Source organism: Rheinheimera nanhaiensis E407-8, from assembly GCF_000296695.1.
Taxonomy (GTDB): domain Bacteria; phylum Pseudomonadota; class Gammaproteobacteria; order Enterobacterales; family Alteromonadaceae; genus Alishewanella; species Alishewanella nanhaiensis.
Map to the genome: position 1 here is coordinate 170084 of NZ_BAFK01000001.1, position 57031 is coordinate 227114.

Below are 57031 nucleotides of genomic sequence, written 5' to 3' on the forward strand. Positions count from 1 at the left end.
CGCTCAGGCAGTGGCCATGCGGTCGTGTTTGACGGTAATAAAGACGGCAGCATTGCCGCCAGCCCAATGGAAATGGTACTGATGGCCGCCGGCGCCTGCTCGTCGGTGGATGTGGTGAGCATTTTACAAAAAGCCCGCCAGCAGGTGCAGGATTGTGAAGTTGAGCTAAGCGCCGAGCGCGCTGACACTGTCCCCAGAGTGTTTACCAAGCTGCATCTGCATTTTGTTGTTACCGGCACTAACCTAAGTGAAAAGCAGGTCGAGCGCGCGGTGCAATTATCCGCCGATAAATATTGTTCGGTATCTATTATGTTGTCGGGCAGTGTGGCTGTAAGCCACTCGTTCAGCGTAATCGAAGCAGCAACGGCGCCAAGCGGCAGCCAGCAGCAGTAATTCAGTTAATAACCGCGCTGCGGTTTTTTGCGGAGACAAAGTTAAGTGGTTAAACCTTTTGAAAAATTGAAACTGCATGGGTTCAACAACCTGACGAAAAGCCTGAGTTTCAGCCTTTACGATATCTGCTATGCCAAAACAGAGCAGCACCGGCAGGAATATATCGAATATATTGATGAGCAGTACAATGCTGACCGCTTAACCGACATTCTGACCGAAGTGACCGATATTATCGGTGCGAATATTCTGAATGTGGCCCGCCAGGATTATGATCCGCAAGGTGCCAGCGTTACCATACTGGTGAGTGAAGAGCCGGTACTGGTTGACCCGGATAACTCAGAAAACCCTGGCCCACGGCCTGATGTGGTAGTGGCGCATCTGGATAAAAGCCACATTTGTGTGCACACCTATCCGGAAGTGCATCCGCATGATGGCATCTGTACTTTCCGTGCCGATATCGAGGTGTCGACCTGCGGTATTATATCGCCACTGAAAGCACTGAACTTCCTAATTCACAGCTTCGAATCTGACATTGTAACTATCGATTACCGGGTGCGGGGTTTTACCCGTGATGTCAGTGGTACCAAGCACTATATCGATCATCCGATCAGCTCTATTCAGAACTTTATGGACGAAGAGACCAAGCGTGCCTTTCAGATGATCGACGTAAACGTGTATCAGGAAAACCTGTTTCACACCAAGATGATGCTAAAAGAAGCCGATCTGAACAATTATTTGTTTGGCATGGGTACCGACTCGATGACGGCGGAAGAGCAAAAGATCATCAGCAAAAAAGTGTTTCGTGAAATGCGCGAAATTTTCTATGGCCGTAACCTGCCGGACATGAAATAAGCATGCGCAATCAGGTGCTTGCTGCTCATCAGTTTTCTGTCGCGCCGATGCTGGACTGGACTGACAAGCACTGCCGCTATTTTCACCGTCTGTTAAGCCGCCATGCGGTGCTGTATACCGAGATGGTGACCACTGGCGCCATTATTCATGGCAGCGGTGACTATTTAGCCTTTAATGAGCAAGAGCATCCGCTGGTGCTGCAGCTGGGCGGCTCTGAGCCGGCCGAGATGGCGCACTGCGCAAAGCTTGCCGAGCAGCGTGGCTATGATGCGGTAAACATTAACGTCGGCTGCCCGTCGGATCGGGTGCAAAACGGCATGTTTGGCGCTTGTCTGATGGCGCAGCCGGCGCGGGTGGCCGATTGTGTTAAAGCAATGCAGGATGCGGTGTCTATACCGGTGACGGTGAAAACCCGCATCGGCATTGATGACTCTGACGACTATCAGTTTTTGCAGGATTTTGTCAGTATGGTGGCGGCTGCCGGTTGCGAGCAATTTATAATCCACGCCCGTAAAGCCTGGCTAAAAGGCCTAAGCCCGAAAGAGAACCGCGAGATCCCGCCGCTGAATTACCCACGGGTACAGCAGCTGAAACAGGAGTTTCCACAGCTTAATATCAGCCTTAATGGCGGTATTAAAACGTTGCAGCAGGCCAAAGAGCAACTACAGTACCTGGATGGTGTTATGGTTGGGCGTGAAGCCTATACCAACCCGCTACTGTTAAGCGAAGTCGACTCACTCATTTATGCTGATACCACCTTGCCCCTAACGCCAGAGCAGGTTGTGCTGCAGATGCTGCCTTATATTGAGCAGCAAATGCAGCAAGGCGCGCGTTTTTGGCATATTGCCCGCCATATGCTGGGGTTATTTCAGGGCCGCCCCGGCGCCCGCCAGTGGCGGCGCTTACTCAGTGAGCAAGGCCACTTTGCTGAGGCGAAACCGGAATTATTGCTGCAGGCGCTGGCCAAACTTAAGCCAGTAGCCGATTTGACCAGCTAGTTAGTTAATTTCACTATTTTTTTGGTTTTTATTTAAGGCGCCACTGTGTAGTAGTCGGCGCCTTTTCATTTTATTTATTTAAAATCAAATGTTTACCTTGTCCGTGTGGGTTGGCATAACACTTGAAATACCCAGTTATCTCAACAGTGTAGTACCGACTAACATGTAACAAGGATATGACAATGAACCGCTTAACTACTCTGGCTTTAACTTGTTCTTTCGCTGCAGCGCTGAGCAGTAATCCGCTGTCGGCGGATGAGGTCTCTGCTGAATTACAGCAGGTGGTGCAGCAACAACTGAACAGCTTGTCCAACGAAACACAGCAACAGGTGCGTCTGGCACTGCAAAGCAGTGTGCTGGATCTGATAGCACAGCAAAGTGCCCGTCAGGACGTGAGTGAACTGGCCAGGCATGAGGTTGCCCGGCTTGACCCAACAGTGATAGCTGAATAAGCCATGCTGATCCCGTCATTCTGGTTATTACTGGCTTATTTAAGCCCGGTACTGAGCATAGTGCCGGTGATGCTGGCCTGGCAGCTGCTGGCACCGCTGGCAACCCGGTTAACAGGAGAACACTGATGAGCTGGTTAAACATGGAACTGGTTACCTTTGCTTTGTTTAGCAGCCTGCTGTGGCTGGCAAAGTCAGCCACTCAGCCGAACAACAACACAGGAGACTAACTTATGGCGACTTATGACACCGACCGCTGGTATTGCGCGCGTAATTATCGCAAAGTTGCCGGCGTTTGTGCCGGCCTGGCGGGTTATTATCAGCAGCCGCGCTGGCTGGTCCGTACTCTGGCTGTCATCTTATTATTGTTGTTTCCGGTGGCGACCCTGATCGCCTATTTGGTGGCTGCGGCCGTACTGCCCGATCGCTAAATTGGCTACCTTAGTGTTACAGGCTGTGCCAGCGGTTAAACTGGTGTAATATAAGACTGTGACGGATAAGGAGAAAAGTAATGCGATTGCTAAGCACAACTCTGTTGTTACTGGCGTTAGCCAGCCCGCTGCTACAGGCCGCTAGCCCCACAATGCAAGATGGCCAGGTGCGCCAGCCAATGCCCGGACGCAGCGTTACCGCAGGTTACTTTACCCTGACTAACCCTGCCGATACCGCACTGCAGCTGGTGTCGGCGCAAAGCCCGCTGTTTGCCCGGGTAGAATTACATCAGCACAGCCATAAAGATGGCATGATGCGAATGGAACAAGTCAGCGCCATTGATATTCCAGCCGGTGCCACTGTCGAGCTGTCGCCCGGCGGCCTGCATCTGATGCTGTTTGAACCACAGGCTGAACTGACACCCGGCATGCTGGTGCCGCTGACATTAGGCTTTGCCGATGGCCAACAACTGCCGGTTGAGCTGCCGGTAGTTGCGATGCCAAAACGCTAAGGAGCTGTTATGTTTAATGCCCGTGTGTTAGCTGCGGCTGCCGCTGCAGCACTGTTGGTGCTTTATATTGTTGGTTGGTGGGCCAGCCGGGAACCGGATTTGCTGGTAGACGATATCGCCCATAGCCGGCAGCAGTTGGGTGACAGTGCCATTATCGGCTACAGCACGACAACAGCGCTTATCAGGGTCAGCGAAACCTTACTGGATAAAAACGCCGGTTACCTGGCCAATGATGTGATACCGCCTTTTGTGCTGTTAGACAATATGCCGGCCTGGGAGTTGGGTGTGCTGGAGATGACCCGTGATCTGGCGCTGGCGCTGCGCAAAGATTTAAGCCGCTCCCAGTCGCAATCTACCGAAAACCCTTATCTGAAAATCGCCCAGCCAAAGTTTAATATTGACCATCGCAGCTGGGCAATTCCCAGTGCGGAGAGTGAATATCGCAAAGCGATTGAGCAACTGTACCTATACCGCACTGAGCTGATGGACCCGCAGCGACCCGACAGCCAGTTTTATGCCCGCGCCGATAACCTGCGAGACTGGCTAAAGGCAGTGGAAAAACGCCTGGGCAGCTATTCGCAGCGTTTAAGCGCCAGTGTCGGGCAAGACCGGCTAAACACCGATTTAGCCAATGATGCCTCCGCCCGTCAGTCTACCGACACGCCGGCACACCGGCGCATTAAAACCAGCTGGTGGAAGCTGGATGATGAGTTTTACGAAGCCCGTGGTGCCTGCTGGGCGCTGCTGCATTTTTTAACAGCGGTCGAGGCTGATTTTGCCGATGTGCTGGTGCGTAAAAATGCCATGGTGAGCTTGCGGCAAATTATCCGCGAGCTGGAAGCGACACAACAACCTATTTGGAGCCCAATGGTGCTTAACGGCAGTGGCTTTGGTCTGATGGCAAACCACTCGCTGGTAATGGCGAACTATATCTCCCGTGCCAATGCGGCGCTGATTGATTTATCAGAATTATTAACACAAGGGTAAATACACCAATGAAACACTCCGTTTTAATGCTTGCGCTGGCTGGCAGTCTGGTTACTACAGCGGCGCAAGCCGATACTTTACTGGGTTTGTATATCGGTGCCGATGGTTGGCGCACCTCTACTGATGGCAGTTTTGCCAATGATGAGCAGCTACAACAGTTTAATTTTAATGACAAAACCCAGAGCTCTTACTATGTGGCGCTGGAGCACCCGCTGCCACTGCTGCCAAATCTTCGCCTGCAGCATAATCAGCTGGAAACTAATGGCGTAACGGCATTAAACGCCAGCTTCAGCTTTGCCGGCGAAACCTTTGCTGTCGACACCGACATTGCCAACCAGGTTGATCTGACTAACACAGATTATGTGCTGTATTACGAAATCCTCGATAATGATTTGCTGAGCCTGGACCTGGGCATTAACGCCAAGCATATTAATGGCAGCGTGGCCGTGGCTGACCTTGGTGCTGATGGCGCTGTTGCTGTGCAGGATACGTCTACTGTTATCCCTATGCTGTACAGCTCAGCTATTGTGGGGCTACCGCTAACTGGCCTGGAGCTGTTTGCCAATGGCAGCTTTGTTTCTTACGATGGCAGCCGGGTATATGATATGCAAGCGGGTGTGGCTTATGCACTGCTGGATAATCTGGCGGTCGATTTACGGCTGAAGCTGGGTTACCGCGCCGTTAATCTGCGTTTGGATGATATTGACAATCTGTACGCCGATCTGGATTTTAAAGGTGCGTTCGCCGGCGTTGAACTGCATTTTTAATCTGTACGCCGTGGGCAGCGCCGCTGCAGCGATGCCCACGCTGTTCCGTCCGGGCCAGCCTTGTTCGTATTGGCGAATCGATTTATAGTTAAGCCAATCTCCGTTAAAGCAGAAGCGATTTTGATAAATTTTTTCAGGCAGTTAACCCTTCCCTGGTTAGTATCGCTACTGGCGATAGCACTGTTTACCGGCCTGTGGTATCAATACGAGGCCAAAACGCAGCAGCAGCTTCAACTGACACGTTTTGCCGCTACCCTGCAGTTGAGTATCAGGCCTTTGCTAACCACCAGCGATCCGCAGTGGTTAAAAGCCCAGTTAACCCATATTGGCCATAACAGTGGCCTAAAGCTTACCGCCATAGCGGTGTTTGACCGGCGACATCAACTGCTGATCAGCACAGGGCCGACTGATATGGTGCGGCCGTTAAGCGCGGATGAAAATATAGACCGCTTTCAACTCGTCACCGTTGGTCATTACCTGATCGCGTTTCAACCGGTTGCTGAGCCCGGTGCTGCTAATCACAATACGCGTAAACCGACAGCAGAGCAGCACTATTTGATGCTGGTGGTCGAGCAGGCGCCGCTGTCGGTTGCCTGGCTGATGCCAGTGTTAATGGTGGCACTGATAGGTGGCGGCGTCTTGTTGTTATTCCGCCGCACAGTGGCGCAGCACCAGCAACGTTTGCAAATCGATGTTAGCTTATTAACGCATAAACTGAATCAGCTGCGACATGGCCAGCTTAATGTAAAAGTAGAAGACCAGCTGGTTAGTGAATTAACGCCATTACAGCAGGGGCTGAATGCGTTAGCGTCTGCGCAGGCCACGACGCAGCAGCAGTTGCAGATGCAGCTTCAGCAGCAACAACAACAGCTGGAAGCCTTGCAGCAGGCACAGGCGCAGGCAAAAGCACAAACTGCGCTGATGCAGCAACGTAACAGCCAGCAACAACAGCAACTGCAAATAGCCGGGCAAAATATGCAGCAGCTGCTGGAGCAGCACCTGCCCGGTGATGAACTGGCCTGGCAGCTTAATGCGCAATTATTTCTGTTACAACATACCAGCGGCCACACCACGGCAGAGAGCATAAATTTAGCGCAATTTTTGGCCGCACTGTTACCGCAGTTGCAAGCGCCGCTGGCCAGCCGTAATGTCAGCCTGCAGCTATTTGAAGCCGCCGATAACTGCCGGTTTAACACTGTGCTCTGCCAGCAAACCCTGGCTATTGTGCTGCAGGCCATGCTGCGGTTGGGCTGTCGTAGTAGTGACGTGAGCGAAATCAGCTTATACCTGCAGCTTAAGGCCGAGCAGCGGCAGCTGCAACTGACATTAATTTGTGACGGTGATGGCCTAAGCAGTGCGGTGCGGCAAAAGCTTATGCAAGACGCGGCAACCGCGCAGCCGTGGCAGGATGCCGATATCGCCATTGTTGCCAGCGCCAGGCAAAGTTTGGCAGCGCAGCTAAGTGTGCAGTCGCTTGATGGCCTGGGCTGTACCTTGCAGTTAACCCTGGCCCTGACTGAGCTTTCCCCTGCAGATACTGCAGTGCTGCAGCATATGCTGCTGTTTGACAACCAGCCGGCAAGGTTAAAAGAGCGCGCGGCCAGTCTCAGTGCTGTAACAGGTTATCTGGCCAGCTGTAACGATCTGGCTGAGCTTGAGCGCAAAGTGGCACTACATCTGTACGATGCGGCCATTATCTTTTTACCGGCAGAAGAACCGGCGCCGGCCGAGCTACAGCGCTGGCAGGCACTAATACAAGCGTTAAGCAGCTGCCAGCGGATACTCTGTTATGCCAGCGCTAACACCGGCCGACGTTGGCAGCAACTACTGCAATTACCGGTAAGCGCCGCCCCGTTTTGTCTGCAGCAGTTAATGCATACTGCGCTGCCTGGTGCGGCACTGCCAAAATTGCTGGTGGTAGATGATAATACGACTAATCTGGCGTTTGTCCGGGTGTTGTTACAACAGCAGGCGCTGCAGCTTCAGACCGCCAGTACCGGCGCCGAGGCGCTTCAGCTTTGCGCGCAGCAGCGGTTTGACTTGATTTTGCTGGATATTCAGTTGCCCGATATCGCCGGTACTGAGGTGGCGCGTCAGTTAAGGCAGCTGGCGGAGTATCAGCATACACCAATACTGGCATTCACCGCTCATGCGCTTGATGAGGAGATTGAGCAATTTTTGCAGGCCGGCATGAACGACGTCATCATCAAGCCGCTGGGCGCTGACAACCTGCAGCAGATTATGCGCTGGTGCCAGTCAGCCCGCAAAACGGATAGTCGTGCGCAGTAGCGTTTTAAGCGCCTCCAGATACGCCTGATGCGGCTCCCGCGTTACCAACGGCAACAGCTCAGCACCGCTGGCGGTGTATTTGTAGTACTGCAACACCACATTTTTACTGCTAACGGTGCCGGTTAAGCTGGCCTGCTGATATTGCCAGTGAAGCTGTTGGCCATAGGCCAGCTCACCGCTTTCAATTTCAGAGCTGTGCAGCAGGCCAATATCGACCAGGCTGAGTATTTGCGGATAAGACAAGCCAAACTGGTTCAGGTTTAACAGCGCTCTGCTGCGCCCGGTCAAAAAGTGCCACAATGACGGCCGGCGAATATAACCAAAGTAAATACGCGGCGTCGGATCCTGACGGGTGCGGCAGCTGAGCGCTGCCGCTTGTTGCAGTGCCAGTGCTTCTTTCATACTCATCCGCTTTAGCGTATGCAGGGTTTTTAAGGCAAACTTACCGGGGCTGGCGATTTCACCGGCCAGAATTTTGGCCCACAGCTGCTGCATACTGGCGTTGGAAATATCCAGCGTTAACTCGCAAAATTGGGTAAACCAATCAGGGTCTACTTCCTGGCCCGACACTGTATCCGGGCAGTACTCCAGTGCCTGGGCGATTACCCGTTCTAAATTGTGCTGCTGGCGCTCACGTTGCATCTGAAGCCGCCGCTGCGCCCGTTCGGCCAGGCTTAAATGGCTGCTTTGTGCCCCTGAGCGGGCCGCCAGCTGCTGGTGTTTGTCGTTAAACTGGCCATGTCCGGCCGGCTCTGGCGCGGTATCTGGCTCTGTTGGCGACACGACACTATTACCCAGCTGCATTTTGGCTAATTGCCGCAGGCGTTGTTGGCCGCTAACACTGTTAATCTTCACCATAACGTTGATTATCCTGAAACTCGTGGCATGGCTATCTTGGCACTGTGGATATTTTGCAGCAAGTTTCGCTAACTGCTTTGCACAAAATAAAATCTGGTATAACTTACTCTTATTAAGTTTAAGCATGTATATTTAAACGGAATCATTCAATAAGGCTTAATAATGGTGTCAAAAGAAACAGATGAGGATTTTCTGTTTTTAGCAGAAGACGAACCCGTAGCAGCTGGTCAGCAACAGACACTGGGTGAATGGCACCTGTTAATTGTTGATGACGATGAAGAGATCCACACTGTTACCAAGCTGGCACTGAGTGATTTAACGGTACTCGGACGTAAACTGCTGTTTCATCATGCCTATTCTGGCAAAGCCGCCGTTGAATTTTTGCGCCAGCATCCTAACACCGCGTTGGTGCTACTGGATGTGGTGATGGAGTCCGATGATGCCGGCCTTAAAGTAGTGCAGCAGATCCGTGAAGAATTGAGCATGGATGAGATCCGCATTGTACTGCGCACCGGGCAGCCAGGTTATGCGCCTGAAGAGAGTGTGATCAAAGAATATGATATTAATGACTACAAAACCAAAACCGAATTAACCCGCAGTAAACTGGTCACCTCTATCATAGCGTCACTGCGCTCATATCAGCAGATCCGCACCATTAACCAAAGCCGGCGCGGTCTGGAAAAAATTATTAATGCCGGCGCTAATCTGCTGGAGCAGCATTCGCTGCATGAGTTCTCTGAGGGCGTCGTCACGCAAATTTCTTCGTTAATTGGCTTGCATGCTGAAGGCGTGCTTTGCGCCCAAATTGAAGATGACGGCAGTGCCAGTGAGACCATTTATGTATTAGGTGCCGCCGGCCACTATGCGCCTTTTATCAAATGTCAGCTGGAACGGCTGGATAACCCGCGTATTGTCAGCCAGATCACCAAGTGTCTGGCGACCCGCCAGCATATCTTTACCGATATGGATACCGTACTGTATCTGGGTAATGATAAGCATAGCGCAGCGGTTTACATTGAAACTAACCGGCCAATTGAAGAGCTCGATCGTCAGCTGATCCAGGTGTTTTTAAGCAATATCTCAATTGGTTATGAAAACGTGACGCTGTTTCAGCAGTTAAAACATGCGGCCTATATCGATCCGCTGACCAAAACGCCCAACCGCAATGAGTTTATTCAGATTTTGCAGGATACCAAGCGCTACGAAGCCGCCAACAATGTTGCAGTGCTTATCGATATTGATCATTTTTCTGACGTAAACGATGGCTTAGGCCAGGATGTTGGCAATGAGTTACTGATTGCAGTGACACTGAGGCTTATCGAACATTTTGGCGCTTTTGCCCAGCTAGGCCGCATTGGCGCCGATGTGTTTGGCTTGGTCGGGCCCGAGCAGGAGCTTAGCCCCGAGCGCTTGCAAGCGGTATTTGAGGCGCCGTTTCAGGCCTCTGAGCATGCGCTGCAGGTAAATGCCACCTTTGGTCTGTGCCGGCTAACCGACACAGCCGAGCAAGGCCTGACCATTTTAAAACATGTCTATATAGCGCTGAATAAAGCGAAAAAGCAGCTTGGACAAAATTATCAGTATTATCAGGAGGATATGGAAGAGCAAATGGCCGAACGGCTGGCGCTGTTGCGGATGTTGCGACAGGATTTTGCCCATGACCGGCTGCAGCTGTGGTACCAGCCTCAGGTGTCGTTAAACACTGAGCGGGTGGTGGGCATGGAAGCGCTGCTGCGCTGGCCGCAAACGAATGGCCAGTTTGTCTCGCCGGCCGTATTTATTCCATTGGCTGAATATTCCGGCCTGATCGTCGATATTGGTAGCTGGGTGCTGGAACAGGCATGTTTACAAATAAAACAGCTACAGAAACAAGGCTTTGCCCAGCTGCGCATCGCAGTGAATGTGTCTATGCCGCAATTTAGGAATCATGGCTTTGTGCAGTCGGTCATTGAGTGCGTGCAGCGACACCAGATTGACCCGCAATTGCTGGAGCTTGAGATCACCGAGTCTGTGGTGATGGACGAACCTAAAATAGTGATAGAAGCGCTGCAGAAGCTGAAAAACTTTGGTATCAAAGTGGCGATTGATGACTTTGGTATTGGTTTTTCTTCGCTCAGTTATCTGCAACAACTGCCGCTGGATCGGATCAAAGTAGACCGCGCCTTTATCCGTGACCTGGATAAAGTAGAAGGTGAGGTGATCGCCGAGACCATTATCAGTCTGGGTAAAAGATTAAACTTATCTACCATTGCCGAGGGCGTGGAAACCGCTGCCCAGGAACAGGCGGTAAAAGCCATGGGCTGTGATGAGGTGCAAGGCTTTATGTATGCCAAACCGATGCCAGCTGCCGAGTTGCTGCTGTTTTTACAACAACAAAAATAATCTGCTAAGTAAGTAAACAGCCTCAGGCCCGCATAGCGGGCCTGATGTTTATTGCGGGGCAGATACTGCCGGTGCGGTAAAGCCGGCGGCCACAACGTCATGATGCTGTGGCAGTAACTGCGAAATACTCACCAGCTTTATTCCTTGCTGCTGCAGCGTTGGCAGATGTTTGCGTAAAAACTGATGCGTTTGCGGGTAAGGATGCGCAATAGCGATAGCACTTTGCCGCTTTCGGGCAATATTAATTAAGATCGCCAACTGCTTCAGCATGGCAGCTTCGTTTTGTTCGTTATCTAAAAACACCTGCCGGCTTAAGTTGGTAACGCTAAATTGTTTGGCGTATTTACTGGCCTGGCTGCGGGAGGTGGTCAGGCTGTCAACAAAAAACAAATGTCGTTTGCTTAAGTATTCCATGGTCCAGGCCATGGCATCGGCCTGCTCGGTATAATAACTGCCCATGTGGTTGTTAATGCCGATGGCATAGGGAATGTCTGCCAGCGCCGCCTGCAGGGTTTGTTGTACCTGATGTTTATCCATCCCTACGGTTAAAGCGCCGGGGCCCAGTGCCATGCCGTTTGACGCCTGCATTGGCATATGCAGCATTACGTCTTTGTTGTGCTGAAAAGCATAACGGGCCGCGCGCTGACCATAAGGGGTGTGGGGTAACACCGCAAAGGTTAGCGGGTAGGGCAGGTCAATTAAAGCTAAGTCGGTTTTTTGATAGCCTATGTCGTCGATAATAATTGCAACACGTGGTGTCTCGGCGGCATAAGCGCCGGCCAGAGTGAACAGCCCTATGATAAAAAACAGTAGTGGTCGCACGTCGTTATTATTCTCGTTTTATGTCGTTCGCCCGCTTGGATGCGGTTTATGCTGGCAAAAGTATAAACTGAAGTTTGTCACTTTTGCCATGCTTTTAGCGCCGGCTTTGTTGGAGCCATTGCAGCGGATTTACTGCCTCACCTTTGTCACGTATTTCAAAATACAAACCTGCGGTGGCCTGGCCACCACTCATGCCGGTTAAGGCAATGGTTTCACCGGCGCTAATGCGGGAGCCGGGTTGTTTTAGCAGGCTTTGGTTGTGGCCATACAGGCTCATATAGCCGGCGCCGTGGTCCAGTACGATCACCCAACCATAGCCTTTTAACCAGTCGGCATAAATGACCTGGCCATCAGCGATGGCTTTTACCGCGTCACCTTCGCGGCCCTGAATTAATATCCCGCGCGCCGGCATACCGCCCTGACGGTTTTCACCAAAGCGCTGCAGTATGGTGCCGCTAAGCGGCCAGGTCAGCTGACCTTTTTGCCGGGTTAAACCGGCCAATTCGCGCGCTTGCTGCGCCATACGACGCAATTCCTCCAGCTTGGCCTGCAGGCTGTTTTCGTTCTGGCGCAGGTAGTCAAGCTGGCGTCCCTGCTGCTTTAAGGTGTTACTGAGTTTATCAACCGCTTGTTGTTGCTGCGTTTTGGCCTGTGCCAGTTGTTGCTGCTGTTGCTCAAACCTGGTTAGCTGCTGTGCCAGCTGTTGCTGTTTGTCGCTTAGCTCCGTAAGTACCTGTTGTAACTGGCTGATGGTGCTGTTGATCTCGGCAAGGTGTTTTAAACGGGCGCGGTTAAAATACTGATAATAACTGAGTACCCGCTCCAATTTGGCGGCGTCCTGCTGATTGAGCAGCATGCGGCTGTAATCATGCTGCCCCAGGCTGTAGGCGCTTTTTAGCTGCTCTGCCAGCAGTTGCTGCTGCTGTTGTAACTGTTGTTCGAGCGTGCTTTGCTGCGTCAGCAGTTGCTGCTCTTGCTGGCGCAGCTGGCTGATTTGCTGCTCGGTATCGCGTTTGGCGTTGGCGGCATTGGCCAGGGCGCGATCAGATTGCTGCAATGCCGCTTCTGCTTGTTCCAGCTGCTTTTGCTGCTGTTTCACTTCGCGCTCAGTCAGCTGGATTTGCTGTTGTAGCTGCGCCAGCTCCTGCTCCTGCTGCGTCTGGCTGTACGCAAGTTGTGCCAAGCACAGCAGGGCAGCGCTAAACAGCAGCAGGTAAGGCCTACAGGTAAGCGTCATTTAGCGGGGTTGCATCAAAATTTTGCCTGTCATCTCTGCCGGTACCGGCAGCCCCATCAGACTTAGCATAGTGGGGGCAATGTCGCTTAAAATGCCACCTGGGGTAACACTGGCCGGCCGGCCGACATAAATAAGTGGCACCGGACCGCTGGTGTGGGCGGTATGTGCCTGGCCTGACGCAGTGTCCAGCATCATTTCGGCATTACCATGATCGGCGGTGATTAAACACTCACCGCCCACTTCCTGCAGCGCCTTCACTACCCGGCCAATACAGCTGTCAACGGTTTCAACGGCTTTAATCGCTGCCGACATAACGCCGGTATGGCCGACCATGTCACCGTTAGGGTAATTGCAGATAATGACATCAAAGTCACCACTGTGAATGGCCGCGACCAGCTTGTCGGTCAGCTCTGCTGAGCTCATTTCTGGCTGCAAGTCGTAGGTTGCCACTTTAGGCGAGTCGATCAAAATGCGCTGCTCGCCGTCAAACAGCTGCTCGCGGCCGCCACTGAAAAAGAAAGTGACATGGGCGTATTTTTCCGTTTCTGAAATTCTCAGTTGGGTTTTACCTTGTTTGGCCAGCCATTCACCCAGCACATTATCCAGGCTTTCTGGCGGATAAGCGCAAGGCGCGTTAATGTCGGCAGCGTATTCGGTCAGCATGACAAAACGGCTGAGCTTGGGCCAGTGCTTGCGCTTAAAGCCGGCGAAGTCAGCATCAATAAAGGCACGGCTGAACTGACGGGCCCGGTCGGCGCGGAAGTTCATAAAAATCAGCGCGTCGCCATCCTGCATCTGCACAGGGCTGCCGTTTTTAGTCAAAATGGCGGTGGCTTTAACAAACTCGTCGTTCTCGTCACGCTGATAGGCCATATCCAGTGCTTGCAAGGCATTTGTTGCCTGATAAGCACCCTGGCCCAGCGTGAGTAAATCATAGGCTTGTTCTACCCGGTCCCAGCGCTTGTCGCGGTCCATCGCGTAGTAACGGCCCACTACTGAGGCAATTTGGCCGCTGCCGGTGCGCGCAAAATGCTGCTGAATTTTTTCCAGTGAGGCTTTGGCGCTGCGCGGGGGCGTATCGCGACCATCTAAAAACGCATGCAGGTAAATGGGCCCGGCGCCCTGGCGCTCTGCCAGTTCAATCATCGCCAGAATATGGTCTTCATGGCTGTGTACACCACCTGGTGATAACAGACCCATAATATGTACTGCTTTGTGTTGCTGTTGTGCACTGTTTACCGCATCGACCAGCGCCGGGTTAGTAAAAAAGTCGCCGTCGGCAATTGCTTTAGTGATGCGGGTAAAGTCCTGATACACCACCCGGCCAGAGCCTAAATTAACATGGCCTACCTCTGAGTTACCCATTTGGCCATCGGGTAAACCCACATCCAGGCCGGAGCCTGAAATTAACGTATGCGGATAATCACGCCACAGTGCATCCATTACCGGTGTCTGTGCCTGGGCAATAGCATTATTGTCAGTCTCTTCGCGGTAGCCCCAGCCATCAAGAATTAATAACACCAAAGGTTTTTTGCCACTTGTCATGCTAGCTCCGGCTTTGTTAGCGAAAAAAAGAGTGGTTATCTTACCGAAATCTGGATAATTCTCCAGCCCCATGCGCGGGCTTATGCCGTTACAGGGCTGCTTTTAATCAGCAAACTCAGTATACTCAGCGCTGGTTTTTTTCTAAGCGTAAGCAGAGTAAATATGCAGCAGTATATTGAGTTTTTTTCCAATCATCCGATTTTAAGCGCAGTTTGGGTTGTGCTGTTTGTGATGTTAATCGCCAGCATGATTAAATCGCGTTTCTCCGCTGTTAAACAGCTAAGCCCCACCGAGCTGACCCTGCAGGTTAACCGTGACGATGCATTGGTGGTCGATATCCGCGCCGAGGCCGATTTTGCCAAGGGCCACATTACCGGCGCCCGTCAACTGGCGCTTGGCGATATTGAAAAACAGCAACTGGCCGGGCTTGAAAAACACAAAGCGCAACCCATTATTGTGGTATGTCAGGCCGGAATGACGGCACAAAAAGCAGCTGCCAGCCTTATTAAGCAAGGCTTTAATAAGGTGTCGGTACTGCAAGGTGGCATGAGTGGCTGGACTGGCGCCAGCTTACCGGTGGTAAAAAGCAAGAGGTAATGATGTCGCAAGTGACTATTTACACCAAAGCCTATTGTCCTTATTGTGTCCGCGCTAAGTCAGTGCTGGACAATAAAGGCGTAAGCTATACCGAACTGCGTATTGATGAGCAGCCAGAACTGCGTCCCCAGATGATTGAACGTGCCGGCGGGCGCAGCACAGTGCCACAGATTTTTATCGGTGAGCGCCATATTGGCGGTTGCGATGACATGTTAGCGCTTGATGCCAGCGGGCAACTCGATCCTTTATTACACAAATAACTACAGTAGGAATTATCATGGCCGAACAACAAGCAAACGGCGTTGCAACTGAGCAGCAAGGTTTACAATTTGCGATCCAGCGTATTTTTGTCAAAGACATTTCGTTTGAAGCGCCTAACGCGCCTGCTATCTTCCGCAAAGAGTGGAAGCCGGAAGTTAAGCTGGACCTGGACACCCGCAGCGAAAAGCTGGACGACAACGTTTATCAGGTGGTGCTGTCGTTAACTGTCACTACGACAGTAGAAGGCGAAACCGCGTTTTTATGTGAAGTACAGCAGGCCGGTATTTTCTCTATTGGTCAGTTAGAAGACGCACAAATGGCGCATATGCTGGCGTCTTTCTGTCCTAATGTGCTGTTCCCTTATGCCCGCGAAGCCGTGTCTAACCTGGTTAACCGTGGCACCTTCCCACAACTGAACCTGGCGCCGGTGAACTTTGATGCACTGTTTGCGCAATATGTACAAAAACGCCAGGCAGAAGCCCAGGCGGTAAAGGCTGACGCTTAAGCAATGCAGCCTTCAGCTATTGCTGTGCTCGGGGCGGGGTCTTATGGCACCGCTCTGGCAATTTGTCTGGCCCGTAACGGCAATACCATCAGCTTATGGGGCCGCAACAGCGACGATATGGCACAGATGGCCGCGCAGCGTGTTAATCAGAAATACCTGCCGGACATTGCCTTACCAGACAGTTTGCAGCTGACCGCCGATTTAGCCGCCGCCGTAGCCAGTAGCCGCGATATTCTGGTGGTGGTGCCAAGCCACGCCTTTGCCGACACCTTACGGCAGATAAAACCGCTGCTACAAGCTGATGCGCGGGTTGCCTGGGCGACCAAAGGCTTAGAGCCGGAAACCGGCCGCTTGCTGCAGGATGTGGCGCGCGAAATTTTAGGCGAGCAGGTGTCACTGGCGGTGTTGTCCGGCCCGACCTTTGCCAAAGAAATGGCGATGGGCTTGCCAACGGCGATTTCACTGTCGTCAACCGATGCTGACTTTATCCGGCAGTTATCTGACTTGTTACACTGTGCTAAGAGTTTTAGGGTTTACACCAACCCGGACTTTATCGGTGTGCAACTCGGTGGCGCGGTGAAGAACGTTATTGCTATTGGCGCCGGCATGGCCGATGGTATTGGCTTTGGTGCTAATGCCCGTACGGCGCTGATTACCCGCGGTTTAACCGAGATGTGCCGCCTGGGCTGTGCCTTAGGGGCAAAGAAAGACACCTTTATGGGCATGGCAGGCCTTGGCGATTTAGTGCTGACCTGTACCGATAACCAGTCGCGTAACCGGCGCTTTGGCTTATTGCTGGGGCAGGGTAAGCCAGTCGCTGAAGCCATGCAGAGTATTGGCCAGGTGGTTGAAGGCTATCGTAACGCCAAAGAGGTGTTTAACCTGGCACAGCGGGTAGGCGTGGAAATGCCTATCACTGAGCAAATTTATCAGGTGCTGTATCAGGGCAAAGACGTAAAACTGGCCGCGCTGGATTTGCTCGGCCGTGAGAAGCGCGACGAAGTCAGCTAACCTGTTTGCGTACCAGTTTGTTCTCTTTTGCCAGTAGCAGCGGGATCTCTGCTGCTGGCAAGGCTTTACTGAATAAGTGACCCAGTAAAATATCGCAACCCATTACGTGCAGCAAATAGGCTTGCATTTCGTTTTCAATGCCACTGGCAATCACATCTAACTGCAGGTAAGACGCCAGCCGGATCAAACTGGCCGTGATATTACGCTGCTGTTCGTTATGCTCCATATCTTTAATGCACAGCGCGGCAATTTTCAGGCCGTGTAGCGGAAATTGTTTCAGCACCGACAGCGATGACACACCAGTACCAAAATTGTCTAATGTCAGATGCAGCCCCATCTGGGCCAGTTGTTGCAAGTTATCGTTGACCAGGCTATCGGCCTCTAACAGTAATGGCTCTTCAATTTCAAATTCGAACTGATCTGCCGTTAAACCACAGCGCTGTAACTGCGCTGCAATTTGGCTGACAAATTGGGTTTGCTTAAGGCTCAGGCCGGAGATATTCAGGCACATACGGCCCCGGCTAATGTCCGTTTGTTGCCAGCGTAGCTGCTGTTCACAGCATTTTTGAAATACCAGCTGGTCCAGCTGCGCAATAAGGCCGGTTTCATCGGCCAGCGTTAGAAAGTGTTGCGGCAATAACACGCCGCGGCGCGGGTTGTGCCAGCGTAACAGGGCTTCATAGCCAACAATACGGTTGCTGCCGATGCTATAACGTGGCTGATAGTACAGCTCAAACTCGTCACGCTGCAGGGCTTTATGCAGCTCGGCTTCTAATGCCAGATATTCCGGCGCCCGTTGCTGCAAAGTGCGGCTGGCAAAGGCCAGCTGGCTGTCACCGGTTTTGCTGGCCTGTTGCAGCGCGGCATTCGCCGCAAACAGCAGCTCAGAGGCATGCTGGCCATCATTAGGATAAAGGCTGATGCCTACCAGGGTTTGTACCGCCAGCCCGGGGTTGAACCCGGCTGACTCACTTAGGGTAAGCAGCTTATGCCCCAGCCGGTTAAGGGTAATTTCGACGTGGGCACGACACAGATGGTGCGGTACAACCACCGCCAGAGTGTCGCTGTTGTAACGGGCAAGAATACATTCCGGGCCGGCCAGTTGGGCCAGCGCCTTTGCTAATTTTGGCATCGCCTGCGGTAAAGTGATGTTAGGGTTAACCGGTCGCTCGCCCAGCAGTTGGCTAAATTTGACCAGCAGCAGCGCAAAGTTTGGCTGACTTTTACCGGACAACTGAATACAGCTGTGCAGGTATTCGTTCAGCAGCAGCGGGCTTAATAAACCGGTTTGCCGATCGCGCAGCGTATCTTGCTCCAACTGCTGTTGCCGCTGTTTCAAATCGTCAATATTACGTGCTAATAACAGATATTGCGCTGGCGCGTCATTAAGGCGGGTAATAGCCACAGATAGTGCCAGCCGCTTGCCATCGCCCTGTTGCAACCAGGCTTCACCAAGCCAGTTGTCAGCAGGCTGCAGTTGTGACAGTAATAAACTGTTACCCTCAGGCTGCAGATAAAGTGGCAACTGGCTGTCATCTGTCGGGCAGGCGGCGCTGAGCGACACATTTGTATATTGCGGGGTTAAGTTGGCATCCAGTACAGCGATATAATCATCGCAGCGCTGCAAGAACTGGTTAAGCTGTTGCTGCTGCAAGCACAGCTGCTGGTAACGGGCTTTGAGCTTAAAGTTGTATAAGGTTAGCACTGCAATCACCAGCAGGCTCAGTGCCAGTGCTATTAAGGGTAATGCAGAGACAATAGCATCACCAGCCGCGGCGGCAGCACAAAACGGCAGTAGCCCGGCCAGGGGCAACCAGCGAAAGCTTGGCATGGTGTCGACATCCTTGTAATCGAGCGAAGCGCCATTAACTATAGCCGCAGCCGGGGTAAATAGGCAAATTGTGCGTGGCTTAACTGCGGGCGCCGGCAAAGCCAAGCTGACGCCAGGATTCATAGACAAAGACAGCTACAGCATTAGATAAATTCATCGAGCGGCTGTGCGCTGTCATCGGAATACGCAGCCAATGTGTCTGTGGCAGCTGTTGCAACACTTCTGGCGGCAAACCGCGGCTCTCCGGGCCAAAAATTAGCGTATCACCGGCCTGATAACGCACGTCACTGTGGCCGGTGTGGCCTTTGGTGGTGCAGGCAAACATCCGCGTTGGCGCGACATCGGTAACAAAAGCGGCAAAATTGGCGTGGCGCTTAACTGGGGCAAACTCGTGGTAATCTAAACCGGCGCGCTTCACCCTTTTGTCATCCCAGGCAAACCCCAGCGGCTCAATTAAATGCAACTGATAGCCGGTGTTGGCACACAGGCGGATAATATTGCCGGTATTGGGTGGAATTTCCGGTTCAAATAACACGACATGCAGCATAGCAAACTCCTGACTTAACGGCCGCTCAGTGTATCAAAAGTGCCGTTGGCTGCCAGTGTGGCAAGAAAAACATTTATCGCCTGCAGTGCCTGCTGACGGATGCTGTCCTGCTCCATAAAAATCTCGTGCCGTGCCGCTTGCAGGCAAACTTTCTGCCGCAGCAGCGTCTCGGGTAGCTGCTGGTACCACAGATCTTGCGCGTAATTACTGACCACTTTGTCGGCACTGGCTTGCAGCAGAAGCACCGGTACTGACCACTGGGCGGCGGTTTGCTCAATGGTACGCATGGCCGATATAGCGGCACTGACCCAAGGGGTAGTCACGCCGCCCAATCTGGCCTCTGGCTGTTCACGGTATAGCAGATTAAGCCAGCTGTAGCGCTGTTTGCAGCTGGTGAGCGGGTTATTGGCAAACGCCTTTTCACGGTAGTTAGTCTGGCCGGGAAAATACCAGGGCGTATTACTAAACCGGCGGTTCAGTGCGCCAAAGGCCAGTGCCAGACGCTCGGCCAGCCGGGCCGGTACCAGGCCGGTATAAATACCAAACATGGGTGAGGCAAAAATGGCCGCAGCAAACGGATGAGCATAGCGCTGCATATAGCCGGCTAAGATCGCGCAGCCCATCGAATGCCCCAGTGCCAGATAGTGTTGATGGCCTGATGGCAGCACGATATGGCGGATAAACAGATCAAGATCCTGCTGGTACAAGCTAAAGTCGGCAACATAACCTTTGTCTGGGTTTGCCAGCTCTCGCCCAGACAACCCCTGGCCACGGTGATCGAGCAGGAATACACTGTAGCCGGCCTGCACCAGCTCGTAGCATAACTCGGCATATTTTAGTGCCATTTCCATGCGGCCACTGCTAATCACAAAGGCCTGACGGGCGCCCGGCGTATGGTGAGCATAATAATGCAGAGGTAGCGCGTCACTGCCGGTCAGTACGCCACACTGCAGGCTTTGCCAGAACGGCTTTAGCCGTGTCGGCCAATCCTGCTGCAGGCTGGCTGCCTGGCCTAAAACGGAAATCAGCGGAAAGTCAGGGATGTCAGTCGTCACTATCAGGATCCGGCCAAAGGTTAAACCGCGCTAGTGTAACGGTAAGCGCAGCCTGATACAAAGCCCGCCGCTGCTTTGATTCGATGCACTGACACTGCCATCATGCTGGCGGACAATTTGCGCTACTATCGCCAGCCCCAGGCCTGTGCCGCCGCTATCATGCTCGCGGTTGCTGGATAAGCGGTAAAACGGCTGAAAAATAGCGCTTAACTGGCCCTCGTCAATGCCGGGCCCCTGATCGCAGATGTCTAGCTGGCAGCAATCTGCCTGCAACTGTAACTGGCAGCTGATGTTGCTGTTGGCCGGGCTATATTTAATGGCGTTGCGCAAAATGTTTTCGATTGCCCGCGCCAGCAGGTGGCTATCGGCGCTGACGATAAGTTTAGCCGGTGCGCTAAGCTGCAGTTGCTGTTGTTTTGCCTCGGCCTCTACCTGATTAACCGCAATAATCTCAGCGAGCAGCGGCGGCAGATCAACCGGCTCTTTATGCAGCTGGTATTGCCCCGCATCCAGTCTGCTGTAGGTTAGCAGCTCATCGAGCATCGCATCCAGCCGGTCCAGCTCCTGTTTTAATCTTGGCATTTGCGCCAGGTTCTGCTGACGCTCGGTTAAGCCCAGTGCCAGCTGGGCGCGCGCCAGCGGTGAGCGTAGCTCGTGCGAAATATCGCGCAATAAGCGCTGCTGATTGGTTAACAGCGCACCGATGCGCTCTGCCATGGTATTAAAACTGTGGCCGAGCTGGCCCAACTCATCTTGCCGCTGTACCAGATGCTGTACCCGGCTATCGAGCTTACCCTCAGCAAACTCTAAGTTGCGCTGCAGTAATTCGCGCAGCGGCCGCGAGATCGACACTGCCAGAATAAAACTGGCTATCGCAGAAATAACCAGGGTAAATAGCAGTAACACATGCTGAGGAATCGCATTTAACCGCCACCAGCGCTGCGGCGGGCGTTGGCGTTTTTGATACAATGCCAGTTGTTCGTCGCCTATGTGCAGTAAAAAGGGGCCGGCCAGGGAAGTGTTGTGATGTTTAAGCCAGCGCGGCCGCGACAGCTGGGATAATTCAGTTAACCAGTGTTGGTCAAAATCGCGCGGTAATAAATCGGCGGTCAAGACGGTATTGGTTTGCGCATCGACGACCAGCCAGCGCTGTGGATTGTCTTGCTGCAGGCTGCTTAACAACTGCTGCGTTGATTCAACGCCGGCAAAACGCTGCAATTGTTGCTGCAGTTGCTGCTGAATACTAAATGGCAGACGACGGATCTCTGTCGGTTCAGTCAGCGCCCGCGACAACGCCAGGGTGGCAAATACTGCAGTCAGTAACACCAGCCAGAACCAGATAAAAATGCGGCCGGCCAGGTAGCGAAACGGGTTTAACTTCCACAGCACCGACATTACCCGCCTCCGACAAATAAATAGCCACTGCCACGCAGGGTCTGGATCTTTTCATCGCTGGCAAAGGGGGCAATTTTTTTGCGGATATTGCTGATATGCATATCCAGGCTGCGGTCGTACATTTGCAACCTTTTACCCAGCACTTCACGGCTAAGCTCGTCTTTACTGACCAGCTCACCGGCGCGGCGCATTAACAATTCCAGCAGCTGAAACTCGGTAGCGGTCAGGCTGACCGGCTGACCATTGCAGCTTAACTGACGATTATGGGGGTTAAGCACCAGGCCGTTTTGCTGCAATATACTGTGGCCGCTGTCTTGCGGTGCACGCGTCAATTCTACCCGGCGTAAAATGGCCTTAATACGCGCCACCAGCTCCCGCGGGTTAAAGGGTTTAGCCAGATAGTCATCGGCGCCCAGCTCCAGGCCAACAATACGGTCAACGTCATCACCGCGGGCTGTCAGCATCAGCACCGGGCAGTAATGGCCCTCGCGCAAGGCTTTTAGCACGGCTAAACCATCCATTACCGGCAACATTACATCCAGCAGAATAAGGTCATAGGGCTTGTGCTGCGCCAGCCTCAGACCTGTTTTTCCATCATGGGCAGCGTCAAAAGCAAAGCCATCCAGTGCCAGATATTCAGCTACCAGTTCACACAGCCCGGTATCGTCATCGATCATTAAAATTGCCGGCATTATTCCTCCTAACTGCTGTGGCAGTTTACGTAATATCGCCGCCGGGCGCGCAGCCCTTTACGTAATCTTTACCTGCTCTTTGCGCTGCTTTGCATTGGTTATTTTAAGCTAAAGCTGTCTTAAACACCGGAGTAACGCTGATGAAAGCAACACAACTGATTTTTGTTTTAAGTATGTTTACCGCTGCGGGTGTGGCCGCCGCTCCTGCCCAGCAACAACACGAAGAGTGTCAGGCTGTCAGCCATCAGGCCAAAGATGCCAAGCACAGCAGGCAGCATGGTTTTGGCCTGAAGCGTGCGCTGGCCCGGTTAGATTTAACCGACAGTCAGCAGCAGCAAATTAACCAATTAATGCAGCAACACCGTAATGCGCGCGCCAGCAAAGCTGATGCTGGTAAAGCTGATAGTAAAGCAGAGTATCGCGCCAGCCATCAACAATTAAAAGCGCTGATGGCGGCAGCTCAGTTTGATGAAGTCGCCGCGCGCCAGCTGTTAGAACAGCGCCAGCAAGCTGGCGTAGAGCGTCAACTGGCGGGTATGAAACTGCGCCATGACATTATGCAACTGTTAACCGAGGAGCAGCGCCAGCAACTGCAACAGATGCAGTTACAGCGCCGGCATAAGCAGCAAAGCCGCCAGTCAAGCTAAGCTGCTGCGGCCAGCACAATGCTGTGCTGGCTGCTTAGTCTATATCCAGCTCTTTTAACTTGCGCGTTAGCGTATTGCGGCCCCAGCCCAGGCGTCTGGCCGCTTCTTGCTTATGGCCATGGGTAAACTGCAGCGCTTGCTGCAGTACCGTGCGTTCAAATTCCGGCGCGGCTTGTGCGAGGATATTTTCCTCACCGGCCGTTAACTTCTGGCTAATCCAGCCTGCCAGCATGTCTTGCCAGCTATGGGCCTGGCCATTAGCCGCTACAGTGGCAGGTTTTACCACTGTGCTCAGCTCGGGCGGTAAGTCAGCGACGACAATATGTTTGCCACTGGCCATGACTGTCAGCCAGCGACAGGTATTTTCCAGCTGGCGCACATTGCCCGGCCAGTCCAGCTGGCTTAAAAACTGCTCAGCCTCTTTGGTCAGGGTTTTCGCTTCCACGTTCAGCTCTTTGGCGGCTTGCTGTAAAAAGTGCTGGGCCAGTTTGGCGATATCCTGCTTGCGCTCCCTCAGCTGTGGCAAATGGATGCGGATCACGTTTAAACGATGAAACAAGTCTTCACGAAATTTGCCCTCGCTGACCAGCTGCTCTAAATCCTGGTGGGTGGCCGCGATAATACGCACATCGACACTGACGGCCTGATGGCCGCCGACACGGTAAAACTGCCCATCGGCCAGCACCCTGAGTAACCGGGTTTGCACATCCAGTGGCATGTCGCCAATTTCATCGAGAAACAGGGTACCGCCATCGGCTTGCTCAAAGCGACCTTTGCGCAGGGTATTGGCGCCGGTGAAGGCACCTTTTTCATGGCCGAACAGCTCAGATTCAATCAGATCTTTTGGAATAGCGGCCATATTCAGCGCAATAAACGGCTGCTCGGCACGCGGGCTATGTTTATGCAGGGCTCTGGCCACCAGCTCTTTACCGGTACCGGACTGGCCGTTAATCAGTACACTGATGCTGGAGCGGGCCAGCCGGCCGATAGCGCGAAACACCTCCTGCATCGCCGGCGCTTCGCCGATAATTTCCGGCGAAAGGGTAGCCGCTGCGGTTTGTGGCTTAGGCTGACGCGCTTTGGCATGTTCCAGCGCACGGCTAATCAGCGCTACCGCATCGTTGACGTCAAATGGTTTTGGCAGATATTCAAAGGCACCGCGTTTAAACGCATTTACTGCGCTGTCTAAATCTGAGTGGGCGGTCATAATGATTACCGGCAGCTCTGGCGACAGCTCTTGTAACCGGCTGAGCAGCGCCATACCGTCGGTGCCGGGCATGCGGATATCCGACACTACGACGGCCGGGGTGTCATACTCCAGCCGCTGTAGCATCAAATCGGCAGTGGCATAGCTTTCGCACAAAATGTCCGCCCGGGCCAGGGCTTTTTCCAGCACCCAGCGGATAGAATTATCGTCATCAATGATCCAAACGGTATGACTCATCAGTTCAATCCTCAGTGTCGGCAATCGGCAGGTACAGGGTAAATTCGGTATGGCCGGGCCAGCTGTCGCAGTCAATCCAGCCGCCATGCTGGTGGATCAGCGTTTGCGCAATCGACAGGCCCAGGCCAGTGCCGCCGGCCTTACCACTTACCATCGGGTAAAACAGCGTATCTTTAATGTCGTTGGGAATGCCGGGGCCGTTATCCGTCACCCTAATCATGGCCACCAGCTTATAACGCTTACCATGTAAGGTATGCTGGTGTAATACCCGGCTTTGCAGGCAAATGGCCGGCTGTTCGGTTTGGCTCAGCGCCTGCTGGGCGTTACGCACTATATTGAGTAACGCCTGCTGTAACAGCTCAGGGTCAAAGGCAAAATCGGGAATGCTGGGGTCATAATCGCGGCTAAAGCTGACCTGTGCCGGGTTGTCCATCAGCGCCAGCTGGCGCACCTGCTCTATCATCTGGTGTAGGTTGCTGCTTACCCGTTGTGCCGGCCGGTAGGGGCCAAGCAGACGATCGACCAGGTTACGTAAACGGTCGGCCTGCGCGATAATCAATTGAGTATATTCGGTCAGCTCCTGCGGCAATGAGTCTTCCAGCAGCTGTGCCGCACCGCGCAGGCCACCTAGCGGGTTTTTAATTTCATGCGCCAGGCCGCGGATCAGCTCCCGGGCAGCCAGATGTTGGTGTTGTTGCAGGCTTTCCAGACTGATTTTGCGCTGCTGTTCAACCTGGCGGATTTCCAGCAGCAAATGATCCGCAGGTTGCTCGCTTAGGGTGACGGCAATATCCAGCAGTAAATGACGGCCATCAGCCAATACCGCCTGCACATCGCTGACGCTGAAACCTTGCCTGCTGCTAAAGGCAGCATAAAAATGCGCCGGACTGATATCGATATGTTGAAATAACGCCGGGAAATACTGATCTGACAGACGTTTTTCACCCAAACCCAGTACAGCGCAACAGGCGGTATTAAAATAGCGGATCTGTAAGCCGGCATCGAGCAGCATAACGGCGGTTGTCAGCTGTTCGGTGATTTGTGTGTGTAGTTGTGCTGTAGTATCTCGTGTCACTGCGCCACCCTTTGCACCAAATTGGTGCGGTTGGCTGACAGTGTAATTCAGTTTCGTCTGAATTGCCTAGCCGATGCACTAATTTGGTGAAATTACCGATGCTCTATGCAAATAGAAGGTTGTTACAGGACTAACTGCAATTATCTTGCCGTTTTGATCGAATAATTCCATTTGTAGCGTGTGCTCACCACGCTCAATATGACGCAGAATAAACACCGCATTGTTTTGCGGTTCGGTTTGTGCTTTACCATCTATTAATAATCTGACACGTAAACCGCGTTCAAACATCGGGCTGATTTTACCGGAGACATATACCGAGCCGGTATTATCTCGCACTGTGCCCTGATGCTCAGGTTGCACAATTTCCACTGTGAATGATTCGGTTGCCACTTTTTTGGTATTGGGCAGGGTGGGGTCTGTCGCGGCCATGATATTTGCGCGGCTGGACAGGGTCAGCTCTTCGGCATCAGCCTGGGGGCTGTCAGAAAACACCAGCACACCATTAGCATCCCGGCTGACAAACACCTTTTTGCTTTCCTGGGCACTAACGGCTGTTGTTGCAAACAACAATACTAAAATAAACAATATGTTATTCATAGGTTAATCCATCAAAGTGTTATTATTATTATTGTTGTTCCATGACGTTACTCTAGCTTGCTTCAGGGCTTTTTTCTACAAAAAAAAAAGCTCACCGCAGTGAGCTTTATTGAATATATACAGGTAAAACCGGATTACACGCTGTAGTACAGTTCAAACTCTAACGGGTGAACAGCTACTGCCACACGGCGCGCTTCAGCACGCTTCATGTCGATGTAGGCATCGATCATTGCATCTGACATTACGCCACCTTTGGTGAACAGGCCGCGGTTTTTATCCAGTTCATTCAAGGCTTCTTCCAGTGAAGAGGCAACTTGTGGAATATTGGCTGCTTCTTCTGCCGGTAGGTCGTATAAGTCTTTATCCATCGCATCGCCAGGGTGGATCTTGTTCTGAATGCCGTCCAGACCTGCCATCAGCTGAGCAGTAAATGCCAGGTACGGGTTAGCCGCCGGATCCGGGAAGCGACACTCGATACGGCGTGCTTTAGCACTGGGTACCAGTGGAATACGGATTGACGCTGAACGGTTACGGGCAGAGTAGGCCAGCATGACCGGTGCTTCATAATGCGGCACTAAACGCTTGTACGAGTTAGTAGAAGGGTTAGTGAAGGCATTTAATGCTTTAGCGTGCTTAATAATACCGCCGATGTAGTACAGTGCCAGCTCAGATAAACCGGCATATTTATCGCCGGCAAACAGGTTAACGCCGTCTTTCGCCAGTGACTGGTGGCAGTGCATGCCTGAGCCGTTATCGCCTACCAGTGGTTTTGGCATAAAGGTGACCGTTTTGCCATACAGGTGGGCAACGTTATGAATAACGTACTTTAACTGCTGAATTTCATCCGCTTTTTTCGTCAGGGTGTTAAAGCGGGTAGCAATTTCGTTCTGGCCTGCAGTGGCCACTTCGTGGTGGTGCGCTTCAACGGTTTGGCCCATTTCTTCCAGCACCATACACATGGCGCTACGGATATCATGACCTGAGTCTACCGGTGGTAACGGGAAGTAACCGCCTTTCACACCTGGACGGTGGCCTTTGTTGCCATCTTCGTAGGCAGTACCTGAGTTCCAGGCCGCTTCGGTTGAGTTAATTTTGAAGAACGAACCCGACATGTTGGTTTCAAAACGGATATCGTCAAACATGAAGAACTCTGGCTCCGGGCCAAACAGGACAGTGTCTGCAATGCCGGTAGATTTTAAATATTCTTCCGCACGCTTGGCGATTGAACGCGGGTCACGATCGTAGCCCTGCATGGTGCTTGGCTCGATAACATCACAGGTGATGTTTAGCGTCGTTTCTTCAAAGAATGGGTCCAGCACGGCAGTGCTTGGGTCTGGCAGCAGGATCATGTCTGAGTCGTTAATACCTTTCCAGCCCGCAATAGATGAGCCGTCAAACATTTTACCGTCTTCAAAAAAGTCTTCAGTGATCTGGTTCACCGGCACGGTAACATGCTGCTCTTTACCTTTAGTATCGGTAAAACGTAAATCAACAAACTTTACTTCATTTTCTTTAATTAAATTCAGTACAGATGATGCAGACATGCATTCCTCCAAATTGACCTGTTTTGAACTGTTTTTGCGGTGTTGCGCCATTAAATGCCAGTTGCATGCCACTTTATTAAGGTATTGATTTTAAATAACATGCATTACTTTATGTTCGCGCAATGACATAGCGTTGCACCAAAATTGGGCGATGCCGCCTTATTATGGTGCAATTGTGGCCGTGCTAAGTGTAGCGGCTGCCTGGCATGCTGTGAAAAAAAATCAGCGAAACCGCCAATGCGGTTTTTCTTTCCTCTGAAAAACAGAGTAGAATATGCGCCCTTTCGTTTCAGTTCGTATTTGCCTGGTGGTCATTATGGTCATCTAGTGCCACAGAGGATAAGTTACATGAGCGTTACCGCGACAAATTTAGAAAAGCTGCGCAACATTGCCATCATTGCGCACGTTGACCATGGTAAAACCACTTTGGTTGACAAACTGCTGCAGCAGTCTGGCACCTTCGATGCCCGTGCCAAAATGCAAGAGCGTGTGATGGACTCTAACGCGCAGGAATCTGAGCGCGGTATTACTATCCTGGCAAAAAATACCTCAGTACGCTGGAACGGTTATCACATTAATATTCTCGACACGCCCGGCCACGCCGATTTCGGTGGTGAGGTAGAGCGGGTTCTGTCGATGGCAGACTCGGTATTGCTGCTGGTTGATGCCGTAGACGGCCCTATGCCACAAACCCGCTTCGTAACGCAAAAAGCGTTCGCCCATGGTTTAAAGCCAATAGTGGTAGTAAACAAGATTGACCGCCCCGGCGCGCGGCCGGATTGGGTTATCGATCAGGTATTTGATCTGTTCGACAACCTGGGAGCCACCGATGAGCAGCTGGACTTCCCGATTGTTTATGCTTCAGCATTAAATGGCTGGGCCACACTGGATTACAACGAGCCAAAAACCGACATTACCGACCTGTTTCAGGCCATTGTTGACCACGTAGCGCCGCCGGCAGTAGAGCTGGACGGCGAAACACAGCTGCAGGTTTCGCAGCTGGATTACTCCAGCTACCTGGGCATTATCGGTATCGGCCGTATTAAGCGTGGCAATTTAAAGCCAAACCAGCAGGTGACTATTGTTAGCGCCGATGGTAGCAAGCGTAATGGTAAAGTCGGCCAGGTATTTGGCTACTTAGGCTTAGAGCGGGTAGAGACGACTGAAGCCACCGCCGGTGATATCGTCGCCTTTACCGGTTTGGGTGAGCTGAAAATTTCTGACACCATTTGTGCTACCAGCAAAGTAGAAGCCTTACCGGCACTGCAGGTAGATGAACCTACAGTAACTATGACGTTCCAGGTAAACACCTCTCCCTTTGCCGGTAAAGAAGGCAAGTTTGTTACTTCACGGCAAATTTTAGAGCGGTTGCAACACGAGCTTAAACACAACGTCGCGCTGCGGGTGGAAGAGACTGACGATGGCGACAAGTTTAAAGTGTCTGGCCGTGGTGAGTTGCACCTTGGCGTATTAATTGAAAACATGCGCCGTGAAGGGTTCGAGCTGGCAGTATCGCGGCCTGAAGTTATCATGAAGACCGTTGATGGTGTGAAAATGGAGCCGATGGAAAACGTGACCATCGACTGTGAAGAGCAGCATCAGGGTTCTATTATGGAGCGCATGGGCGAGCGTAAGGCTGAGATGACCAATATGCAGCCTGACGGTAAAGGCCGGATCCGTATGGACTTCACCATGCCAAGCCGTGGCTTAATTGGTTTTCGTACTGAATTTATGACCATTACCTCGGGTACCGGTCTGATGTACCACAGCTTCGACCACTACGGCGAGCACAAAGGCGGTTCTATCGGCCAGCGTACTAACGGCGTGATGATTTCTAACGCCATGGGTAAAGCGGCCGGTTACGCTATATTCTCGTTGCAGGAACGTGGTCGCATGTTTATCAGCCACGCCGAAGAGGTATACGAAGGTCAGGTGATCGGTATTCACAGCCGCAGCAATGACTTAACGGTTAACTGTTTAAAAGGCAAGCAGTTAACTAACGTGCGAGCTTCAGGTACCGATGAAGCTATTAACTTAGTGCCGCCAATTCGCTATACGCTGGAGCAGGCGCTGGAATTTATTGACGATGACGAGCTGGTAGAAGTGACACCAAAATCTATCCGTATCCGTAAGCGTCATTTAACGGAAAGTGATCGTAAGCGTGCCAGCCGCAGCGCGGATTAACACAGTACACTAAGCATCAAGGCCAGCCTTCGCGCTGGCCTTTTTTATGCGCTGAGCATTAGGGCTTTGCTGGTTGCTGGCGCTATTTTCTTGTATTCTCTGCATTTAAGCTTATCAGGGAGGCAATATGCAGCGCGATTGGCAGTCTTATCTAGATACCGCTCTGAGGTTTGTCCGGCTGTATGCCCAGCGCTGCCAGCAGGATCAGATTGGCATGATTGGCGGCTACCTGGCCTATATCTCTTTATTGTCGCTGGTTCCGCTGGTAGCGGTGATGTTCTCGATGCTAAAAGCCTTCCCGATGTTTAGCGAGTTTCGCCAGGATATTGAAGCCTTTGTGTACGCCAATGTGATACCCTCACGCGGGGAAGAAATTCAGGCCTATGTCAGCCAGTTTATTGGCAACACCGGTGGCATGACCGCCGTTGGGGTGCTGGCATTGGTCGGCGTGGCACTGTTGCTTATTCATAATATAGACAAAACACTGAATAAGATCTGGCGGGTGCAGCGCAGACCCAGGCCAATTATCTCGTTTTCAATCTATTGGATGATCTTAACGCTGGGGCCAATACTGTTTGGCTCCTCCATTGCTGTCACCTCTTACCTGGTCAGCCTGTCGCGGTTTGCCGATGATTACACGCCGGGTTTTTCTACCCTGTTATTAAGCCTGCTGCCTTATCTGATGTCGTTAGTGGCATTTTTTATTTTGTATCTGCTGGTGCCCAATATTAAAGTGCGCGCCCGCCATGCGCTGTGGGGCGCGCTATTGGCAACTTTGTTGTTTGAGTTGTCTAAGCGGGGTTTTGCGCTTTATGTCACGCATTTCCCGGCTTACGATACGCTGTATGGCGCACTGGCACTGGTGCCGATTTTATTTGTCTGGGTGTATTTATGCTGGCTGGTGGTGCTACTTGGCGCAGAGCTTACCGCTTTATTGCAACAGCTGGCTGCCGATACACCGCCGGCTGCGCCGGACGATCCGGATCAGCTTGAGGAAAATTCAGAGGTAAGTCGTTAACATGAAGGCATTAATTCAGCGGGTTAGCTCAGCGGCGGTACGGGTTGACACTGAAATCGTCGGTGACATAACGCAGGGGTTACTGGTATTGCTGGGCGTTGAAGCTGAGGATAGCGAAGCTGACATAGCGAAACTGGCGCACAAGGTACTGCATTATCGCGTATTTGCTGATGCCAACGGTAAAATGAATTTAAATGTACAGCAGGCCGGTGGCAGCCTATTGGTGGTATCACAGTTTACCCTGGCTGCGGATACGCAATCAGGCCTCAGGCCCAGCTTTACCCCGGCGGCAACACCGGATAAAGCCCGTGCTTTTTACCAGGCTTTTATCGACTATTGTCAGGCACAGGGGCTTAATGTCGCTACCGGCCGCTTCGGTGCCGATATGCAAGTCAGCCTGATCAACGATGGTCCGGTAACCTTTTTACTGCACAGTTGATTTTGCAAGGAGACACTATGCGGCACTGGCAACTGCGTACTCCGCAAACCGCGGATGAGTGGCAGCAGTATTATCAGTTACGTTATCAGGTGCTGCGTGCACCCTGGCAGCAACCACCTGGCTCAGAGCGCGATGCGCTGGAGCAGGATGCCTACCATTTAATGCTGATAACCGAACAAGGTGAGGTGGCAGCGGTTGGACGGCTGCACCGCTGTGATGAGCACAGTGCTCAGGTACGGTATATGGCGGTTGCTGAGGCTTATCGTGGCTCTGGCGCCGGTAAGCGCCTGTTAGAGGCATTGGAATATGAGGCCGCGCGTTGGGGCTGCAGTATTGTTCAGCTTAATGCGCGCGATAGCGCCATCGGTTTTTATCAGCGCCAGGGGTATGCCAAAGGGCAGCAGGCGCCGGCCTTATTTGGTATTGCGCATCTGCAAATGCATAAAAGGCTGCGTGTCGCTGGCAGCGCGGTGCAGTTTGCCAGTTGGTGCGATGCCCTAAGTGCTACCTGGCAGCAAACCATTCCGCTTAGCCAGTATATGCAGCTTACAATAAGCAGCTTTGACGGCAACCAACTTTGCTGCACAGCGCCATTGGCGCCGAATATTAATCTGCACCAGACCATGTTTGCCGGCAGTATCTATACCCTGGCAACCCTCACTGGCTGGGGTATGCTGTATCTGCAATTGCAGGCCGCCGGCTTATCGGGTCATCAGGTATTAGCCGATGCCAATATCCGCTATGTTAAGCCAATCAATGCAGCACCTGAAGCGCGCTGTGTACTGCAGCAGTGCAGTGGCGATCTGAGCGTTTTGGCACAAGGCAAAAAAGCCGTGCAGCAAATCCGGGTTGGCATTTATTGTGATAACAGCCTGGCGGCGGAGTTTAGCGGCCGTTATGCGGTGTTGCCGGCCGCAAACGACAATGCGACGCGGCGTTGACAAGGAAGCCGTGTGATATGAAGGTGGTAATTATTGGCTGTGGCTGGCTGGGCAGTCAGTTAACCAAGGTGTTAGTGGCCGCCGGGTATAGTGTTACGGTAACGCGGCGCACTGCAGGGGCGGCTGAGGTTTATGGCCCGGCGGTTGGCTTTCAGCCGCTTGATTTAGCCCGGCCAGTAGCGGATCCCGCCACCATCGTTAAGCTGTTTGCCGGTGCCATAGTGGTATGTGCCATCACGCCCGGGCGGCAACAACAGGATGACAATTACCGCAAGTCGCTGGCGCAGCTGGCCGGCTTGTTGCAACAGGCTGGTAGCCGCGGCGTCATTCATTTTAGTTCGACCGGTATTTATCAGGGCCTGGCCGGCGATGTAACCGAGCAAAGCCCACTGGTGCTGACTGAGCCCAGGGTGGCGCGTTTACACCGTGGTGAGCAGGCACTGCAGCAATTTCAGCCGTGTGTAACCTTGCGTCTGGCCGGGCTGATGGGGCCGGGACGCCATCCGGCACGCTTTAGTGCCGCTAAAGTGCTAACCGACGCTGATGCCAGCGTGAATATGGTGCACAGTGCTGATATTTGCCGCGCTGTGATACAGCTGCTGAGTTATCCAAGCTTACCTGCGGGCACCTATAATCTGGTTTGCCCACAGCCGGTAAGCCGCATGGCGTTTTATCAGCAGGCGGCCAAGCTTGCCGGCAGCACGGTAAGTTTTGCCGGCACATCAGACAAACAGCGCCGGGTAATGGCGCAGGCGTTTATTGAACGCTTTGGCTTTGAGTATCAATTTACCAGTGCCACTGCCGCTTTAGCGCACTGTGATTGATGCTTTTGTCACCAAATAAGGTTTTATAAAGCATTTATCAGCGGCTTATCAGGATTATTTTTAGCTGTCGCCACATACTTGCCGCTCAACAGATGGAGTTGAGGGCATTATGAAAAACAAATGGCTGGTGATTTCCTCGGTCAGTACCGCGCTTGGCGTAATTGCCGGTGCGTTATATCTATTCTTCGCTGAGCATTCTTTATTACTAAGCAACAATACCTGGGTCATGTCGGCATTTTGGTCGGCTTTTATGCTGTGGAGCTTTGTGTTGATGTTTGTCGTCGCACTGATTTTCAACGTGCTGGCGTTTTTTGAGCTGGATGAGCAGTACCGGGTGTTTGGTTTCTCGTTACCTTTGAAACCTTTTTTGTCCGGTAGCGATAAACAGCAGCAATTTTTACAGGATGCTGAGCGGTTTTTATTGCATCAGGGCAAGTTAGCTCACTCAGAGCGGGTCAGTGCTGAATATCAATGCTTACAGGGTGAGCAGGAAAAGCTGGTTTTCATGCAGCAAACCAATCAGGTGGTCGATATTAATCAGATCCGTGCTTTGTTTCAGCAGATGTTGGCAGCTGATTTTAACAGTGGTGTTGTGGTCAGCTATGCCGGCTTTAGTAGTCAGGCCTGGATTTTTGCCCGCGAAGCCAATATTGAACTTTTAGATGCCAAGAGTTTAAAAAAGCAGCAAAAAAAGCATCGGGAACAACAATTCGCGTTAGTTTGATGCTGATATCATCTTTTCATCGGGTTTTTTTCCCCTGATTTGGCACACTAGCGGGCGAAGGGAATCGAGAAAAACAACAGGATGCGAAAATACTTCCTGCCTGGCTGGACTAAGTCCAGCCTTTTTCTTGGCTAAGGAGTGGCAAAAGGGCAGTTGCCCTTGCTACGGAGCAGTGACAAGCCGGCATGATGCCGGTGAACGCTGAAGGATATAGCGAATGTGGCGGCAGGACGCCGCCCCCCCTTAATAGTTTGTCCGTCAGGAAATCTTAAAGGCGCCGGCGGCTTTTTGCAGCGCATTAGCCAGGCGCGAGACACCATCACTATGTTGTAAGGTTCGCTCGGCTTTTTCGCTGCTGACATGAGCCACTTCAACCATTTGCTGCATATTCTGATCGATAGTGCTGCCCAGTTGCAGCTGTGTTTCGGTAGCTGCTGTGACCCGGCTACTGATGTCCTGTGTTGTCGCCAGCGCCTGTATCACCAGGCTAAGTGAGCTGGCCAGCTCCTGCGTTTGTGCCACACAGCTGTCTGCATCGGTTTTGCCGCTGCTGATGGCCTGCACCGCCTGTTTGCTTTGTTGCTGTAGCGTCTCTATCATCTGACGAATTTCATCCGTCGCTTGCTGCGTGCGCCCCGCCAGAGAGCGAACTTCGTCTGCCACTACAGCAAAACCCCGGCCTTGCTCGCCGGCTCTGGCGGCCTCTATGGCCGCGTTGAGTGCCAGCAGATTGGTTTGTTCGGCTATGCTGCGAATAGTTGCCAGTATGCTGCCGATATTATTGGCTTCATCATTAACCCGGCTCATTACGGCACTGGTACTGGTAAGTTGTTGCGCCAGATGGCTGATGCGGTCACTATTTTGCCGGGCGATCTGATCTATCTGCTTCCCTTGTGTCAGCGCTTGCTGCATAGCCTCTGTGGTGTCTGCCGACTGGCTGGCAATATCACGGGTGCTGTCAGCTAACTGGCGGGTGATGTCGTTCACGTCGGCAATTTGTTGTTGCTGGTGCTGTAGCGAATCGTTAATTTCTCCCACCTCGTAGGCGGACTGACTGGCATTTTGGTTCAGTTCACTGGCGTTGTGCTGAATGTCGATAATCAGGCTGCTAAGGGCACTGGTCAGGCTATTTACTTTCTCTGCCAGTGCACCAAATTCATCCTGCTGTACCACTTGCAGCTTGCGGGTTAAATTGCCTCTGGCCACGTCGGTCAGTACATTATTAATGTCAGCCAGTGGGCGCAACATGGCACTGATCGTCAGATAGGCGGCAGCGACAGCCAGTAAAATAAGCACCAGCATCAGGCTTAGGGTGCGGGTGTTACCTGAGCTGACCGAGTCAGAAACATTTTGCTGCAAAGCGGCAAACTGTTGATCCGCGGCACTTTGCAAAGTGTCTAACGCCGTGATGACTTGTTCTACCCGCTGCTCGGAGAGTGTCAACTGCTGGCGGGCTTGTTGCTGCGCCTCAACCTGAGTCAGCTTTATTCTGGCCAGGCTGTTCTGGGCTTCTACCCGGTTGGTCAGCTCGGCCAATTGCCCGGTGACACTCTGCCACAGGCCGTCAGTATTCAGTGTGGCGACCTGGTTGGCCAGATAGTCGATATTGACCTGCATGTCACTCAGGGCAAAACTGAGGTTTTCCTGGCCGGCGCCGGCTTGCGCGACATCAGTGTAAGCCACCACCTCCTTAAAGGTATTTAGTAGTCCCAGTAACTGGCCATCGATACGGTTTGCACTGCCAGCGATAAGCTCCATCTGGCGGGCGCCGCCGGGCAGTTCCAGATACGACAGATCTAACAGATTAGCCCCTATGCTGTCGACCAGCTGCTCCAGTAAGGCAAATTCTTTCAGCGCTTCGCGCTGTAATGCCAGGCTTTGTAGCCTGGCGTCGAACATCGCCTCAACGGCGCTGGCATACTGCTGATATCGGTTGTCGATATCGGCCAGTGTGCTGGTGAACTGGGTTTCACCGCTGGTCAGGCTGGATAAGGCGGCTAACTGTTGACGCAGGGCGTTGCTGCCAACATTGAACTGTTGTTGATACTGGCTAATCTCAGCGTCCTGCTCGGCGGTAAAACCCAGTGCAGACAGCTTAGCCAGTTTTAATAGCTGCACCTGAGCGGCATGGCTTTGTTGTTGCACCGGCACGGCTAACTGATTTACCCGTTCACTGGAATGTGTAACAGCAGAGAAGCTTAATAAGGCTGAGCCACTGGATAACAATAACAACAGGGCAATAAACCCAAAGCCGAGGATGACTTTATGCGCAACTTTTAACTGGATCAAAGGTGTTTACTCCGCGCTCAAGCTGAGCCCTAAACATAGACAGCAGTGGCTTGCTTAACAAGTTGACGTTAACAAAGAAATCTTGACTGGTCTAGCCGGAAAAAGGAGACCTTCTTAAAAAAGCTGCCAGCTGAAGCTGGCTGGCGGCAACATGCCGGCAAATGCCAAAATACTAGCGATTAGCCAACAGATTAACATTAAGGTATCCGCCCAGGCGGTAGCGGCTGCCCGGTGCAGTTAAGTAAGCCAGGCTTACCGCGCCTTCCCGGCTGAAGGTGCGCCTGGTCAGGCGCAGACAGGGCTCAGGCTTTTTCAGCAGTAAATGCCGGCAGGTAAAGTCATCCGGCCATATCGCTTCTACCAAATGCTCTGCTTCGGTCAGCGGCGCGATATGGCTTAAATACTGATGGGGGGTTTGCTGGTTAAAATCCTGCCTGACATAATCCGGCACCAAACGGGGGCTGACATAGCGGGCTTCTAACTGCAGTGGTTGGTTGTTTTCCAGGTGCACGATCAGTGAAAAATACACCGCTTCATTACGTTTAAGCCCCAGCGCACTGGCGATAACCGCGGGGCAGGGCAGTTCGGTTAGCTGTAACAGCCGGGCACTGTAAGCATGGCCGCGGCTGTGTATCTCATCGGCAATATTGCGGATCTCCAGCAAAGAGGATTGCGATTTGAGCGCTGCGACAAAACTACCCACGCCCTGAGTGCGGTATAAAATACCCTGCTCGGTCAGCTCCTGCAGTGCGCGCCGCGCTGTCATGCGGCTGACGCTGAATTGTTCGGCTAACACATTCTCTGAGGGCACCCGGCTGTGCTCCGGCCAGACGCCTATCTCTATCTGGCTGAGAATGTATTCTTTGATCTGGGCAAATTTGGCCACGCTAAACTCCATTAGGATACCGGCATAACAAATACTGTAGTTTTGTTGTATAGACAAGTTGTTGGTGTAAAATTAGCGTCTGCCCGCCTACAGGAGATATTGATGCAGCAATTTGATGCGATCTGGGTTAACGCCAATATTGCCACTATGACCGACAATGGACAGCCTTATGGCACCATTGAAAATGCGGTGCTGGCGGTAAAAGACGGCCGTATTGCCTTTGTTGGCCCCCGCGCTGCACTGCCGGCTTTTGATGCGTTGGCAACCCCCTTGTATGACGTGGCTGGCCAGTGGCTGCTACCGGGCTTTATCGATTGCCATACGCATTTGGTGTACGCCGGTGATCGTGCCAATGAGTTTGAACTGCGGCTAAACGGCGCCAGCTATCAGCAAATAGCTGCCGCCGGCGGTGGTATTAAAGCCACTGTAGCCGCTACGCGCGCAGCCAGTCATGAGCAACTGTTTGTGTTAGCCAAAGCCCGGCTTAACGCGCTGTTAAGCCAGGGGGTTACCACGGTGGAAATTAAATCCGGCTATGGTCTGGATCTTGCCAGCGAGCAGAAAATTCTCGAAGTCGCCGCAGAGTTGTCGCAACATCACCCGGTATCGGTGCAGAAAACCTTTTTGGGTGCCCATGCCTTACCGCCGGAGTATGCCGACAATGCCGATGGCTATATTGATGCCGTGTGCGACATGCTGCCGCGCTTAGCTGCGCTTAATCTGGTGGACGCGGTGGATGTGTTTTGTGAAGGCATAGGTTTTAGTGTTGCGCAAAGCCGTAAAGTGTTTAACGCCGCAGCAGCACTGGGCTTGCCGGTAAAAGCCCATGCGGAGCAGCTATCCAATTTGGGCGGCAGTGCTTTAGTGGCTGAATTTGGTGGCTTGTCGGCTGATCATATCGAATTTCTCGATGAAGCCGGCATAGCTGCGATGGCAAAAGCCGGTACTGTTGCCGTTTTACTGCCCGGTGCATTTTATTTTCTGCGTGAACAACAGCTGCCTCCTATAACATTGCTGCGCCAGTATAAAGTGCCGATGGCGGTGGCAACCGATGTTAATCCCGGCACATCACCGCTTTGCTCACTGCCACTGATGCTGAATATGGCCTGTACCTTATTCCGTTTAACCCCCGAGGAGGCGCTGTTGGGTGTCAGTCGCCATGCCGCCAAAGCGCTGGGCCTTAATGACCGTGGTACTCTGGCGGTTGGCCAACGGGCTGACTTTGCCTGTTATGCCATCAGCCGGCCGGCGGAGCTGTGTTATCAGTTTGGCGTGAATCCACTTAAACAGCTGATAATCAATGGTAAAGAGGTTAACCACCGGCTGTAAGTCGCTTTACAACAGGTGGTTTTCGATTATGCTAGTAGCAATGTTGATGCGGGAGAATCACCTTGTCTTACCGGCTGTTAAGTATGGCGTTATTAAGCTGGCCCGTTGCGGCGCAGGCTGAAACAGAGCAATTACCTTTGCTGAGTTTGCTGACAGGGTTATTGCTATTAAGTTTTATCTATATGATTAAACTTAAGTTTGACTTGCACAAGCTGAATAAGCAGCAACAAAAGCAGCAAGCCAACCCGCTGGGGTTTTACTCGCTACATGATGATATCAGTGGCTTTCCTAACAAATTTTTCCTGCAACAGCAGCTGGACGAGCTGCTAAAGCGGGCACCGCAACAGCAATTCTCGCTGCTACTGATTAAGATTAGCCAGTTTGAACAAATTAATCAGTTACTTGGCCACAGCAACAGTAACCTGATCCTGGCCCAGATTGCCCAGCGTATTAACCAACAGCTGAAAGACACCCCTGAAGCGCTCACCTTTGAGTTTCGCCAACAGCTGCCAATTCGGCTGTGTCATTTAGGCGGGGTGGATTTTGCCGTCTGGCTCGACAGCACTGAGCAGCAACATTTAGCAGAATATGTGGCAGATAATCTGGAGAAAAATGTACCGGAACCGATGATAGTGCACGGTTGTGCGGTGGATTATCAGTTGCACTCTGGTATTGCCAATTATCCTGAGCACGGTACCTTGCTTAGCGAGCTATCTGAGCGCGCTTATCTGGCGCTGCAACACCACAGCTGGTTACAGGGGCAAAGCCAGGTGTTCAGCCCGCGTATGCTCAATTACAGCAGCGACAAACTGACCCTGATGGCAGAGCTGCGTCAGGCGATTGCCGATAACCAGTTGGCGCTCTATGTGCAGCCGCAAATTGATATGAAAAGCCGTCAGGTGTTAGCCGGTGAAGTGTTTGTGCGCTGGCGTCATCCCAGCCGCGGCTTAATGGCGCCGTCCAGTTTTCTGGCGCTGGCCGAGCAAACCGGTGTGATCTACCCGTTAACCCAGTGGGTGGTGCGTGAGGCGGTCGCCATGATCGCAACGCTGGAGCAAGCCGGCTTAAACAGCAAGATAGCGGTTAATATCTCCAGCAAAGATTTATTGCAGGATGAACTGGTCGATAGTTTAGAGTTTTTGTTTGAAAAGCATAAGGTGAAGCCGGCGCTGTTGATGCTGGAAATTAAAGAAGGCGCGTTATCTGAAGCGCCGGACAAGGCACTGGCCACCATTCAGCGCTTGCACCGCTTAGGCGTAGAGCTGGCGCTGGACGATTTTGGCACCGGTTTATCATCACTGGCCTATTTACGCCGCTTGCCCATTCAATACGTGAAAGTTGATTGCAGTTTTATCAATGATCTCCATAAATCCGATATGCACTCTGCCATCACCGGCGCCATTATTGATATGGCGCGTAACCTGGATTTAGGCGTCATCGCCGAGGGTGTAGAAGAGGTAGAAGTGGAGCAGAAGTTACTGCGGATGGGCTGCACCCGTGGTCAGGGCTTTTTATACTCACGGCCGTTTGAGCTCAGTGGTTTTGCGGTGTGGTTAAAACAATGGCAACAACAGCCCAAAGGCCCTACAGCGCCGTAGCCTGATGCTGCTTACCCTGAATAAAAGCATACACCAGCGCTGCCAGAATTTGGCCGGCTTCACTGTTGCCCGCTGCTAAACCCGCCGCATGCTGTGCCGGCGCGGCCTCGGCTAAATGCAGATAACGGCTGCGCGGTACCCTGGCCAGTTGATACACAAACTGCTCTGCCGCCTGCACGCTGATACCGCAGTTAGTAAAAGCGCTGACCGGCATCATGCTGATGCTGTCGGTATCCAGTTCAATACCGATATCCCCTGTGCCTTGCACTACGGCATCTATGCACAGGTCCAGTGCTTGTTGGTAGTTCAGCTCTTGCCGGACAAAGATGCGCTGATAGCTGCAATAGTCTGCCCCGGCCTGCTGTAATTGTTGCAGGGTGGCTGCTGAGTTTTTCAGTTCATGCAGCCCCAGCACAAAGTAGTGCTGTAAATAGCCATCCTGCCAGGCATAGCTAAAGCCATTACCGCTGTGCCGGCCTTCCAGCGGGCGAAAATCACTGTGGGGGTCAAGGTTGGCACTGTTCGCCGGCTGGCCGCTTTGTGTGGCCAGTGCCTTTAATATTGGGTAACTGTTGTTATGGCCACCACCGATAACAATAGGATACAAACCTGCAGCGAAGATGGCCTGCACTACATCGCTGACATACTGATCTAACTGGCTTACCAGCTCACGCAGCACCGCCAGTTGCTCTGGTTGCTGGTTGTCCAGCTTATCGGCCTGCTGTTGTAAGGCTCTGCAGTCTATCTCGCCTAGCAGCAATAACTGGCCGGCCGTGATAAAGCTGTTACTTTGCAGAGGCAAAAAACGGCTTAAAAACGCCTGCCAACCGCCGGTCGCACCGGCCTGGCCCAGGTTGGCTCTTGGCCCGATGTCTTCAGGTATACCTAACAACACAAATTGACAGCCCGCCGTTTTAGCCTGAGCCAGTTGCTGGCTCAGGCTCAGATTAACTTGCGGCAGCGCGACAGCCTGGCCCAGACGTTGTTCACCGGGGCGGCTGGCACACAGTTGCTCAAGCCTGGCTGGGGTAAAAAGCGTTAGCATCAGCAAACCTGATTATTCAATATCCAGTGGATCCGGCGACATAATAATGCCGGTACTGTCGGCATACAGATGATCGCCGGGTAAAAAGGTGACGCCAGCGAAATTAACCGGCACTTCAGTTTCACCAAAACCTTTATCATCGGCACCTACCGGAATGGCATTAACGGCCTGAATGCCGATATCAAAATCTTCCAGTAAATCCAAATCGCGCACACTGCCATAGCACACTATGCCTTCCCAGCCATTGGTGGCAGCCAGTGAAGCCAGTTCAGCATCAATAATAGCGCGTCTGGCAGAGCCGCCGGCGTCAATTAATAACACTTTGCCAACACCCGGGTCGTTTAACATTTGCCGCACTAAGCCATTGTCTTCAAAACATTTAACGGTATGAATTTGACCACCAAAAGAGCGCCGGCCACCGTAATTGGCAAAGAGCGGCTCAACCACATCGACCAAATCGGCATAAAGATCACATAATTCAGACGTATTGTATTCCATGGTGGGCTCCGGCATTAACAGAATTGACCCTCAGTATAGCGCCCGGCGCAGTAAGCTCAAACACTTATTATTATTGGCTTTTATCGAGTCACCGTTAACTGTGTATTGTCGGCGGGGGTTGTTGTTTGTTAAGGTGTGTCCATATGTCTTAACAGGTACTGGCAGTGGCTGCAGAAATTTTTGCCCGGTTAGCAATTTACCTGACCCAGGTTGGTATTGCCCTGCTACTTTGTGTGCTGCTGTGGAACCTGAACCGGATTTATCAACAAGGCTATATCCGTTCCTGGTGTATCGCGGTGTTGGGCTTTAGCGGTTATCAACTAGCGATTTTATTGCAGTGGCTAATGCCGCAAGAGGCGGTTATGCAGCTGCTGCAGTTTGTCACCATTATGGGTAGTTATACTTTCGCCGTGCTGTTGCTGCGTGGCATGATGCAAACCCGTCGCTCGGCTTTGCCAAATTGGGCCGCCATGCCGACTCAGCGGATCCTGTTGCTGCTGCTGATAATTAGCGCAGTGACTTTATTGCCGTTCCAACTTGCCGACTTTGACCGCGATTGGCGAGAATACTTCCAGGTTTACCTCAGATTATTATTGATGGGCATTCTGCTGCTGGGGGCTGCTATTAGCCTGTTGCAACGGATGGAGTCATCACTGGGCCAAAGGCTGGCGGCTGCAACCTTATCGCTGTGGGGCAGCTTGTATATAGCCTTTGCGGTCTGGCGCCTGCTTAGTACTGCCGAGTTGGCAGAGCCCAGGCTAACATTGGTTTACAAATGCGTAGAGCTCTTTTTACTGTGCTGTCTGGGGCTGGCGCTGCTGATTTGGCTGCATGAGCATGAGCGTAGCGCCAATATGCAGTTAACCGAAAAAGCCCGTTATCTGGACAGTTACGACCAACTGACCGGGGCACTAAACCGTGATGCTTTACTGACGCAGCTACAGCAAAAACTGCAGCACAACGCCGACACGCCGCTTTATTTGCTGATGCTGGGGCTGGATAAGTTTAAAACCATTAACGAGTCGGTTGGCCTGAAACAAGGCGATATGCTGCTACGCCAGTTAAATCAGCGTTTTGCCAACAGTATTTTAAAACCTGCGTTGGTCGCCCGCACCGGTGGTGATATTTTTGCACTGGTGTTGACCGATATTCAGGACGACACCCAGTTGCAGTATGCGCTACGTCATGTGCAGCAATTGGTAGAAAAACGCTTTGACTCCCAAGCCGGCCAGTTGCAGCTAAGCTGTACCGTCGGTATTGCCTGCGCGCCACACGATGCCGCCAGTGCCGAGACACTGCTGCAAAAAGCCAATATTGCTTTTCATCAGGCTAAACGCCTGCAAACGCGGCATCTGGCCTATCAGGCCGGTATGGAAGACGAGTCGGCCCGCTTAATCAGCTGGGAAACCGAGCTATTGGCTGCGATGCAGCAGGACCAGTTAGTGCTGTATTTTCAGCCACAACTAAACCTGCGGGACAACAAACTGGATGCCTTTGAAGTACTGGTACGCTGGCAACATCCGAAGCAGGGCTTATTGATGCCGGGGCAGTTTTTACCCTTTGTCGAACAGTTAGGCCTAAGCCGGCAGCTGGATTTTTGGATCCTGCAAAAAGCGGTACAGACCATCAGCCAATGGCGCCAGGCCGGGCTGCAGGTACCTTTGGCGGTGAATATGTCACCACTGCATTTTCAGCAGGATGGCCTGAAACAGCATATTCAGCTGTTGTTGCAGCGATATCAGGTGGCGCCGGAATTACTAGAGCTTGAAATCACCGAAAATACGGCGATGCACGATATGGAAAAAGGCTCTAACCATGTGCTGGAATTACAGCAGATGGGTATACGGGTATCGATTGATGACTTTGGCACCGGTTACTCCTCGCTGGCCTATTTGCGCCGTATGCCAATAGATAAAATTAAAATTGACCGCAGCTTTGTGATGGATATGGCCGGTAACGACTCCGACATGATGATCGTAAAAACCATGATCAAATTGGCACATGGCTTAGGTAAACGCATTCTGGCCGAAGGGGTAGAAAGTGCCATACAGCTTGAGCTACTTAAAAGCATGGCGTGTGATGCAGTACAAGGTTACCACATCGCCCGGCCACTGCCGGAGGCAGATGCTGTGGCGTATGTGCGTAAACCCGGTGTCATGCTAACGTCATAAAGCCGCGCTAGCCTGTCCTTAGTCGATACTCAGGACAGAGCCTCTTATGTTGCTTAAACGACTGGAACAGTGGGATCAGGCCTCATTTCACCGGCTGTTTCGCCGCAGTAACTCAGTGCAGGCCCGCCATATCAGCTTATGGCTGTCAAAGACCGCCGATGGCCCCTTGTACCTGCTGTTTGCGCTGCTGCTGCTAAGCTCAGGCTCGGCGGAAGCTTACAGCGTCAGCGGCTTATTGTTGGCTGCCTTTGCGCTGGAGTTGCCGCTGTATTTATTGCTGAAAAACAGCATAAAACGGGCACGGCCGGCTGATGTGCTGACCGCTTTTATCCGTGCCCATATCACCCCGTCTGACCGCTTTAGTTTGCCATCAGGCCATACCGCCGGAGCCTTTGTGTTTAGCACGGTGATTGCACTGTATTTTCCGCTTTGGTGGCCGCTGGCACTGCTGTGGGCGATGGCGATTGGCGTGTCGCGTATTATGCTCGGGGTACATTTTCCGCTGGACGTGTTGGCTGGCGCGGTTTTGGGCTCAGGCAGCACCCTGGCTGTCTACACTTTGCTCAATTAGACGCTTAGCCGATAATTTTTGCAGCATTTTGTTACGCCTGAACTATCATCAAAGCAGTTGTTAACATTTCGGGTGTAAAGCATGAGTCGTTTAAGGCGTTTAACTATTAAACAGCGGTTATTTATCAATGGCGGTGCCCTGGTGCTGGCCATGGCTATTATGCTGTTGATTTTGTTTTATCAAAGTGCACAACTGACCAGCCTGGCTAGCACCCAGCAACTGGTCGAGCAAATTAGCACCGACGTGCTGATGTTTCGTCGCCACGAAAAAGACTTTATGATGCGCACCGAGCTGAAATATCAGCAGCGCCTGGCCGAGCACTATCAGCAAATGCAACAGCGTGTAGCGCAGCTTGACCGCCTGTTACAGCAGCATCGTATTGACCGTGAGCCACTGGCGCAGTTTAGCAGCCTGACGGCAGATTATCTGCAAAGCTTTAATCAATTGGTTAGCCAGCAGCAGCGCATTGGGCTGGATTACCGCTCTGGCGTGATGGGGGAGCTACGGCAGGCGGTGCATCAGTTAGAGCAGCGACTGGATGCCGTTAACCGTGATGATCTCAGTGTGCTGATGTTGCAACTGCGCCGGGCAGAAAAAGATTTCCTGCTGCGCAAAGACATGGCCCATGCCCAGCAGTTTGCGCAGACGTTTTTGCAGTTGAGCCAGCAGTTAAGCGCTGAACCAGACAGCCTGCAGCTGGCGCAGCAATACCAGCAGCATTTTAATGCTCTGGTCAGTGCCATGCAGCAGATGGGGCTGGACGAAACACAGGGCATTACCGGCCAGATGCGTAAAGCTATTCAAAGCACCGAGACCAGTTTGAAAGCGTTGGCAGAACAAACCGGCGCCGCCATCATAGCCGCAGTCAGTACGACACAGAATTTGGCGATTGGCATTTTTTGTCTGGTGTTGGTGGTGGTATTAACACTGGTGGCGCTGACCAGCCGCAGTATTTTGCGCCCGGTGATGGAGGTGTGCCAGGCGATTGGTCTTATTCGCAGCAGTAATGACTTTCGTATGCGCGTGCAAGTAGCCGGTAAAGATGAAATGACCACACTGGCACAGGATTTTAACGCCATGCTGGGCGACTTTCAGGATCTTATCCGCACTGTTAATCAGGCACTGGAAATGCTGGATACCGCGACCAACGAGCTGGCGCGTTCCACTGCGGATACCAGCCGGGGCATGCAGCAGCAACAAAACGAAACCGATATGGTTGCCACTGCTGTCACAGAGATGGGCGCCACCATTAATGAAATTGCCAGCAATACCGAAACTACCGCCGCTAAAGCCGAAGCCACTAACCAAAATGCCCAAACCGGCCGTGGCGAAGTGCTGCATACGGTAGAGCGGATTAACGCGTTATCGGCGCAGTTACAGGACGCTACCCAGGTGGTGGCTGAACTGGAGCAGGATGGTAAAACGATTGGCACTGTGCTGGATGTGATCCGCAGCATCGCTGAGCAAACCAACTTATTGGCGCTTAATGCCGCCATAGAGGCTGCCCGGGCCGGCGAGCAGGGCCGTGGCTTTGCCGTGGTGGCCGATGAGGTGCGTAATCTGGCCATGCGCACGCAGGACTCTACCCGGCAAATTGAGGCGATTGTTGGTGGTTTGCAAGGCCGTACCCATAGCATAGTGCAGGTGATCCAGAATTGCCGGCAGCAGGGGCAAAGTAGTGCTGAGCAAGCCAATGTCGCTATGCAACTGCTGAGCGAAATCACCAGCGATGTTACCAATATTATGGATATGACGACGCAAATTGCGGCGGCGATAGAACAGCAAAGCCAGGTCGCCGCAGAAGTGAATAAAAACGTGGTGAAGATCCGTGACTTGTCGGATGAAACCTATGGCCATGCCCGGCACAACGCCAGTATCAGTGAGGAGGTAGCGCAGCAGGCGGCGTTATTGCACCAGACGGTAGATCGCTTTCGCGCCTGAGTAGGTAGCAGCCGGCTAACTGAAAGCCGGCTGCTATGTTCTGCGTTAGCCGCTAGTTTCAGCAGCGCTCAGGGTTTAAACTTCACGGCAATCAGCTCGTCGCGCTGGGCATTGGCCTGGCGTAACTGCGTAAGGTATTGCTGCCACAAGGTATCTTGCTGTGACGCCAGCTGATACAGATAGCGCCAGCTGTAAATGCCACTGTCGTGGCCATCATCAAACACCAGCTTTACCGCATAGTGGCCCACCGGCACTACCTTGCTGATGGCGACATTTTTTTTGTGCGTCACCAGCACCGGCTTGCCATGACGGCGTACCTCGGCCGAGGGCGACCATACCCGCAAAAACTCAGCACTGAAGTTTGCCGTCTCGCCATTGTTAAATTGCACATCCAGCTTACGGCTGCGCTGATGATAGTGCAGCCGGCTAACCTGCAGCTCGCTATCAGTGGTGCTGGTGTAATTGGCCATTACAGAATAAACCGGCTTAAATCATCATCCTTCACCAGTGCGCCCAGGTGTTTTTCCACATAGGCCGCGTCGATATGAATTTCTTCACCGGCATGGTCGGCCGCATCATAGGAAATTTCTTCCAACAGCCGCTCCATCACGGTGTATAAACGCCGCGCACCGATGTTTTCGGTGGTCTCATTGACCTGCCAGGCCGCCGCTGCCAGGCTTTTTATACCATCGCTACTAAAGTGCAAGTGCACGCCCTCTGTTGCCAGCATGGCACTGGCCTGCTCGGTCAGCGAGGCTTTGGGCTCAGTTAAAATCCGCTCAAAATCAGCGGCGCTTAGTGCTTCCAGTTCAACCCGTATCGGCAGACGGCCCTGTAGCTCCGGTACCAGATCTGAGGGTTTGCTCATCTGAAAGGCGCCCGAGGCAATAAACAGGATATGATCGGTTTTTACCATGCCGTGTTTGGTATTGACGGTGCAGCCTTCAATTAATGGCAGCAAGTCGCGCTGCACACCTTCGCGTGATACATCGGGGCCACTGGTTTCGCCACGCTTACAAATTTTGTCTATCTCGTCCAGAAACACGATGCCGTTTTGCTCAACCGCGTCCAGCGCGGCGGTTTTCAGCTCTTCCGGGTTAACCAGCTTGGCGGCTTCTTCTTCAATCAGCTGCTTTAGCGCCTCTTTGATTTTCAGTTTGCGCTTTTTCTTTTTGTCCTGGCCCAGGCTTTGGAACATGCTTTGCAGCTGCGAGGTCATCTCTTCCATGCCAGGTGGTGCCATAATTTCCACCCCAATGTTCGGCTGTGCCAGTTCCAGTTCAATTTCTTTATCGTCCAGCTGGCCTTCGCGCAGCTTTTTGCGGAAGATCTGCCGGGTGTTAGAGTCGGTTGGTGTTTTATTCTCCGGCTCGCCCCAGGCCGTTTTGGCCGGCGGCAACAGTACGTCCAGAATACGCTCTTCGGCCATTTCTTCAGCGCGGTAGCGGTTTTTCTCTATTGCCTGCTCACGAAACATTTTCACGGCGCTGTCGGTCAGGTCACGGATAATGCTCTCCACTTCCTTGCCGACATAACCTACTTCGGTAAACTTGGTGGCTTCGACTTTGATAAAAGGCGCATTGGCCAGCTTGGCCAGCCGGCGGGCAATTTCAGTTTTGCCCACCCCGGTTGGGCCTATCATCAGGATATTTTTCGGCGTTACTTCCTGGCGCAGTGCCGGTTCTAACTGCATGCGGCGCCAGCGGTTACGCAGGGCAATGGCCACTGCACGTTTGGCTTTGTTCTGGCCGATAATATGGCGGTCCAGCTCGTGGACAATTTCTCTTGGCGTCATGTCAGACATAAGGCTACCTGCTTAGAGTTCTTCAATGGTCTGATGCTGATTGGTGTATACGCAGATATCACCGGCGATGGTCAGGCTTTTCTCGACGATGTCACGGGCACTGAGCTCAGTGTTTTGCAACAGCGCCGTGGCGGCCGCCTGGGCATAAGGGCCGCCGCTGCCAATGGCAATTAAGTCGTGCTCGGGCTGCACCACGTCACCGTTACCGGTAATGATCAGGGAAGTGTTGGCATCGGCCACCGCCAGCAGCGCTTCTAATTTACGCAGCATACGGTCGGTACGCCAGTCTTTAGCCAGCTCTACCGCCGCACGCATTAAATGGCCCTGGTGCAGCTCCAGTTTGGCTTCAAAACGTTCAAAGAGGGTAAAGGCATCGGCGGTGCCGCCGGCGAAACCGGCAATCACCTTGTTGTGATACAGCCGGCGTACTTTGCGGGCATTGCCCTTCATTACCGTGTTGCCAAGTGAGACCTGGCCATCACCGCCAATGGCAACTTTACCATTGCGGCGGACAGAAACTATCGTTGTCATGCTTCAGCCTTAGGGCGTAATTAACCTAGGCCTTAAGTGAGGCTGAGCTGTGTTTATTTCAAGACCAGTTCCAGATCTGGCAGGTATTAATGCTTTGCTGGCGCAGCCGGTTGCGGTCGGCGGTGGCCTGCCGTTTCGATTCATAAGGGCCCAGCACCACCCGATACCAAACGCCATTATTGCCCTCGGTACGGCGGATCTCAGAGCTAAAACCAACAAAGGCAATTTGCGCTTTCATCGCTTCAGCTTGTTTTTGCTCGCGGAATGAACCGCATTGCATTTGATAGGGGCCGGTGGATTGCGGTTGTTCAGTCACTTCTACTGTAACTTGTTTATTTTCCAGCTCTTTAATGTACTGATAAGGCTCTTGCGTCGGTTTTGCCGGTAACTCATCGGTTTTCACCGGCTTGGCGGCAGGTTTTTCCGCCGCAGTAGATACCGCTGGCTGCTGGTTTAAAAACCATAAGAAATACACAAAGCCGGCAATCAGGCCGGCGGTGACTATTAACAACAGCCAGGGTTTGCTGCCAGGCGCTGCAGCTTTAGCGTTAGCGCGGCCTCGTCCCCGGGCCGGCTTGGCTTTGGGGCGGCTGGCTTTAACATAGTCTTTGTGTGGCATAACGGCTGGAATACTCTTACTACTGTGCTAAGCGCTATTCTACCCGGTTGTACTGAAAAAGAAACCGCGCCTTGGTGTCAGGCTGGTGTTAGGTAAGGTCGGTGGGGTCTACGTCGAGCTGCCACTTGATTTTACGGCTCAGTGGCCACTGGCTAATAGTATCTAACAGGGTGCTGAGTGCCTGATGCATAGCAGTACGGTTTGCGCTGTATAGCTGCAGCTGCCAGCGATACAAACCGGCGCGCCGCTCCAGCGGCGCCGGTATAGGGCCAAGTAGCTGTAATGCCGGAAATTGTCTGGCCTGCTCGGCCAGCTGTGTCAGCCACTGCTGACAAAGCGCCGCCTGATGCGCCTGGGCACTAAACAGGCTTAAATGCTGGTAGGGCGGCAGCCGGGTTTGCTCGCGTTCCATTAGCGCACTGCGGGCAAAAGAGGCATAACCATTTTGAATAATGTCCTGCAGCAAAGCGTGTTCCGGATAATGGGTTTGCAGCAACACCTTGCCTGCTTTATCGCCGCGGCCGGCGCGGCCCGCCACCTGCGTAAGCAGCTGCGCCAGTTGCTCGGGCGCACGGAAATCGCTGCTGTACAGCGCGCCGTCCACATCGACTATCACCACCAGTGTCACATTGGGAAAGTGATGGCCTTTGGCCAGCATCTGCGTGCCGACAATCAGCCGGGCGCCGTGCTGATGAATATCTTCCAGCAGGGTGTTTAGTGCGCCTTTACGCCGGGTGCTGTCGCGATCCAGTCGGGTAATGGCGGTAGCGGGGAACAGCTGTTGCAGGTTTTCTTCCAGCTGTTCAGTGCCCTGGCCCAGCGGCGTAAGTTTAGTGCTGCCACAATTGGCGCACTGACGCGGTATGGCTTTACTGGCGCCGCAATGATGACACACCAGCTGCCGGCTTTGCTTATGATAAGTGGTAAAGGCGCTGCAGCGCTGGCATTCGGTCAGCCAGCCGCATTCGTCACAGCATAGCGCCGGCGCAAAGCCACGCCGGTTTAAAAACAGCATCACCTGATGGCCGGCGGCCAGTTGTTGCCTTACCTGCGCCAGTGTCTGGCTGGCCAGGCCGTATTGCAGTACCTGCTGCTTTAAATTCACCAGTTCAAAACCGGGTAAGGCCTGGCCGGCGGCGCGGTCAGGCAGTGGCAAATGGATATAACGTTTGTTCAGTGCATTGTGCAGGCTTTCCAGGCTAGGCGTAGCAGAGCCCAGCACGATAGGGCAGTGCTGCAGTGCGGCGCGTTTTATCGCCAGATCGCGTGCATGGTAGCGAAAGCCGTCCTGTTGCTTCAGTGACTGGTCGTGCTCTTCGTCAATAATAATCAGCCCCAGACGCCAGAAGGGTAAAAACAACGCCGAGCGGGTACCGACGATAATGGCCGCTGCACCACTTTGTGCCTGCAAATAGCAATGTAAGCGCTCGCTATCGCTAAGGCCAGAGTGCCAGCAAAGCACCGGTACATCAAAGCGCGCCTGAAACCGTGCCAGCGTTTGTGGGGTTAAGCCAATTTCCGGCACTATCACCAGCACCTGTTGCTGCTGACACAGTAAGCTGGCGATACTTTGCAGATAGACTTCGGTTTTACCCGAGCCGGTGACGCCTTCCAATAACAAGCGCTCGAAGCGGCCAAACGCCTGATGAATAGCGGTCACGGCCAGCGCCTGTGCTGCAGTGAGTTTTAAACCACTGGCCGGTGTCGCCGGTGCAGTGTAAGGCGAAGCGGGCACGACGACTTCTTCGGCCAGGCCTTTATCCATTAACTGTTTTAAGCTGGTACGGCTGTATTGTTGCCCCAGCAAGGACTCACTGATGCGGTGTTGCAACAGCGCCTGCCACAGTTCTGACTGTTTGCGGGCCCGTTTTAACGCGCTGGCATCCAGTGCCCGGCCTGCGGCTGTCAGCTGATAGGCTTTGGGCTGATAATCGCTCAGGTTTCGCCCCTCGCGTAGCAACAGCGGCAGGGCGCTTATTAATACTTCACCCAGCGGGTGGTGGTAATACTCGGCGGCAAAGCTGAGCAAGCGGCAGAGTAGTTCCGGCAATACTGGCGTGGTATCCAACAGCGCCTGCACCGGTTTTAGTTTGTCGGCGGCAAAGCTATCATCAGGGGCTATCTGCCAGACAATGCCGATCAGTGTGCGGTTGCCAAAGGGGACCCGCACCCGACAGCCTACCTGGGCCGGTTGGCTGGCATCGAGCAGATAATCAAAATGTTGCCTCAGCGGCAGCGGCAGGGCCACACGTACAACTGTCACAGCAGGTTTCCGTTATCAAGCAGCGGTTAAGTGTAAGGAGGCCTTGGCCAAATGCCAAGTAAAACAAAATTTGCCGTAACAGCGTCTGGCCTGTTGCAACTTGACCGGCTATCTATTAAGCTACGCGCCCTTAATTAACTGTAATTACGTATGGTGTCTGGCAATAATTGACCAGATAGCGATACGGCCTAACGAGGTAAGCCATGAAACCAGGTATCCACCCGGAATACAAAGAAATTACTGCAACCTGTACTTGCGGTAACTCGTTCAAAACGAAATCTGCCCTGTGCAAAGACATCCACCTGGACGTTTGCTCAGCGTGCCACCCGTTCTACACCGGTAAGCAGAAAGTGTTAGACGTCGGCGGCCGTGTTGACCGCTTCAAAAAGCGTTTCTCTGTACTGGGCAGCCGTTAATCGGTTCTTGCCATACAGCAAAAAAGCACCTGCGGGTGCTTTTTTTGTCTCTGTTTGCTGGTTGTTTTTTGTGCAAATACCGAGTATTTACTGAAAAAATATTTTTATGCCACCTTTCGCATTACTGACTTTTAGCAACCGTCACGGCGGTTTTTTATTTTAAGCCTGTTATTTCATAGCCTTAGCGTTTTACTCTGTCCATAATTATCGCGCTTGTGCGCACTACCGGTTTGCCGTTGCGGGCATGGTTATGCGAACGCGCCAACATCTGTATTCAGTGGCGGCTCTGCCCGTGCCTGTAGATGGCTGGACGTCTCTTGGCGTAAGCGACTTTTATTGTTATAACGGTTGCACTACGACTAAAGTGGTATGGCATTTTTAACCGCGTCAGGCTGGTACGATCAGACCGATTCTGTTTCTCTTCTGCAGCTTGCCTCTTTAGAATATGCCGCCCACAGCGTAGTAGCCCGATAACACTATAACAATACGCTTAGCCCTACAAAACAGCAGGATAGAACCGATGGCAGATTTCAGAGAGCAGGCACTGCGTTACCATGCAGAGCCTAAACCCGGCAAAATTAGTATCGAGATCAGTAAACCGGCCGAGACGGTCACTGATTTGGCGCTCGCTTACAGCCCGGGTGTGGCTGAGCCGGTGCGGGAAATTGCCGCCGACGTGGATAATGTTTACAAGTACACCGGCAAAGGCAACCTGGTGGCGGTTATTTCCAACGGCACCGCCATTTTAGGTTTAGGTAATCTGGGGCCTATGGCGTCTAAGCCGGTGATGGAAGGTAAGGCATTATTATTTAAACGTTTTGCTAATCTGGACTCGATTGATATTGAGGTGTCTCATCGCAGCACGGAAGACTTTATCAATACGGTAGCGAATATCGCCGACACCTTTGGTGGTATTAATTTAGAAGATATTAAAGCGCCTGAGTGTTTTGAAATTGAGAAAGAGCTGATTAAACGCTGCAATATCCCGGTGTTTCATGATGATCAGCATGGTACCGCTATTGTTACTGCCGCCGGCATGCTAAATGCGCTGGAAATTCAGGGCAAAGATATCAAGAAGGCCATTATCGTCTGTATGGGCGCCGGCGCTGCTGCTATTGCCTGTATGGAGCTGCTGATTAAATGCGGTGCCCAGCGCGAGCATATTTACATGCTGGACACCAAAGGCGTTATCCACACCCGCCGTAACGATTTAAACGAATACAAGAAGCTGTTTGCCAATAATACCGATAAGCGCAGCTTAGAAGATGCGCTGATGGGGGCGGATGTGTTTGTTGGCGTGTCAGGTCCGGACGTACTGCCGGCCGAGGCATTGAAGTTGATGGCAGATAAGCCGGTCATTTTTGCCTGCTCTAACCCGGATCCGGAAATTAAACCTGAGCTGGCCCATGCCATGCGTGACGATATTATTATGGCCACTGGTCGCTCGGATTATCCTAACCAGGTTAATAATGTGCTGTGCTTCCCGTTTATTTTCCGTGGTGCGCTGGATGTGCGTGCCAGTGTCATTAACGATGAGATGAAGCTGGCGGCGGTGCATGCTATTCGTGCTATCGCCAAAGAGCCGGTACCGCAGGAAGTGCTAACGGCGGCCAAAGTGAGCGACTTGCAGTTTGGCAAACAGTACATTATTCCCAAGCCGATGGATCCACGTTTGCTGCCACGCGTCGCGCGGGCGGTTGCAGAGGCCGCTGTTGCATCTGGTGTAGCGCGTATTAGCCTGCCACAGAATTATTACCGTTAAACTTGATAAAGCGAAACAAAAAGCCGGCATTTTGCCGGCTTTTTGTTTTTAAAACAATAGATTACACCCGGAATAGCCGGGTGATATTGGCCAGGTTTTGTGCCAGCTCTGCCAGTTCACTGCTGGCTTTGGCGATCTGGCCGGCGCTTTGCGCACTGTGCTCGGTATTTTGAAAGATCGCATCGACATGGCCGACAATGTCGTTAGCCATGTTTTGCTGCTCGTCAGTGGCATCAGCAATTTGCTGGTTCATCAGCCGTATTTGCGCAATGCTTTGGGTAATGCGCTTAAGCGCCGCACCGGCCTGTGTGGCCGACTGCACGCTGTTATCGGCTTGTGCTGTGCTTTGCTGCATTTTTTGCACCGCCAGCCGGGCGGCGCTTTGTAGCTGCTCTATGGTGCGTTGAATTTCTTCGGTTGATTTTTGCGTGCGCGAGGCCAAAGTACGCACCTCATCGGCGACCACGGCAAAACCACGGCCTTGCTCGCCGGCGCGGGCGGCTTCTATGGCGGCGTTTAACGCCAGCAGGTTAGTTTGCTCGGCAATGCCTTTAATGACACTTAAAACGGTACCCACCTGATTAGCATCTTTCTCTAACTGGGTAATAACGCCGGAAGCGTCCTGTACATTGCCGGCTAATTGCTGAATATTCTCTACCGTGGCCACAACGGTGTGCTGGCCCTGATCAGCAGCCTCACTGGATTGATTAGCCGCGGCGGCCGCTTCATTGGCGCTTTGCACTTCAGCCACCACACTGGCACTCATATCATCTACCGCATGTTTGGCCTGATTAGCCGCCTTACGCTGCTGCGCAATGGTTTTGTTGGTATCGTCGGTCAGCTCATGTAAATCTTTTGCCAACGTCGACAGCGGAATAGCGGTGTTGACGATGTCTTTTACTACATGCTGCAGCTTTTGCATAAAGGTATTAAACCAGTGGGCTAAATCGCCCAGCTCATCAACGCTGTTGGTATGGATACGGGCGGTCAGGTCACCGTCTTCTTTGGCCAGGCTTTGCAGCGAGCCAATCATATTGGCCAGACTGCTTTGGATACCACGGGCGATGGGAAAAGCCGTAGCAAACAGCAGTACAGTGGTGATCACACCCATAATAATACCAACAGTGATTAGGGTGCCGGCCTGTTCACTGGCATCATCAATACTGCGGGTAAATTGCTGTAAGCGCTGGTCGCGAAACTGGCTGAGTAAATGGGCAGTGTTGTCATAATCGGCGTTCATTTTTTCCGAGCGCTGCGCCAGCGTACTAAAATCTGCCGTGTTATTAATCATTTCCTGCGATACGCTGTAGGCCACCTGATAATAGGCAGTAAAGCTTTGCCCGATAGTGCCGGTGGCTGCGCGGTAGTCGGGGTTTAGCTTACCTATCTGCTGTAAATCCTGGCTAAACTGTTGGCTGAAATTCGCTGCGCCCTTAAGCGCTTCTGCATCACCGGTAGTGACTGCACTGGCCAGAGAGTCTTTTACCCGCTCCAGTAACACCAGCGAGCTTTGTGCGGCCTGCAATACCGGAAATTGTACATCACGGGTCAGCTCCAGCGTTTTCACGTTGTTAAGCGCGGTATTGCTGGCCAGGATCAGGTAAATAACGAAACTTAACGTGCCGATAAGCGGAATTAAGTAGATTTTCTTTGCGATAGACAGACGTCGTAACACATCCATACTGCAGGCCTCTGTGATGGTATTAGCGTTATTATTAGAATTAGTGCAACTGCAGTATAGTGCTTTGGCGGCGCAAATGCTTGTGGTCTGTGCGGCTATGGCAGAAAAAAGCCCGGCGCTGCCGGGCTCAGATAAACGCCGATAAGCTTACTGTTTGGCGCGCTCAAACGAGGTCAAAATTTCCGCTTTAGCGGCTGCGGCATCGCCCCAGCCAATCACTTTAACCCATTTGCCCGGCTCTAATTCTTTGTAACGCTCGAAGAAGTGCTGAATTTGCTTTTTCAGCAGCTCGTCGACATCACCAATGTCTTTGACGTGGTCATACAGCTTGGTCAGTTTGCTGACCGGTACTGCGATCACTTTGGCATCTTCGCCTGACTCGTCAGACATATGCAGTACACCAACCGGACGGCATTTAATCACCGCACCTGGCACCAGCGGGTAAGGTGTTGGTACCAGTACGTCTACCGGGTCACCGTCTAACGACAGCGTTTGGTTGACAAAGCCGTAGTTGCACGGATAAAACATGGGGGTGGCCATAAAACGGTCAACCCAAACAGTGCCGGTGTCTTTGTCTACTTCGTATTTGATCGGATCGGCATTGGCCGGGATTTCAATAATAACGTTAATCTCTTCTGGCAGGTTTTTACCTGCTGCAACATCGCTTAAGCTCATGGCCTTTCCCTTATCTGTGCAAAAAATTAGTATCGGTGCGAAAAAAGTGGCGCTTATTATAACGCCACGGTTAAAAATGGCTATCGCTGATGATAGGCCACACAGCTTTCCACTTCATGTTTTGAGCCCAGGATCACCGCCACCCGCTGATGAATATCGGTTGGCACTATATCCATAATGCGCTCATAGCCGGTAGAGCTCATGCCGCCGGCTTGTTCTACCAGAAAACTCATCGGGTTGGCTTCATACATTAGTCGCAGTTTGTCCGGCTTGTGCGGATCTTTGCTATCCCTCGGGTAGGCAAAAATGCCGCCGCGACACAGCACCCGGTGTACATCACCCACCATGGCGGCAATCCAGCGCATATTGTAGTTTTTACCGCGCGGGCCTTCTTTGCCTTGCAGTAAATCGGCTATGTACGCCTGCATCGCCGGTTGCCAGTAGCGTTGGTTCGACATATTAATGGCAAACTCGGCGGTGTATTTCGGAATAGCCGCCTGCTCTGCGGTGAGCAGAAAACCGCCGTAGGTTTTATCCAGCGTATACAGCCTTGTCCCTTTGCCGGTAGTCAGTGCCAGCATGGTTGAGGGGCCATACAGCACATAACCGGCCGCCAGCTGAGCACTGCCGGGTTGTAAAAACTGGCCGGCATCTTCAGCCGCCAGCTCAGCTTTGGCGGGCAGAATAGAAAAAATAGTGCCAATTAAGCTATTTATATCGGTGTTAGATGAGCCATCTAAGGGGTCAAAGGTGACCAGGTATTTGCCGTGTGGGTTGCCGGCTACAGTGTCATCTTCTTCTTCAGAGCTGATGGCTTTGACAACGCCGGTTTCCAGAATGACCTCTTTTAATAACTCGTTGGCAATAACATCGAGTTTTTTCTGCGTTTCCCCTTGAATATTCTCGGCCAGGGTAGAACCTAATACACCAGCCAGCTCACCCTGGCTGACGCGAAAAGAAATTTCCCGGCAGGCTGCCAGAATGGTTTTTATCAGTGAAATCAGGTCGCTGTCGACTCCGTCCTGTTGCAGTACTGGCGAGATGCGGCGCATGCAGTGAGTTCCTTATTGGTAATATAGTTTTGCTTAAGGTATAGAGG

The 57031-nt window shown here is 52.4% G+C and carries 54 protein-coding genes (1 of these 54 only partly in view); 29 read left to right on the top strand and 25 right to left on the bottom strand.

The annotated features are described in order from the left end of the window. The 10 genes from RNAN_RS00845 to RNAN_RS18570 form a co-directional block, all read left to right on the top strand. Nucleotides 1-393, top strand: partial view of an OsmC family protein gene (locus RNAN_RS00845; RefSeq protein WP_008217764.1) — the 3' portion only. Its footprint begins 45 nt before the window's first position; 393 of the gene's 438 nt are visible here — the last part of the coding sequence; the start codon falls outside the window, past its left edge; its stop codon occupies nucleotides 391-393. Between the two features lie 45 nt (nucleotides 394-438). Then, nucleotides 439-1245: an adenosylmethionine decarboxylase gene (gene speD / locus RNAN_RS00850; RefSeq protein ID WP_008217766.1), complete on the top strand. Its 807-nt coding sequence runs from the start codon at nucleotides 439-441 to the stop codon at nucleotides 1243-1245. A 2-nt stretch (nucleotides 1246-1247) separates the two neighbouring features. Next, a complete protein-coding gene (dusA, locus tag RNAN_RS00855; RefSeq protein ID WP_008217769.1) occupies nucleotides 1248-2243 on the top strand; it encodes a tRNA dihydrouridine(20/20a) synthase DusA in 996 nt (331 codons plus the stop codon). A 182-nt stretch (nucleotides 2244-2425) separates the two neighbouring features. After that, nucleotides 2426-2695: a hypothetical protein gene (locus RNAN_RS00860; RefSeq protein WP_008217771.1), complete on the top strand. Its 270-nt coding sequence runs from the start codon at nucleotides 2426-2428 to the stop codon at nucleotides 2693-2695. A gap of 3 nt (nucleotides 2696-2698) precedes the next feature. Then, on the top strand, nucleotides 2699-2821 hold the full coding sequence (locus RNAN_RS19470) for a hypothetical protein (RefSeq protein WP_008217773.1): 123 nt from the start codon (nucleotides 2699-2701) through the stop codon (nucleotides 2819-2821). A gap of 104 nt (nucleotides 2822-2925) precedes the next feature. Continuing rightward, entirely contained in the window at nucleotides 2926-3123 is a 198-nt protein-coding gene (locus RNAN_RS00865; protein ID WP_008217775.1) for a PspC domain-containing protein, read from the top strand. Between the two features lie 80 nt (nucleotides 3124-3203). Beyond that, the gene (locus tag RNAN_RS00870) at nucleotides 3204-3635 is read left to right on the top strand and encodes a copper chaperone PCu(A)C (protein ID WP_008217777.1); all 432 of its coding nucleotides are present in this window, start codon (nucleotides 3204-3206) and stop codon (nucleotides 3633-3635) included. 9 nt (nucleotides 3636-3644) lie between these two features. Next, entirely contained in the window at nucleotides 3645-4622 is a 978-nt protein-coding gene (locus RNAN_RS00875) for a DUF2333 family protein (protein WP_008217779.1), read from the top strand. An 8-nt stretch (nucleotides 4623-4630) separates the two neighbouring features. Continuing rightward, nucleotides 4631-5389 (top strand): TIGR04219 family outer membrane beta-barrel protein, encoded by a 759-nt coding sequence (locus RNAN_RS00880; RefSeq protein WP_008217781.1) that lies wholly within the window; start codon nucleotides 4631-4633, stop codon nucleotides 5387-5389. Between the two features lie 120 nt (nucleotides 5390-5509). Then, entirely contained in the window at nucleotides 5510-7678 is a 2169-nt protein-coding gene (locus RNAN_RS18570; protein WP_008217783.1) for a response regulator, read from the top strand. On the opposite strand, the gene RNAN_RS00890 is transcribed toward RNAN_RS18570, so the two are convergent. Continuing rightward, nucleotides 7646-8536 carry a TIGR03899 family protein gene (locus RNAN_RS00890; protein WP_008217784.1) on the bottom strand — a complete coding sequence of 297 codons (891 nt, stop codon included), beginning with the start codon at nucleotides 8534-8536 and terminating at the stop codon, nucleotides 7646-7648. The genes RNAN_RS18570 and RNAN_RS00890 overlap by 33 nt on opposite strands. Before the next feature lie 162 nt (nucleotides 8537-8698). Here RNAN_RS00890 and RNAN_RS00895 point away from each other — a divergent pair, with 162 nt between their 5' ends. Continuing rightward, nucleotides 8699-10918 (top strand): two-component system response regulator, encoded by a 2220-nt coding sequence (locus RNAN_RS00895; protein WP_008217786.1) that lies wholly within the window; start codon nucleotides 8699-8701, stop codon nucleotides 10916-10918. Nucleotides 10919-10966: 48 nt separating this feature from the next. On the opposite strand, the gene RNAN_RS00900 is transcribed toward RNAN_RS00895, so the two are convergent. From RNAN_RS00900 to gpmM, 3 genes are all read right to left on the bottom strand, one after another. Next, nucleotides 10967-11740 carry a divergent polysaccharide deacetylase family protein gene (locus tag RNAN_RS00900; RefSeq protein WP_008217788.1) on the bottom strand — a complete coding sequence of 258 codons (774 nt, stop codon included), beginning with the start codon at nucleotides 11738-11740 and terminating at the stop codon, nucleotides 10967-10969. A gap of 94 nt (nucleotides 11741-11834) precedes the next feature. Further along, nucleotides 11835-12977, bottom strand: coding sequence for a murein hydrolase activator EnvC family protein (locus RNAN_RS00905; RefSeq protein WP_008217790.1), 1143 nt, complete (start codon nucleotides 12975-12977; stop codon nucleotides 11835-11837). Beyond that, a complete protein-coding gene (gene gpmM, locus RNAN_RS00910) occupies nucleotides 12978-14522 on the bottom strand; it encodes a 2,3-bisphosphoglycerate-independent phosphoglycerate mutase (protein ID WP_008217793.1) in 1545 nt (514 codons plus the stop codon). A gap of 162 nt (nucleotides 14523-14684) precedes the next feature. Between gpmM and RNAN_RS00915 the strand changes: the two genes are divergently transcribed. From RNAN_RS00915 to gpsA, 4 genes are read left to right on the top strand one after another with little or no spacing between them, the layout of a single operon-like run. After that, nucleotides 14685-15119, top strand: coding sequence for a rhodanese-like domain-containing protein (locus tag RNAN_RS00915; RefSeq protein ID WP_008217795.1), 435 nt, complete (start codon nucleotides 14685-14687; stop codon nucleotides 15117-15119). Next, nucleotides 15119-15379 carry a glutaredoxin 3 gene (grxC, locus tag RNAN_RS00920; protein WP_008217797.1) on the top strand — a complete coding sequence of 87 codons (261 nt, stop codon included), beginning with the start codon at nucleotides 15119-15121 and terminating at the stop codon, nucleotides 15377-15379. Before RNAN_RS00915 ends, grxC begins: the two co-directional genes overlap by 1 nt. A gap of 17 nt (nucleotides 15380-15396) precedes the next feature. Further along, nucleotides 15397-15885, top strand: coding sequence for a protein-export chaperone SecB (secB, locus tag RNAN_RS00925; protein ID WP_008217799.1), 489 nt, complete (start codon nucleotides 15397-15399; stop codon nucleotides 15883-15885). Nucleotides 15886-15888: 3 nt separating this feature from the next. Then, entirely contained in the window at nucleotides 15889-16896 is a 1008-nt protein-coding gene (gene gpsA / locus RNAN_RS00930; protein ID WP_008217801.1) for an NAD(P)H-dependent glycerol-3-phosphate dehydrogenase, read from the top strand. Here the strand turns inward: gpsA and RNAN_RS00935 are convergent. From RNAN_RS00935 to RNAN_RS00955, 5 genes are all read right to left on the bottom strand, one after another. Further along, nucleotides 16889-18727, bottom strand: coding sequence for a putative bifunctional diguanylate cyclase/phosphodiesterase (locus tag RNAN_RS00935; RefSeq protein ID WP_008217803.1), 1839 nt, complete (start codon nucleotides 18725-18727; stop codon nucleotides 16889-16891). The genes gpsA and RNAN_RS00935 overlap by 8 nt on opposite strands. A gap of 79 nt (nucleotides 18728-18806) precedes the next feature. Further along, entirely contained in the window at nucleotides 18807-19274 is a 468-nt protein-coding gene (gene trmL / locus RNAN_RS00940; protein ID WP_008217804.1) for a tRNA (uridine(34)/cytosine(34)/5-carboxymethylaminomethyluridine(34)-2'-O)-methyltransferase TrmL, read from the bottom strand. Between the two features lie 14 nt (nucleotides 19275-19288). Then, nucleotides 19289-20329 (bottom strand): alpha/beta fold hydrolase, encoded by a 1041-nt coding sequence (locus RNAN_RS00945; protein ID WP_008217806.1) that lies wholly within the window; start codon nucleotides 20327-20329, stop codon nucleotides 19289-19291. 30 nt (nucleotides 20330-20359) lie between these two features. Further along, complete coding sequence (locus tag RNAN_RS00950; RefSeq protein ID WP_008217809.1) at nucleotides 20360-21724, bottom strand: ATP-binding protein; 1365 nt, start codon at nucleotides 21722-21724, stop codon at nucleotides 20360-20362. Then, nucleotides 21724-22416 carry a response regulator gene (locus RNAN_RS00955; protein WP_008217812.1) on the bottom strand — a complete coding sequence of 231 codons (693 nt, stop codon included), beginning with the start codon at nucleotides 22414-22416 and terminating at the stop codon, nucleotides 21724-21726. Before RNAN_RS00955 ends, RNAN_RS00950 begins: the two co-directional genes overlap by 1 nt. 140 nt (nucleotides 22417-22556) lie before the next feature. Between RNAN_RS00955 and RNAN_RS18575 the strand changes: the two genes are divergently transcribed. Beyond that, a complete protein-coding gene (locus RNAN_RS18575; protein ID WP_008217813.1) occupies nucleotides 22557-23063 on the top strand; it encodes a Spy/CpxP family protein refolding chaperone in 507 nt (168 codons plus the stop codon). 34 nt (nucleotides 23064-23097) lie between these two features. Here RNAN_RS18575 and glnG read toward each other — a convergent pair whose 3' ends face one another. From glnG to glnA, 4 genes are all read right to left on the bottom strand, one after another. Further along, a complete protein-coding gene (gene glnG / locus RNAN_RS00965) occupies nucleotides 23098-24507 on the bottom strand; it encodes a nitrogen regulation protein NR(I) (protein ID WP_008217816.1) in 1410 nt (469 codons plus the stop codon). A 4-nt stretch (nucleotides 24508-24511) separates the two neighbouring features. Then, nucleotides 24512-25582 (bottom strand): nitrogen regulation protein NR(II), encoded by a 1071-nt coding sequence (glnL, locus tag RNAN_RS00970; RefSeq protein WP_040551364.1) that lies wholly within the window; start codon nucleotides 25580-25582, stop codon nucleotides 24512-24514. 78 nt (nucleotides 25583-25660) lie between these two features. Then, nucleotides 25661-26179: a DUF4124 domain-containing protein gene (locus RNAN_RS00975; RefSeq protein WP_008217820.1), complete on the bottom strand. Its 519-nt coding sequence runs from the start codon at nucleotides 26177-26179 to the stop codon at nucleotides 25661-25663. A 134-nt stretch (nucleotides 26180-26313) separates the two neighbouring features. Continuing rightward, a complete protein-coding gene (gene glnA / locus RNAN_RS00980) occupies nucleotides 26314-27723 on the bottom strand; it encodes a glutamate--ammonia ligase (RefSeq protein WP_008217822.1) in 1410 nt (469 codons plus the stop codon). 348 nt (nucleotides 27724-28071) lie between these two features. On the opposite strand from glnA, the gene typA reads away from it, so the two are divergent. The 6 genes from typA to RNAN_RS01010 all read left to right on the top strand — a co-directional run bounded on the left by typA (nucleotide 28072) and on the right by RNAN_RS01010 (nucleotide 33853). Then, entirely contained in the window at nucleotides 28072-29907 is a 1836-nt protein-coding gene (typA, locus tag RNAN_RS00985) for a translational GTPase TypA (protein WP_008217825.1), read from the top strand. Between the two features lie 127 nt (nucleotides 29908-30034). Then, complete coding sequence (locus RNAN_RS00990) at nucleotides 30035-30925, top strand: virulence factor BrkB family protein (protein ID WP_008217827.1); 891 nt, start codon at nucleotides 30035-30037, stop codon at nucleotides 30923-30925. A gap of 1 nt (nucleotide 30926) precedes the next feature. Then, nucleotides 30927-31364, top strand: a complete 438-nt coding sequence (gene dtd / locus RNAN_RS00995) for a D-aminoacyl-tRNA deacylase (protein WP_008217830.1) — start codon at nucleotides 30927-30929, stop codon at nucleotides 31362-31364. A 17-nt stretch (nucleotides 31365-31381) separates the two neighbouring features. Continuing rightward, a complete protein-coding gene (locus RNAN_RS01000; RefSeq protein ID WP_008217831.1) occupies nucleotides 31382-32305 on the top strand; it encodes a bifunctional GNAT family N-acetyltransferase/hotdog fold thioesterase in 924 nt (307 codons plus the stop codon). Between the two features lie 17 nt (nucleotides 32306-32322). Further along, complete coding sequence (locus tag RNAN_RS01005) at nucleotides 32323-33129, top strand: NAD-dependent epimerase/dehydratase family protein (protein ID WP_008217833.1); 807 nt, start codon at nucleotides 32323-32325, stop codon at nucleotides 33127-33129. A gap of 109 nt (nucleotides 33130-33238) precedes the next feature. Next, nucleotides 33239-33853, top strand: a complete 615-nt coding sequence (locus RNAN_RS01010; protein WP_008217836.1) for a restriction endonuclease — start codon at nucleotides 33239-33241, stop codon at nucleotides 33851-33853. 258 nt (nucleotides 33854-34111) lie between these two features. Here the strand turns inward: RNAN_RS01010 and RNAN_RS19475 are convergent, their stop codons facing one another. Continuing rightward, complete coding sequence (locus tag RNAN_RS19475; RefSeq protein WP_008217837.1) at nucleotides 34112-36142, bottom strand: methyl-accepting chemotaxis protein; 2031 nt, start codon at nucleotides 36140-36142, stop codon at nucleotides 34112-34114. 172 nt (nucleotides 36143-36314) lie between these two features. After that, the gene (gene hutC, locus RNAN_RS01020) at nucleotides 36315-37028 is read right to left on the bottom strand and encodes a histidine utilization transcriptional repressor HutC (RefSeq protein WP_081502256.1); all 714 of its coding nucleotides are present in this window, start codon (nucleotides 37026-37028) and stop codon (nucleotides 36315-36317) included. 102 nt (nucleotides 37029-37130) lie between these two features. Here hutC and hutI point away from each other — a divergent pair, with 102 nt between their 5' ends. Both hutI and RNAN_RS01030 read left to right on the top strand, forming a co-directional pair. Beyond that, the gene (gene hutI / locus RNAN_RS01025) at nucleotides 37131-38357 is read left to right on the top strand and encodes an imidazolonepropionase (RefSeq protein ID WP_008217840.1); all 1227 of its coding nucleotides are present in this window, start codon (nucleotides 37131-37133) and stop codon (nucleotides 38355-38357) included. A gap of 62 nt (nucleotides 38358-38419) precedes the next feature. Then, nucleotides 38420-39955 (top strand): putative bifunctional diguanylate cyclase/phosphodiesterase, encoded by a 1536-nt coding sequence (locus RNAN_RS01030; RefSeq protein ID WP_008217842.1) that lies wholly within the window; start codon nucleotides 38420-38422, stop codon nucleotides 39953-39955. Here the strand turns inward: RNAN_RS01030 and RNAN_RS01035 are convergent. Together RNAN_RS01035 and rraA are read right to left on the bottom strand one after the other, a co-directional pair. Then, complete coding sequence (locus RNAN_RS01035; RefSeq protein WP_008217844.1) at nucleotides 39942-41000, bottom strand: formimidoylglutamase; 1059 nt, start codon at nucleotides 40998-41000, stop codon at nucleotides 39942-39944. The two genes, RNAN_RS01030 and RNAN_RS01035, sit on opposite strands and share 14 nt — an antisense overlap. A 12-nt stretch (nucleotides 41001-41012) precedes the next feature. Then, complete coding sequence (gene rraA / locus RNAN_RS01040; RefSeq protein ID WP_008217846.1) at nucleotides 41013-41498, bottom strand: ribonuclease E activity regulator RraA; 486 nt, start codon at nucleotides 41496-41498, stop codon at nucleotides 41013-41015. A 164-nt stretch (nucleotides 41499-41662) separates the two neighbouring features. On the opposite strand from rraA, the gene RNAN_RS01045 reads away from it, so the two are divergent. From RNAN_RS01045 to RNAN_RS01055, 3 genes are all read left to right on the top strand, one after another. Next, nucleotides 41663-43669 (top strand): putative bifunctional diguanylate cyclase/phosphodiesterase, encoded by a 2007-nt coding sequence (locus tag RNAN_RS01045; RefSeq protein WP_008217848.1) that lies wholly within the window; start codon nucleotides 41663-41665, stop codon nucleotides 43667-43669. A 46-nt stretch (nucleotides 43670-43715) separates the two neighbouring features. Further along, nucleotides 43716-44240, top strand: coding sequence for a phosphatase PAP2 family protein (locus tag RNAN_RS01050; protein ID WP_008217850.1), 525 nt, complete (start codon nucleotides 43716-43718; stop codon nucleotides 44238-44240). A gap of 81 nt (nucleotides 44241-44321) precedes the next feature. Beyond that, nucleotides 44322-46181, top strand: a complete 1860-nt coding sequence (locus tag RNAN_RS01055; protein WP_008217851.1) for a methyl-accepting chemotaxis protein — start codon at nucleotides 44322-44324, stop codon at nucleotides 46179-46181. 68 nt (nucleotides 46182-46249) lie between these two features. On the opposite strand, the gene RNAN_RS01060 is transcribed toward RNAN_RS01055, so the two are convergent. The 5 genes from RNAN_RS01060 to priA all read right to left on the bottom strand — a co-directional run bounded on the left by RNAN_RS01060 (nucleotide 46250) and on the right by priA (nucleotide 51398). Then, entirely contained in the window at nucleotides 46250-46651 is a 402-nt protein-coding gene (locus RNAN_RS01060) for a gamma-butyrobetaine hydroxylase family protein (RefSeq protein WP_008217854.1), read from the bottom strand. Further along, entirely contained in the window at nucleotides 46651-47985 is a 1335-nt protein-coding gene (gene hslU, locus RNAN_RS01065; protein WP_008217856.1) for an ATP-dependent protease ATPase subunit HslU, read from the bottom strand. The genes RNAN_RS01060 and hslU overlap by 1 nt, the downstream gene beginning before the upstream one ends. A 12-nt stretch (nucleotides 47986-47997) precedes the next feature. Continuing rightward, on the bottom strand, nucleotides 47998-48516 hold the full coding sequence (hslV, locus tag RNAN_RS01070) for an ATP-dependent protease subunit HslV (RefSeq protein WP_008217859.1): 519 nt from the start codon (nucleotides 48514-48516) through the stop codon (nucleotides 47998-48000). A 58-nt stretch (nucleotides 48517-48574) separates the two neighbouring features. Continuing rightward, nucleotides 48575-49135 carry an SPOR domain-containing protein gene (locus RNAN_RS01075; RefSeq protein WP_008217861.1) on the bottom strand — a complete coding sequence of 187 codons (561 nt, stop codon included), beginning with the start codon at nucleotides 49133-49135 and terminating at the stop codon, nucleotides 48575-48577. 88 nt (nucleotides 49136-49223) lie between these two features. Then, nucleotides 49224-51398 carry a primosomal protein N' gene (priA, locus tag RNAN_RS01080; protein WP_040551365.1) on the bottom strand — a complete coding sequence of 725 codons (2175 nt, stop codon included), beginning with the start codon at nucleotides 51396-51398 and terminating at the stop codon, nucleotides 49224-49226. Nucleotides 51399-51601: 203 nt separating this feature from the next. On the opposite strand from priA, the gene rpmE reads away from it, so the two are divergent. Both rpmE and RNAN_RS01085 read left to right on the top strand, forming a co-directional pair. Continuing rightward, nucleotides 51602-51814 carry a 50S ribosomal protein L31 gene (gene rpmE / locus RNAN_RS18810; RefSeq protein ID WP_008217865.1) on the top strand — a complete coding sequence of 71 codons (213 nt, stop codon included), beginning with the start codon at nucleotides 51602-51604 and terminating at the stop codon, nucleotides 51812-51814. A gap of 520 nt (nucleotides 51815-52334) precedes the next feature. After that, nucleotides 52335-53576 (top strand): malic enzyme-like NAD(P)-binding protein, encoded by a 1242-nt coding sequence (locus RNAN_RS01085; RefSeq protein ID WP_008217867.1) that lies wholly within the window; start codon nucleotides 52335-52337, stop codon nucleotides 53574-53576. Nucleotides 53577-53637: 61 nt separating this feature from the next. Here the strand turns inward: RNAN_RS01085 and RNAN_RS01090 are convergent, their stop codons facing one another. The 3 genes from RNAN_RS01090 to RNAN_RS01100 all read right to left on the bottom strand — a co-directional run bounded on the left by RNAN_RS01090 (nucleotide 53638) and on the right by RNAN_RS01100 (nucleotide 56984). Beyond that, nucleotides 53638-55257 (bottom strand): methyl-accepting chemotaxis protein, encoded by a 1620-nt coding sequence (locus RNAN_RS01090; RefSeq protein WP_008217869.1) that lies wholly within the window; start codon nucleotides 55255-55257, stop codon nucleotides 53638-53640. A gap of 147 nt (nucleotides 55258-55404) precedes the next feature. Beyond that, on the bottom strand, nucleotides 55405-55932 hold the full coding sequence (gene ppa, locus RNAN_RS01095; protein WP_008217874.1) for an inorganic diphosphatase: 528 nt from the start codon (nucleotides 55930-55932) through the stop codon (nucleotides 55405-55407). Between the two features lie 80 nt (nucleotides 55933-56012). Next, nucleotides 56013-56984: a class 1 fructose-bisphosphatase gene (locus tag RNAN_RS01100; protein WP_008217876.1), complete on the bottom strand. Its 972-nt coding sequence runs from the start codon at nucleotides 56982-56984 to the stop codon at nucleotides 56013-56015. Between the last annotated feature and the right edge of the window lie 47 nt (nucleotides 56985-57031).

What these genes read in the sequence shown, in the direction of transcription:
- dusA (WP_008217769.1), top strand. Translation starts at nt 1,248, where the DNA reads ATGCGCAATCAGGTGCTTGCTGCTCATCAGTTTTCTGTCGCGCCGATG.
- RNAN_RS00860 (WP_008217771.1), top strand. Translation starts at nt 2,426, where the DNA reads ATGAACCGCTTAACTACTCTGGCTTTAACTTGTTCTTTCGCTGCAGCG.
- RNAN_RS19470 (WP_008217773.1), top strand. Translation starts at nt 2,699, where the DNA reads ATGCTGATCCCGTCATTCTGGTTATTACTGGCTTATTTAAGCCCGGTA.
- RNAN_RS00865 (WP_008217775.1), top strand. Translation starts at nt 2,926, where the DNA reads ATGGCGACTTATGACACCGACCGCTGGTATTGCGCGCGTAATTATCGC.
- RNAN_RS00870 (WP_008217777.1), top strand. Translation starts at nt 3,204, where the DNA reads ATGCGATTGCTAAGCACAACTCTGTTGTTACTGGCGTTAGCCAGCCCG.
- RNAN_RS00875 (WP_008217779.1), top strand. Translation starts at nt 3,645, where the DNA reads ATGTTTAATGCCCGTGTGTTAGCTGCGGCTGCCGCTGCAGCACTGTTG.
- RNAN_RS00880 (WP_008217781.1), top strand. Translation starts at nt 4,631, where the DNA reads ATGAAACACTCCGTTTTAATGCTTGCGCTGGCTGGCAGTCTGGTTACT.
- RNAN_RS00890 (WP_008217784.1), bottom strand. Translation starts at nt 8,536, where the DNA reads ATGGTGAAGATTAACAGTGTTAGCGGCCAACAACGCCTGCGGCAATTA.
- RNAN_RS00895 (WP_008217786.1), top strand. Translation starts at nt 8,699, where the DNA reads ATGGTGTCAAAAGAAACAGATGAGGATTTTCTGTTTTTAGCAGAAGAC.
- RNAN_RS00905 (WP_008217790.1), bottom strand. Translation starts at nt 12,977, where the DNA reads ATGACGCTTACCTGTAGGCCTTACCTGCTGCTGTTTAGCGCTGCCCTG.
- gpmM (WP_008217793.1), bottom strand. Translation starts at nt 14,522, where the DNA reads ATGACAAGTGGCAAAAAACCTTTGGTGTTATTAATTCTTGATGGCTGG.
- RNAN_RS00915 (WP_008217795.1), top strand. Translation starts at nt 14,685, where the DNA reads ATGCAGCAGTATATTGAGTTTTTTTCCAATCATCCGATTTTAAGCGCA.
- grxC (WP_008217797.1), top strand. Translation starts at nt 15,119, where the DNA reads ATGATGTCGCAAGTGACTATTTACACCAAAGCCTATTGTCCTTATTGT.
- secB (WP_008217799.1), top strand. Translation starts at nt 15,397, where the DNA reads ATGGCCGAACAACAAGCAAACGGCGTTGCAACTGAGCAGCAAGGTTTA.
- gpsA (WP_008217801.1), top strand. Translation starts at nt 15,889, where the DNA reads ATGCAGCCTTCAGCTATTGCTGTGCTCGGGGCGGGGTCTTATGGCACC.
- RNAN_RS00935 (WP_008217803.1), bottom strand. Translation starts at nt 18,727, where the DNA reads ATGCCAAGCTTTCGCTGGTTGCCCCTGGCCGGGCTACTGCCGTTTTGT.
- trmL (WP_008217804.1), bottom strand. Translation starts at nt 19,274, where the DNA reads ATGCTGCATGTCGTGTTATTTGAACCGGAAATTCCACCCAATACCGGC.
- RNAN_RS00950 (WP_008217809.1), bottom strand. Translation starts at nt 21,724, where the DNA reads ATGTCGGTGCTGTGGAAGTTAAACCCGTTTCGCTACCTGGCCGGCCGC.
- RNAN_RS00955 (WP_008217812.1), bottom strand. Translation starts at nt 22,416, where the DNA reads ATGCCGGCAATTTTAATGATCGATGACGATACCGGGCTGTGTGAACTG.
- RNAN_RS18575 (WP_008217813.1), top strand. Translation starts at nt 22,557, where the DNA reads ATGAAAGCAACACAACTGATTTTTGTTTTAAGTATGTTTACCGCTGCG.
- glnG (WP_008217816.1), bottom strand. Translation starts at nt 24,507, where the DNA reads ATGAGTCATACCGTTTGGATCATTGATGACGATAATTCTATCCGCTGG.
- RNAN_RS00975 (WP_008217820.1), bottom strand. Translation starts at nt 26,179, where the DNA reads ATGAATAACATATTGTTTATTTTAGTATTGTTGTTTGCAACAACAGCC.
- glnA (WP_008217822.1), bottom strand. Translation starts at nt 27,723, where the DNA reads ATGTCTGCATCATCTGTACTGAATTTAATTAAAGAAAATGAAGTAAAG.
- typA (WP_008217825.1), top strand. Translation starts at nt 28,072, where the DNA reads ATGAGCGTTACCGCGACAAATTTAGAAAAGCTGCGCAACATTGCCATC.
- RNAN_RS00990 (WP_008217827.1), top strand. Translation starts at nt 30,035, where the DNA reads ATGCAGCGCGATTGGCAGTCTTATCTAGATACCGCTCTGAGGTTTGTC.
- dtd (WP_008217830.1), top strand. Translation starts at nt 30,927, where the DNA reads ATGAAGGCATTAATTCAGCGGGTTAGCTCAGCGGCGGTACGGGTTGAC.
- RNAN_RS01000 (WP_008217831.1), top strand. Translation starts at nt 31,382, where the DNA reads ATGCGGCACTGGCAACTGCGTACTCCGCAAACCGCGGATGAGTGGCAG.
- RNAN_RS01005 (WP_008217833.1), top strand. Translation starts at nt 32,323, where the DNA reads ATGAAGGTGGTAATTATTGGCTGTGGCTGGCTGGGCAGTCAGTTAACC.
- RNAN_RS01010 (WP_008217836.1), top strand. Translation starts at nt 33,239, where the DNA reads ATGAAAAACAAATGGCTGGTGATTTCCTCGGTCAGTACCGCGCTTGGC.
- hutI (WP_008217840.1), top strand. Translation starts at nt 37,131, where the DNA reads ATGCAGCAATTTGATGCGATCTGGGTTAACGCCAATATTGCCACTATG.
- RNAN_RS01035 (WP_008217844.1), bottom strand. Translation starts at nt 41,000, where the DNA reads ATGCTAACGCTTTTTACCCCAGCCAGGCTTGAGCAACTGTGTGCCAGC.
- rraA (WP_008217846.1), bottom strand. Translation starts at nt 41,498, where the DNA reads ATGGAATACAATACGTCTGAATTATGTGATCTTTATGCCGATTTGGTC.
- RNAN_RS01050 (WP_008217850.1), top strand. Translation starts at nt 43,716, where the DNA reads ATGTTGCTTAAACGACTGGAACAGTGGGATCAGGCCTCATTTCACCGG.
- RNAN_RS01055 (WP_008217851.1), top strand. Translation starts at nt 44,322, where the DNA reads ATGAGTCGTTTAAGGCGTTTAACTATTAAACAGCGGTTATTTATCAAT.
- RNAN_RS01060 (WP_008217854.1), bottom strand. Translation starts at nt 46,651, where the DNA reads ATGGCCAATTACACCAGCACCACTGATAGCGAGCTGCAGGTTAGCCGG.
- hslU (WP_008217856.1), bottom strand. Translation starts at nt 47,985, where the DNA reads ATGTCTGACATGACGCCAAGAGAAATTGTCCACGAGCTGGACCGCCAT.
- hslV (WP_008217859.1), bottom strand. Translation starts at nt 48,516, where the DNA reads ATGACAACGATAGTTTCTGTCCGCCGCAATGGTAAAGTTGCCATTGGC.
- RNAN_RS01075 (WP_008217861.1), bottom strand. Translation starts at nt 49,135, where the DNA reads ATGCCACACAAAGACTATGTTAAAGCCAGCCGCCCCAAAGCCAAGCCG.
- rpmE (WP_008217865.1), top strand. Translation starts at nt 51,602, where the DNA reads ATGAAACCAGGTATCCACCCGGAATACAAAGAAATTACTGCAACCTGT.
- RNAN_RS01085 (WP_008217867.1), top strand. Translation starts at nt 52,335, where the DNA reads ATGGCAGATTTCAGAGAGCAGGCACTGCGTTACCATGCAGAGCCTAAA.
- RNAN_RS01090 (WP_008217869.1), bottom strand. Translation starts at nt 55,257, where the DNA reads ATGGATGTGTTACGACGTCTGTCTATCGCAAAGAAAATCTACTTAATT.
- ppa (WP_008217874.1), bottom strand. Translation starts at nt 55,932, where the DNA reads ATGAGCTTAAGCGATGTTGCAGCAGGTAAAAACCTGCCAGAAGAGATT.
- RNAN_RS01100 (WP_008217876.1), bottom strand. Translation starts at nt 56,984, where the DNA reads ATGCGCCGCATCTCGCCAGTACTGCAACAGGACGGAGTCGACAGCGAC.